The organism is Leisingera thetidis (assembly GCF_025857195.1).
GTDB lineage: Bacteria > Pseudomonadota > Alphaproteobacteria > Rhodobacterales > Rhodobacteraceae > Leisingera > Leisingera thetidis.
In genome coordinates this window covers 1-48,535 of sequence record NZ_CP109794.1, presented here as the reverse complement: position 1 = coordinate 48,535, position 48,535 = coordinate 1, and the positions used below count along the sequence as shown (strand labels likewise).

Sequence of the window (48,535 nt, the reverse complement as noted above, 5' to 3'; positions counted from 1 at the left end):
GAGGATCTGCCTGCTGTCCTTGGGCCTCGCGGCCCTGCCCGTTGTCTTACTGTTCCGCAGCCTTGATGTGCTGCCTTTTTGCCAGAATACGCAAAAACACGGCACATGGAAGAAAAATGCGCATGCCTTCTGGTTTTTCTAAGAAAATCCGGCGGTTGCGGCAGGGGAAAGCGGCGGGGTTCAGGGCGTGCAAAAAAATCTGCTCTGTTAAATATGGGTTATTTATTAGTTACAGGCGGCAGACGAGTCGCGCAAAGCCCTTTTTTCATGGGGGATCGGGGCGGATTTCCGGAACCCGGCGATTCTGAAACCCCGATGAAACGACTCTGAACCCCCGATAAAGCGATTCCGATCCCCCGTTGCCGGCCGTTGTGGATAACCCTAGGGTGGGCGTAATCAAAACCACGATAAAACGAGTCGCCAGGATCCGCAGAGATCCGGCGGCCGGGACGAGCGGAAACGGGCAGGCAGATGGCAGCAGAGCTGGCAGCGGGAGCGATCCCGCCGGAAGGGCAGGGGGATTTTTTCCTCTGCGACATCTTCGGGGCGATCCCCAAGAACGACCTCGCATCGATGGAGCATCCGCTGTTCTCGCTGGCCACCCGGCCGGACCGGCGCATTCTCAATTACCAGCACAACGGCGCCGAGATCACCGTGACGCCGAGCGTCAAGGGGCTGGCGACGATCCACGACAAGGACATCCTGATCTTCTGCATCAGCCAGCTGATGGCGGCGCTGAATGCCGGGCGGCAGGTCAGCCGGACGCTGCATCTGAAGGCGCATGATCTGATGGTGGCGACCAACCGCGAAACCTCGGGCGATGCCTACCGGCGCCTGCGCGAGGCCTTCGAGCGGCTGGCGGGCACCCGCATCACCACCAATATCGTTACCGGCGGGCAAGAGGTCACCACCGGCTTCGGCCTGATCGAGAAATGGGAGATCGTGCGCAAGGCGCCCAGTCCGAAAAAAGGGGCGGGCAAGATGGTCAGCGTGGCGGTGACGCTCAGCGACTGGCTCTACCGCGCGGTGCTGTCGAAATCGGTGCTGACGCTGAGCCGCGATTACTTCCGGCTGCGCAAACCGCTGGAGCGGCGGATCTACGAGCTGGCGCGCAAGCACTGCGGGCGGCAGAACAGCTGGCAGGTGTCGGTGGAGGTGCTGCTGAAGAAATCCGGCTCCGCCTCGCCGCGCCGGGTGTTCCGCAAGATGATCCGCGGCATGATTCAAAACCAGCCGCTGCCGGATTACGCGCTGGAGGAACTGGACGGCGACGTGATCCGCTTTTCCCAGAAGGCGGCGGTCACCGAGGCGGCGCTGAACGCGCCCTCCCTGAAGCCGGAAACGCTGGAGCAGGCGCGGGCGCTGGTCCCCGGCGCCGATGCCTATGCGCTGGAAGCGGAGTGGCGCGCCATGTGGCTGCGCACCGGCAGCCCGCGGCTCCGGATGCCCGACGCGGCCTTCCTCGGCTGGGTCCGGAAACGCGCCGCAGGCTAGCGGGCGCCTGCGCCCCGGGCCGGCCGACGGAATTGAGTATTTAAGACCAGAAAGAAGCGGCGGGCTTCCCTGTCATCTTGCCAAAGGGCTCCGTCCGTTCGACAGCGAAACCGTCCCCCGGACGGTTTCCAGGAAGCTTTCTCACCCCTCTCCAAAAAGGTCAGCATGGTTGACCAAATGTTTCGCGCGCGAAACATTTGGTCCGGACCGGACCTATTCCGGGGCGGGGAAAAGACGGGGGGGAGAGTGAGAGAGCGCGCGCGCGGGCCCCGGCTTCAGTCCTCGGGGGGGAGGAGGGGGAGGCGGGATCTGAAGCCGGGGCTGCGGCAGGCCGGATTGCGGAGGGGCGGTGCCGGCCGGGGAAATCAGGGCGGCGCGGGATCAGCCGAAGTAGGGGCGGGGCGAGTAATAGGCCAGCTGCGGTTCCGCGCTCAGGCGCTCGCGCTGTTCCAGCGCCCACTGGCAGGCGGTGCAGCCCAGCACCCCGGCCACCGGGTAGATCAGGGCCAGCACCAGCAGCGGCAGGCCGAGGAGAAAGCCCGCGGCCACGGCTGCCAGGCTTGCGGTAACGCCGGTGAGGGTGCTGATCAGGGTCATGGGTCTGTCTCCTGCTGTCTGTCTGTGTCTGTCTGTGTGCTGGGATCTTTCTAGCATGGCGGGCGCGGCGGCGCTGCTGCACCAAAGGATAGGACGGGGGTGCTGAGGGCTATCCGCTGCCTGCCAAGGGTGAGCGCCGCCCCTGCTCCGGGGCAGGGGCGGCGGCCGAAAGCGGCCGAAAGCGGCAGGCAAACGGGCCGGCCAGCGGCACGGGGCAGCGGCACGGGGCGGCGGAACAGGCGGGGGCGGAAACCAACAGGCCCGCCTCAGCCTTGCGGCTGAAGCGGGCCCGGACAGGCTGCGGCCCTCCCCCCTGGGCCGCGGCCTTCCTGACTGCGGCTGTCCCTCTAGCCGCTGCCTTCCTTCAGCGCCTGCGACATGCTGGAGAGCACCGGGCTGATCAGGTAGTCGGCCAGGGTCTGGCGGCCGGTTTCGATCATCGCCTGGGCCGGCATGCCGGGCAGCGCCTTGACATTGGGCAGCGCCGCCAGCTCGTTGTCCTTGATGCGGATATGCACCGGGTAATAGGAGCGGCCGGTCAGCTGGTCGATGCTGCTGCCCGCCGCCACCATCACCACTTCGCCCTGCACCGGCGGGGTGGAGCGGAAGCTGTAGGCGGTCAATTGCACCCGCGCCTGGCTGCCTTCGGCAACCTCGTCGATATCCTCGACCGCCACCCGTGTTTCCACCAGCAGCCCAGCCCCTTCGGGCATCAGCTCGAGGATGGTCTGGCCGGGGTCCACCACCTGGCCCAGGGTGTTGATGCTGAGCCCGACCACCCGGCCGGCGCGCGGCGCCCGGATGATCTGGCGCTCGGCGATATCCAGAGCCGCGTCGAGGCGCTGGCGCAGATCGAGGATCTGCTCCTGCACCTGCTGGCTTTCGGCGGCGATCCGTGCCGCCCGGTCGCGGCCGGCCTGCAGCCGCCGCTCTTCCATCTCGCCGATCCGCTCCAGCACATTGCCGCGGTCGCTTTCCAGCGTGCCCAGGGTGCCCAGCAGGCCGCTCTGCTGCATCTGCCGCTGGCTGATGCGGGTCTTCGGCACCAGCCCCTTTTCAAAAAGCCCGGTCAGATCCGCCAGTTCGCCCTGCACCAGCGCCAGCTGCTCCTCGGTGGCCTGGATCCGGGCATCGCGGCCCTTGAGCTGATCCTCGAGCTGGCTGACGCGGGTGCGGATGATGTCCATCTGGCCCTGGTACAGCGCCCGGTTGGAGGCCAGCAGGTCGTGCTGCACCGCCACCAGCTGCGCCAGGTCCGGCGCCCGGCCGGTGAGCCGCTCCAGTTCCGGCCCCGGCTGCAGCGTCTCGGTGTCCTTGCGTTCCGCTTCCAGCCGCGCCTGCTGCGCCAGCAGGCTGGCCAGCTGGCCGTTCAGGATCGCCAGCTGCGCCTGCACCCGGCGGCCGTCGAGCCGGGCGACCACCTGGCCCTCGGCGACGCGGTCGCCCTCGGCCACCTTGAGCTCGCGCAGGATGCCGCCCTCGAAATGCTGCACCGCCAGCCGGTCGCCGGCCACGTTGAAGGCGCCCGGCGCCACCACCGCGCTGGTCAGCTCGGCCTTGGTGGCCCAGAACACCAGGCCGCCGAACAGCCCGAAGCCGCAGACCGCCAGCCACAGCACCAGCTGGCGCACCCGGGTCGGCGGGTGCTTGGGCAGCGGCACCTCCTGGCCGCTGCCGGCCGGCATCAGATCGCGGAAGCCGCCCCGGGACACCGTCCCGGCCGGGGTTTGCGGCGCCGGGCTGCGGCGCTCCTGTTCCACCAGACTCATGCGCTTTCTCCTTCAGTCCGGGGCGCATCGGCGCCCTTGCCGGCGGGGCCGCCGTCCGCGTTGCGGTGGCGGAACGGGGCGATCTTGGGATCGTCCTGATGCGCCTGGGCCTGGCTCCGGGCCAGCGGCTGCGCCGCCGCCTCGATCACCTGGCGGGCCTCGCCGAAGCGGGCGATGCGGCCGTCCTGCAACAGCGCCGCATGGCTGACCCGGCGCAGCAGGCTGAGCCGGTGGGTCACCGCCACCACCGCGGCGCCGCGGGCGCAGGCCTCTTCGATGGCGCAGGCCAGCGCCTCCTCGCCCTCGGGGTCGAGATTGGCGTTGGGCTCGTCCAGCACGATCAGCTTGCGGTCGCCGAAGAAGGCGCGCGCCAGGCCGATGCGCTGGCGCTGGCCGGCCGACAGGAACTCGCCGCGCGGGCCGACCTCGGCGTTGTAGCCGCCGGGCAGCGACAGGATCATCCCGTGCACCTGCGCCAGCTTGGCCGCCGCCACCACATCGGAGGGGCGGGCGTCCGGGTCCATCAGCGCGATGTTCTCCGCCACCGTGCCCTGGAACAGCTCGACCCGCTGCGGCAGGAAGCCGATGTGCTGGCCGATCTGCGCCGGGTCCCAGTCGGTGAGCGCGGCATCGTCGATGCGGATATGGCCGCGCGCCAGCGGCTGCAGCCCGGCCAGCGCATGGGCCAATGTGGTCTTGCCGGCGCCGGAGGGGCCGATCAGCCCCAGCGACTGCCCCGGCTTCAGCGCCAGGGTGATGTCCAGCAAAAGCGGATCGGCGCGTCCCGGCAGCACCACGGTGGCGTTTTCCACCGACAGCCGGCCTTCCGGCTCGGGCAGGGCCAGCCGCTCCGGGGCGGCGCCCATATGGGCGAGGAATTCATTCAGCCGGCCGTGCGCGGCGCGCGCCTTGAGGAAGCCGCGCCAGCCGGCGATCGACTGCTCCACCGGCGCCGCGGCGCGGCCCAGGAGGATCGAGGCGGCGATCATCAGCCCCGGCGTCAGCTGGTTGTTGATCACCAGCACCACGCCGGTGCCCAGCACCGCGATCTGCAGCCCCATCCGCACCGCCTTGGCCAGCGAGGTCATCAGCGCCACCCGGTCGGTGGCCAATGTGTTGAACACCAGCGCCGAGAACGCCTTGAGCTGCCAGCGCGCGATCAGCGGCGCGGTCTTGCCCATGGCGTGGATCAGGCCTGCGTTGTTCATCATTTCCGCCACCGCGGCATTGGTCTCGGCGGCCTGGCGGCCGGCCGTGTCCATCGGCCCCCGGGCCAGCAGCTCGCTGAGCAGGCCAAGGCTGAACAGCAGCACCAGGCCGACCAGCGCCACCGCGCCGAGCACCGGGCTGAACAGGAAGATCAGCGCCAGGAAGATCAGCGACCAGGGCGCGTCCAGCAGCGCCAGGAACAGCGGGCTGGTGACAAAGCCGCGCAGCTCCTGGATGTCGCGGATCGGTTCGGCGCGGGCCAGGGCGGCGGGGCGGCGGCCGCTGATCATGCCCTCCAGCACCAGCGGGCTGAGCCGCGCCTCGAGCCGCGATCCGAGCCGCGCCACCAGGCGCTGGCGGATCATGTCGAAGAGAAAGAAGAACACCAGCGCAAGGGCTGCGCCGGTGGTCAGAGCAATCAGAGTGGGAATGCTGCCCGAGGCCATGACCCGGGCAAACAGTTGCAGCATGTAGAGCGGCGCTGTCAGGACAAGGAGGTTCACAAAGATGCTTGCTGTGAAGATGGCGGCAAGCACCCCCCGTTGGCCGTCAAATACCCGTCTTACCTTCATTGTCGTAGCCCCCCGGCTGCACGAATTGAAGTTATATAATCTGGAGAACAGCGCCCTGGTCCAAGGATGCAATCCTTGGCCGGGGACCAAATCGCTGTCCTGAACCAGGGCTGGACGGGCCCGGGGTCAACCCCCGGGCCCGCCGTTCCTATGGCTCAGACAGTGTGACCCCAGATGTTGTCGAAGCTGTCATCAAAGCCGGTGTCGGATGCCAGCACGCGGATCGCCTCGTAGGAGCCCGCATCGCCGGTGGTCACCGCGTTGATGCCAACGCCGCCGAGCGGATTGGCGTCCTGGCCAAGCGAGCTGAAGTAGCTCTCGTTGTTGGTCAGGCCGAGGATCTTCACCGTGGCGCCGCCCGCCGAGATGTGGGTGTCGGTGCCATCATCGGTGACGGTTGCGCCGCCGTTTTCATTGAGCTCCTCGAAAGCGTCCTGCGCCGAGGTGCCCTTGCCGTCGCCGACATTGGTGACACGGAACAGCAGCACGTCGTGGTCCTGGTCGATGTCGAAGTCCAGGATCTTGTCGGTGCCATCGTTGGACGAGAAGCTGGTGCCGTCCCATTTCAGGTCGATGATGAAGACATCCTTGCCATCGCCGCCCTTCAGGGTGTCATTGCCTTCGCCGCCCTTCAGGAAGTCGTTGCCGTTGCCTTTGCCGCCGAACAGCGTGTCATTGCCTTCGCCGCCATCCAGGAAGTCATCGCCCTTGCCGCCGTCGAGGTAGTCATTGTCCGCCTCGCCGTAGAGGCAGTCGCGGCCGTTGTTGCCGAACAGCGTGTCATAGCCGTCGCCGCCTTCCAGGACGTCATCGCCGCCGTTGCCTTTCAGCTTGTCGTTGTCGTCATTGCCGTCGAGGAAGTCATTGCCGCCATTGCCGCAGAGCGTGTCTTCGCCGTTGCCGCCCTTCAGCACGTCATTGTCGCGGCCGCCGGAAAGCTTGTCGTCGTCCTCGCCGCCCAGCAGGGTGTCTTCGCCGTTGCCGCCATACAGCCGGTCATCGCCGTCTTCGCCCTTCAGCAGGTCGTCCTGGTCGCCGCCCTTGAGGGTGTCGTCGCCGGTGCCGCCGAACAGCTTGTCGTCGCCGCCCTCGCCGTGCAGGCAGTCGTCATCCGCATCGCCGTACAGCGTGTCGTCGCCGTGGCCGCCTTTGAGGATGTCGTCGCCGTCGCCGCCATGGCCATGGTCGTCGCCGCGGCCGCCGATGATGACGTCATTGCCGCCTTCGCCGAACATGGTGTCGTCGCCGGAGCCGCCGCGGATCCGGTCATTGCCGTCCGGGCCCTCGTCGATCGGGGTGTAGCAGTCCGGGCAGTCGACCTCCTTCAGGCCGTCTTCCATTTCGGCATGGGCCTGGACCGAGGGCTGCTCGTCGTCGTCGCAGCAATCCCAGTCGATGTCGAAGTCGTGAGCAGGATCGTATTTGCCGCCTTCGACCCCCAGGTTGCTGCCATGGTCGCCGAAGATCAGGTCGCCCTGGGCGCCGCCTTCCAGCACGTCGTTGTTGGAGCCGCCGCGCAGGGTGTCCTGGCCGGCGCCGCCGTTGACGTCATCGGCGCCTGCGCCGCCGTCCATCAGGTCGTCGCCGCGGCCGCCCTGCATCAGGTCGTGGTCGGCTTCACCGAACATGGTGTCATTGCCGCCCTGGCCGTCCATGGTGTCGTTGCCGTCGCCGCCCAGCATGCAGTCGTCGCCGTCGACCTGCTCGGTCTTGTTGCCGGTGCCGTTGTCGGCGCCGAAGTCGAGGTCGTCATTCTGCGACTGGCGCTCGTCGCCGAACATCTCGTCGTCGCCAATGCCGCCGATCACCAGGTCGTCGCCGAGGCCGCCGGCCATGCGGTCGTTGCCCTGCTGGCCGTGCATGCGGTCATTGCCGTCGCGGCCGTACATGGTGTCGTTGTTGTTGGAGTGGTCGTAGTCGTTGTCGCCGTTCAGATCGCTCTGGCCGGCATCGCCCCACATCCAGTCGTCGCCGCCTTCGCCGTCCATGCAGTCGTTGCCGTCTTCGCCGTACATGTAGTCGCCGGCGTCGCCGTCTTCATAGCTGTAGTCGCGGTCGGCATCATCGCCGAACAGCTGGTCGTCGCCGGTGCCGCCGAAGATGGTGTCGGAATCCGCGCCGCCCAGGATGGTGTCATCGCCGCCTTCGCCGTCGATGTAATCGCAGCCTTCCTCGCCGTCGATCCAGTCGCCCTCGTCGTAATGCGCGGTTTCCGGGTCGTTCCAGCCGCCGAAGATGGTGTCATTGCCGGTGCCGCCTTCGATCAGGTCCTCGCCGCCCTGGCCTTCGATGTAATCCTGGCCTTCCTCGCCGAACAGGCGGTTGTTGCGCTGGTTGCCGTAGATCGCGTCATCGCCGGCCCCGGCCGAGGCGTTGTCGCCGGCGTCGTGATCGTTCAGGTTGATCACATTGCCGTCGGTGCCGCCCCACTCGGTGGTGTCGTCATTGTAGTCCGGGTCGAACTTGTTGTCGCTGAACCGGATGTCGCATGTCGGATCGCAGACTTCCCAGTCCGGATTCTGGTCTTGGATACCCATGGTGAATTTCCTCCTCGTTAACTGTCCGGGGCTGGGCAGCGGGCTGCTGCCCGGGTCCGTGCCCCCGCCACTGCCGCGGCCCCGGTAAACTGCTTTGGGGCCGTCTGGCGCAAAAAAGGCGTCGTGGTGCCTTCTGGGTTGTATTGCAGCGCATCCGCGCTGCTGCCGATGCCCCCAAATGGGGACAAAATAGGTGTTTCAGAAGCCGGGCAGCTGCCAGCCGGTGCGGTTTGCGGCCGCGGCGGCGGCGGCCTGGCCGGCCTCCTGCAGCGGCGCGTGCCACCAGGCGCCGGCCGCCAGCGCCGCCGCCGCCAGCAGCAGCGCCGCCAGCAGCCCGCGCCAGCGGCGGCGCGGCGGCGGCGCGGCCTGCGCCAGCGCCTCCGCCACCGCCGCCTTCAGCACCGGTTCGAATTCGATCCTGAGCGCCCCCTCCATCCGGTTCACCGCCGCCTCCAGCACATCGATGCGGGCGGTCAGCGCGGCGCGGTCGGCGGCGGCCTTCTGCGCCGCCTGCGCGCCCAGCCCCTCATTGAGGGTGGTGAACATCTCGGCGAGGCGCTTGTGCAGCGCCACCAGGTCGGCCTGCGCCGCCAGCGGCGCGCCGCCGGGGCCGCCCTGGCGCAGCGCCGCGGCGATCTGCGCCAGCACCGCCGCACTCAGCCGCGGCGGCCGGGACGGGGTGTCCGGCCCGCCCTGTCCGGCATCCTGTCCGGCATCCTGGCCGGCATCCTGCCCGGCGGCATCCGGTCCGGCCTGCCCGGCCTGCCCGGCGGGCGCCTGCGCGGAGCGGTCCGGTGCGGAACGCTCCGGTGCGGTCCGGTTCTGTCCGGCGGGGCTGCCGGCCGGGGCGGGCGGGCCCTGCACCGGGGCCTCAAGCGACAGCGTGTTCATGACGCCCTCCCCAATGAGGCCTGCCAGGTCAGCCGCTGCGCCATCTCGGCGCGGCCCGCCGACTGCAGCTTGGCCAGCACCCGCTTGGCGTAGGTGTTGAAGGTCTGCTCCTTGAGGCCGGCGATATGCGCCGCCTCGCGGTTGGTCAGCCCCAGCTGGATCAGCGCCGCCACCCGCGCCTCGGAAGGCGACAGCCCCATCTTCTGGGCCAGCATCTCGATGCGGCGGCGGTCGGGCTGGCGCGGCAGGATCGCCACCACCAGCGGCATCTCGGCGCCGGCGCAGCGGTAGCGGGTCAGCGACACCGGCAGCCGCATGCCGCTGTGGCGGTCCTCCAGGAACAGGATCAGCTCGCGCGGGCCGCGGGCGCTGCCGCGGCGGCTGCGGGCGCATTCCGCCACCGCCGCGTAGAAGCCGGCGGTCTCGCCCGGGCTGGCGCAGCTGAGGCGGCCGCCGCCGTCGCTGAGCAGATCGCCGCCATCGAGCATGTCGCGCCCCGATTCATTGCAATGCAGCAGGGTGCCCTCGCCGTCGAGCACCAGCACCGCAGAATCGGTCTTCTTGGAAATGGTCCACAACAGCGCGCTGGTCACCGCCGCCTGGGTCTCGCCGGCCAGCTCGCGCAGGGCATCCTCGCGCAGCACCGGCCAGATCGCCTGCAGGATGTCGCCGCAATGGGCGTCATGCGGGCCGTCTTCCAGCCGCAGCGCGATCAGATCCTCGCTGCCGTCCTCGAAGCTGCAGGAAAACAGGGTCCAGCCGCGGCCTGCCGCCAGCTCCGCCGCCAGCGCCGCCGCCGGCTCCGGCTGCCGCGGCAGCTGCGCCGCCAGCGCCCGGGCCGCCGCGCCCCCCGCGCGGCGCAGGCTGAAGCCCTTGGCCGCGCCGGGCTGCAGCTGCCGCCGCAGCGCCGCGGCGGCGGCATCCGGGCAGGGTTCGCCCAGGCCCGCGGCGCTGGTCAGCACCGGGGCGCGGCGGTGCCCCGGCTGCACCAGGGCCATCTGTGTCAGAGAAGCGATTTGCCTTTGAAGAGACCTCGAAAACAACAACCTGCCCGTTTGCGAAACGGACGCACTCAACATAACCATGTTGCCCCCCGGCATGACATAATGAATGCCTTGAAGGTAGCACAGCGCCCGGAACGGCAAACCGGGCAGAGGGGGTACGCCTAAGGCCGGGCCGGCAGCGGCGGGCCGGCCGCCGGGCACGGCAAAATACCACCATGGGGGTAGCCGCTTGGGGCAGGGCGGGCGAATCGAAGAAACCCACGGTTGTTTGCTTGAAAGATAAAATCTCTTAAAATTGTAAGAACCGGCTTGGAAACACAGCGTTTCCCCAATGGGGACAATGCCAACGGGGTAAGAGCCCCGGGGCAGATCGTGTGGAAAAACAGCCGGATAAGGCGGCATCCGGGGCGGAGGGCGCAGGCGGCCAGCCAAAAAGCGCTGCTCCATGAGGGGAAGTTTCTTAACAAGAACGGCTGGATTCGCTACGGTTTATCCACAGCAATGCGCATCAGAAGTGTTTTGGACGCCCGTCTGCGTTGCCCGGCCCAGGATGTTTTTTCCGGGCATGTTCTGTTTTTACCACGATCCGGAAACGGCGGTGCGCAAGCGCCGCCGGGGCCAGCACGGCAGCAGGCGGGGGAGTATGTTCCAGGGAGCGGCGGCGCATTGCAGCAAAGGCAGCCTGCGGGGGTGGGCTGGCCGCAAAAGCGCGCTCCTGGGGGACGGGCCGGATGCAGGATCCGGCAATGTTGCGAGTAAAGGAGTTATTGATGCCTGTTCACGTTGTGGGGGAAAGCAGGCTTCTCAGGGACATGTTTCTGACCATCTGTGAAGCACATGATTACGAGACCGGGCACTGCTGCGGCAGCCTGGCGGAATTGCCGCCTTTGCCCGCGCAGGACCTGGTCCTGTTCTACAGCCATGACACCGGAACCGCGCTGGAGGAGGACCTCGGCGCGTTCCGGGCCGCCAATGACGCGCCGCAGCTGATCCTGATCACCGGCGATCACTGCCCGGCCGCCACCCAGGCCGCCCTCAGCCAGTATGCCGAGGCGGTGATCCCGGAGCGCAAATCGGCGGGGGCGCTGATTGCCGCGCTGCAGGTGGTGCAGGACGGCTACCGCATTGTGCTGCCGGACACCGCATCCGGCGCGATGACGGTGCAGCCGCTGCCCGCACCGCGCGCGCCGCAGCGCAACGGGCACGGGCTGTCGGAGCGCGAGCAGCTGATCCTGGCCAAGCTGACCGAAGGCGCCACCAACAAGAGCATCGCCAATGAGCTGGGCATCTGCGAAGCCACGGTGAAGGTGCATCTGCGCACCTGCTTCCGCAAGATCGGCGCCAAGAACCGCACCCAGGCCGCGCTTTGGGCCTCCGAGCAGCTGCCGCCGCAGGCGCAGCGCCACTGAGCGGGCCGGCCGTGCGGCCGCAGCCACCCGACAGGCGCCCGGCCTCCGGGCCTGGCGCTGCTTGCCGGATGCGGGCGGGGCCGGGGCCCGCCGCATCCGGCCGGTGGCCCGGATGCTGTCCGGAACGGCCGCGGCGGCGGGGCGGCCGCCGGACGCCATGAACCCCGCCCCGGCCGGAGCCTGCGCTGCCGCATCTGCGGCCGGGGGGCTTCCCCGCATCTGCGGCCAGGGTTTTCGTCTCCGCGCCTCCGGCCAGGGTTTTAGTCTCCGTGCCTCCGGCCAGAGCGTTATTCTCCGTGCCTCCGGCCAGAGCGTTATTCTCCGTGCCTCCGGCTCAGATCTTAATTCTCCGTGCCTCCGGCACGAGGGCATTGATCTCGGCGATATGCTCCGGCAGGCAGCGGCTCAGGAAATCGTATTTCTCCACCACATGGGCGCGGGCCGCGGGGCCGATATGGGCATAGCCGCCGGGGTTCGCCAGCACGTCGGCCACCTGGTCGGCAAGCGCCCCGGGGCTGAAGAAATCCACCAGCAGCCCGGTCCGGCCATGGCGGACCGCCTCGCGCACCGGCGCCACATCGGCGGCCACCACGGTGGCCTGCATCGCCATCGCCTCCAACAGCGACCAGCTCAGCACAAACGGCATCGTGAGGTAAATGTGGCAGCGGCTGATCTGGATGATCCGGGTGAGGTCGGCGTAAGGCACCTTGCCGAGGAAATGCACCCGGCTCCAGTCGACGCTGCTGCCCAGCTCCTCTTCCATCTCGCCGCGCAAGCCCCCGGGGTGCTGGCTTTCGGCGCCATAGGAGGTCTCGTTGCCGCCGATCATCAGGATGCGGGCGTTCGGGCGCTGCGCCTGGATCCGCGGCAGCGCCCGCATCATGATGTGGAAGCCGCGGGCGCGCTCCATGTTGCGGGCAATGTAGGTGACCACCTCGTCGGCGCGGCTGAGCGGGCGCTCCAGCCGCCCGAGGCTCACCGTGGCGGCGGGATCCGGCCCCAGCCTGTCGGTGCGGATGCCGTCATGGCAGAGATACATCCGGTCATGGAAGCTGGCCGGGAAGCGGTCGCGCTGCCAGGCGGTGGGCACATGGCCCCGGTCGGCCAGCTCGATGCTGGCATAAGGCACCGAATTGCGCGCCTCGGCAAAGAAATAGGCCTGGTCGTTGGGCGGGTTCTCCCGGTCGAAGCCGACCAGCCCGCCCTCCGTGCGGTAGAAATACTCGAAAAAGCCGATGACCGGGACGCCGGGGTAGGGGTCCTTCATGAACAAGAGCTCGCCCCAGCCGGTGTGGCCGATGATGATATCGGGGGTAAAGCCCGCGTCCCGCAGCTGCCGCGCCGCCAGCGCCGCGCCGAGGCCCGCGCCGGCCGCCGCCTCCCAGTCCTTGGAGAGGCCGAAGGCATCCTTTTCCGGGGTGCGGAAGGGCTTGTAGACAATCGTTTGGATCCCCTCCAGCTGCACGCCGCCGCGCTGGGTCAGAAAGACGATCTCATGGCCGCCCTGCGCCGCCAGCCAGGGCGCCAGCTCGCGGTACTGGCCGGGCATGTTCTGATGCACAAACAAAATCTTCATGGACACATGCTTGCCGGGCAGCGCGGCCGGATGCAAGCGCGGGCCGCAGCAGAGCGCCGGGCTGTTGCCCTGCCGCCAGCCCGGGGCTAGGTGTGGGCAAACGGAATGACCCCAAGGGCGGGACGGGTGCGATGCAGATAGACGAGACGGGACTGCCGGGACTGAAGGTGCTGACGCCGGCACGGTTCGGCGATGCGCGCGGCTTCTTCAGCGAGAGCTGGAGCAAGCGGCGGCTGGAAGAGCACGGCATCGCGCTGGACTTCGTGCAGGACAACCACTCGCTGTCGCGCGAGGCGGGCACCCTGCGGGGGCTGCATTTCCAGGCGCCGCCGCATGCCCAGGACAAGCTGGTGCGCTGCGGCCAGGGCGCCCTGTTCGATGTGGCGGTGGATATCCGCAAGGGCTCGCCCTCTTACGGCCAGTGGTTCGGCATCGAGCTCACGGCGGAGAACGGCAAGCAGCTCCTGGTGCCCAAGGGCTTCCTGCACGGCTTCATCACACGGGTGCCGGACACCGAGGTGATCTACAAATGCACCGATTATTATGCGCCCGATTGCGACGGCGCGGTGGCCTGGGACAGCTGCGGCATCGGCTGGGGCTTCGGCGGCACGCCGCTGCTGAGCGAAAAGGACGCCGCGGCGCCGCGGCTGGCCGATTTCGGCAGCCCGTTTGCGTGGGAGGGATAAGGCATGAAACTGCTGATCACGGGCGGCGCGGGCTTCATCGGCTCGGCGGTGGTGCGGCTGGCGGTGGCGCGCGGCCATCAGGTGGTGAACCTCGATGCGCTGACCTATGCCGCGTGTCTCGCAAATGTGGCGGAGGCGGCAGAGAGCCCGGATTACGCATTCGAGCAGGCCGACATCCGCGACCGCGCCGCCTTGGACGCTGTTTTTGCGCGCCATGAACCGGACGCGGTGATGCATCTGGCCGCCGAGAGCCACGTCGACCGCTCGATCGACGGGCCGGGCGATTTCATCGAGACCAATATCACCGGCACCTTCAACATGCTCGAAGCCGCGCGCAAGTATTGGGTGCAGGCGGGGCGGCCGGAGGCGTTCCGCTTCCACCACATCTCCACCGACGAGGTCTACGGCAGCCTGCCCGCCGACCCCGCGGCGATGTTCACCGAAGACACCGCATATGATCCGCGCTCGCCCTATTCGGCCTCCAAGGCCGCCAGCGACCACCTGGTGCGGGCCTGGCACGAGACCTATGGCTTGCCGGTGGTGCTGACCAACTGCTCCAACAACTACGGCCCCTATCATTTCCCGGAGAAGCTGATTCCGGTGGTGATCCTCAATGCGCTGGCCGGAAAGCCGCTGCCGGTCTACGGCGACGGCTCCAACGTGCGCGACTGGCTCTATGTCGAGGACCACGCCGATGCGCTCCTGCTGGTGGTGCAAAAGGGCGCGCTGGGGCGGTCTTATAACATCGGCGGCGAGAACGAGCGCACGAACCTGGAGCTGGTCGGGACCTTATGTGAAATCCTGGATGCCAAGCGCCCCCGCGAAGACGGCAAGTCCTACAAGGACCAGATCACATTCGTGACCGACCGCCCGGGCCATGACGCGCGCTATGCGATCGATCCCTCCCGCATCCGCGACGAGCTGGGCTGGCGGCCCTCGGTCACGGTCGAGGAAGGGCTGGAGCGCACCGTGCAATGGTATCTGGACAACGAGAGCTGGTGGCGCGCCCTGCAGGACCGCGACGGTGTCGGCCGGCGGCTGGGCACCGGCAAGGGTGCGGGGACGTGACGTCAGATAAGCCGCAGAGGGCAGTCCCCGGCCGCGGGTGGGGGGGCCGCGGGGCGGAACAGCTTGGAGAGCGCATATGATCCTCGTATTCGGCAAGACCGGCCAGCTGGCGCGGGAACTGGCGGCGCATGACGGCGTCACCTGCCTGGGCCGGGACCAGGCGGATCTGGGCGATCCCGGCGCTTGCGCCGCGGCCATCCGCGAGGCAGAGCCGCAGGCGGTGATCAACGCCGCCGCCTACACGGCCGTCGACAAGGCGGAAGAAGAAGAGGCGCTGGCAAACGTGATCAACGGCGCCGCCCCCGGTGCGATGGCGGCGGCCTGCGCGGAACTGGGCATCCCCTTTGTCACCGTCTCCACCGATTACGTCTTTGACGGCAGCGGCACGGCACCCTGGCAGCCCGGTGACGCCGCCGCCCCGCTGAACGCCTATGGCCGCTCCAAGCTGGCAGGCGAGAAGATGGTGCGCGCGGCGGGCGGCGCCTATGCCATTCTGCGCACCTCCTGGGTGGTCTCGGCGCACGGGCATAACTTCGTGAAAACCATGCTGCGCCTCGGAAAAGAGCGGGAGCGGCTGACCATTGTAGCCGACCAGATCGGCGCCCCGACCCCGGCGCGCGACATTGCCGGTGCCTGCCTGGAGATGGCGCGGCAGCTGATTGCGGATCCCGGAAAATCCGGGCTGTATCATCTGGCAGGCGCGCCGCAGACCAGCTGGGCGGGCTTTGCCCGGGAGATTTTCAGGCAGGCCGGAATTGCCTGCGCGGTGGAGGATATTCCAACATCCGCCTATCCAACGCCTGCGGCGCGGCCGCTGAATTCCAGGCTTGATTGCTCTGCATTAGAGTCTGTTTTCGGGCTCCCGCAGCCGGACTGGCGGCTGGGCCTGGATGACATTTTGAAGGATTTGGGAGAAGTGGCATGACGGCAAGGAAAGGCATCATCCTGGCAGGCGGCTCGGGCACCCGGCTCTACCCGATCACCATGGCGGTCTCCAAGCAGCTGCTGCCGCTCTATGACAAGCCGATGATCTACTATCCGCTCAGCGTGCTGATGCTGGCGGGCATCCGCGAGATCTGCGTGATCACCACGCCGCAGGACCAGGAGCAGTTCATCCGCCTTTTGGGCGACGGCAGCCAATGGGGGATTTCGCTCTCTTACGTGGTGCAGCCCTCGCCCGATGGCCTCGCGCAGGCCTTCATCCTGGCCGAGGAGTTCCTGGCGGGCGCGCCTGCGGCGCTGGTGCTGGGCGACAACATCTTCTTCGGCCACGGGTTGCCGGAACTGCTGGCCGCCGCAGACGGGCAGGCATCGGGCGGCACCGTCTTCGGCTATCACGTGGCCGATCCGGAACGCTATGGCGTGGTGGCGTTTGACGCCGATGGCAAGGCTCGGGAGATCATCGAGAAACCCCCCGTTCCGCCGTCGAACTACGCGGTGACGGGCTTGTATTTCCTCGATGGCTCGGCGCCGGAGCGGGCGCGCGCCGTGCAGCCTTCCCCCCGCGGCGAGCTGGAGATCACCGACCTGCTGCAAAGCTACCTGAATGAGGGCGCCTTGCGGGTCGAGACCATGGGCCGCGGCTATGCCTGGCTCGATACCGGCACCCACGGCTCGCTGCTGGATGCGGGCAATTTCGTGCGCACCCTGCAGGAGCGCCAGGGCCTGCAGACCGGCTGCCCGGAAGAGATCGCCTATGAGGCGGGCTGGATCGATGACGCGCAGCTGCAGCGCCAGGCGGATAAATTCGCCAAGAACGCCTATGGCGCCTATCTGGAAGGGCTGCTGCGCTAGGCCAGCATTCACCATAATACGGATTATGCCAGGACCCTGGCCGGGCACAGAACAGGCTGGCACGGGCCGGCATCTTTGCGTAGAACACGAGGCTGCAGACCCCCGGCTGCGCCCCCTTCCGGGGCTGCGATTGATCCGGAAAATCTTTGCCGCTAGGGTCGCAAAGCCAAGTTTGAGAGAGATGAATATGACAGCGGAAGTGCTCTATATCGGCGGCTCCGGGCGGACCGGCTCCACCTTCTTGTCCATGCTGCTGGCGCAGAACGGGGACACCTGCAATATCGGCCAGATCCGCGACCTGCCTGCGGCCATCCGCCGGGAAGCGGACTGCAGCTGCCAGCGGCCGCTCGCCCAGTGCAGCTTCTGGTCGCAGGTGACGCGGAAGCTGGCAAAGCCGCGGGCGCTGCCCAGGCTGGCCAAGGGGTATTCCGCCTTCAAGGAGGATGCCCGCGGCAACCACGAATGGAACAACGCCGGGCTGCAGGCCCGGCTGCGCGCGGATCACGCCGCCTATCTTGCGGGCCTTTCGGAGCTTTACGGCGCCGCTTCCGAAGCGGCCGGCGGGCGGATGCTGATCGACAGCTCCAAATCCCCGGAACAGGCCTATGCGCTGAGCCTGACCGGCACCGTCACCCTGTATACGCTCAACCTGGTGCGCGACCCGCGGGCGGTGGCGGTGAGCTGGTCCAAGCGCCAGTCCGACATCAAGCGGCTGCGCGGCCAGAGCCGGGAATGGCGGCTGCGCCAGAAGCTGTTTTCCCGCATCGGCGCCGCCGCCCCGGAGCGCTTCAAGCTGCTGCGCTACGAGGATCTGACCGCCGCCCCCCGCGACACCATCCGGGAGATCCTGGCCTGGGCCGGGCGGGACAGCTCAACCGCCAATTTCACCAGCGGGTCGGAGGCCAAGGTGTCCTGGGACGACCTGCACCTGTTCCCGCCGGCCAATGAAGGGGTGCTGAAGGCGCGCGCCGAAGACATCACCATCAAGGCCGCCGACAGCTGGAAAGATGCCCGGCACGCCGATCTCCACCGGATGGCGGAAGAGATCACCTTTCCGGCGGCGGAGCGCTACGGCTACACGCTCTGAGCCATGATCCGGTCGACCAGCTGGGCAGAGAATTTCTCTCTGCCCTGCCACCAGTTGACATGGTTCTTGTCGAGGAAGTCATCGGCCGCCAGCTCAAACGCCTGATCGTCGATGATGGTGAGGCCCAGCTCGGCGCCCAGTTCCTGCAGCAGCACGGCGTAGAGATCGCTCTCCTGCGCCGCCCGCTCCGCCCCGAGCGAGGGGTGGTTGAGCGGGTGGATGGCCACGGCCAGATGGTCTGACACCTCTGCCAGCGCCCGCACCCCGCGCAGCCAGGTCAGGACGGCGCTGTCGTCAACCGCCACCTGGCCCAGGAACATGTCGCGGATTTCCGCGTTGCGCCGCTTCATCCAGTCCGGTTCCGCCGGGGCCGCCGCTGCCGTGCCGCGCGGGCTCAGGGTGCCGCGGGTTTCCAGCGTCCAGAGGCTGTCGCCGCCGCCGCCGGCGGCCGGCGCCTTGATCCGGCCGGCCAGATAGTCCTGCACGATTTCCAGATCCCCGGCCGGCGGCAGCACGCTGAGGTGCATCGGGTCCAGTTCCGCCACCCCCCAGTGCAGCCGCTTGCCGGCTGCCTTCAGGGTGTCGCGGGTGAATTCGCAAAGCTGGGCAATGCCTTCCACGCTCAGCGCGCCGATGCCTGCATTGGCGGCACAGATCTCCAGCCCGTGCGCCGCCGCGCGGGCTTCGATGTCCTGGCTGGAAATGCCGCGCAGGAAGCCGGAGGAGCCGGCAAACAGCGCCAGCGGCTTGTCCGCGGCGCGGACCAGCGCGGGAAAGGTCTCGATGAAATTGATCGCCCGCTGGCCGCGCACGTGCAGATCCGCCCCGGTTTTCCCCCCGGCTTTTCCCTTGCCGGCTTTCCGGCCGCCGGTCTTGATGCCTGCGGCGGCGGCGGCGCCGTTGAGGTCAAGCCCCCGGGCCTTGCGCAGCGCCTTCTTGCCGCCGCCCGTCTTGCCGCCGGCCTTCTTGCGTCCGGCCGCCGCCAGCAGCGCCTTGTTCTGTTTGCGCCGCTCGGCCAGCAGCCGGGCGATTTTCCTCAGCGGCAGGTAGGACAGCGCGCTGACGCCCTGCTGGTCCAGCTCCAGCCCGAAGGCCTTTTCCAGCTCCACCGTGAAGGTGACAAAGCCGAGACTGTCGAGCCCGGCGTCCATCAGGTTGCCGGCCGACAGGATGTCCTCCGCCGCGATCGCCGGGTTGATCTTCCGGATCATCGCGATCAGCTTGCGGCGCCGCTTCTCGCCCCGGCGCCCGGGCCCGTCCCCGCCGCTGCCCTGCTCCAGCGCGGCGGCCAGCAGCGCGCCCGCCGCGCCGCGGTCGATCTTGCCCGAGGCATTGCGCGGGAACTGCGCAAAGGACATCAGCCGCGACGGGGTCATGTAGTCCGGCAGCGTTTCCGCCGCCGCCGCCAGCAGCGCCTTCTCATCGCCGCTGTAGCCTTCGATGGCGGCGGCCAGCGCGGTCGGGTTCGGCGCGTTCAGCGGCAGCGGCACGGCGATGGCGTTGTGCCCGTTGCTGGCGGCGCGCAGCCGGGCCTCGATCTCGCCCAGCTCGACCCGGTAGCCGCGGATCTTGATCTGGTTGTCGATCCGGCCGATGAACTGGATTTGCCCGTCCGGCCCGGCCTTCACCCGGTCGCCGGTGCGGTAGTAGAGCTTGCCGTCCGCCGGCCGCCGGACAAAGGCGGCGGCGGTCTTTTCCGGGTCGTTGAGATAGCCATCGGCAACCTGCGGGCCGCTGACCAGCAACTCGCCGGACTCGCCTTCGGCCACCGGGGCCAGGCCCTCGCCGGCGATCAGCGTCTCCATGCCGGGAAAGGCGGCGCCGATCGGCACCAGGCCGGCCTGCCCGGCGGCCTTGCCGCCGGCCGGGATCCGGTACCAGGTGCAGGAAATCGTCGCCTCGGTCGGCCCGTACCAGTTCTCGACCCGCTGGCCGGTGGCCTTGGCCCAGGCCTCGGCCAGATCGCCGGGCAGCGCCTCGCCGCAGAACAGCGACAGCCGCAGACCCGCCAGCGCGCCGGGCTGCAGCGCGCCCTGCAGCAGCATCTTCTGACCCAGCGTCGGCACCGAGAACCAGCAGGTCAGCTGATGGGCGCGGACATATTCCGCCGGGTTCTCGAGGTCTGCGGCAGAGGGCACCACCAGATGCGCGCCGGCCCGCCAGGCCACAAACATGTCATGCACCGACAGATCGAAGGTCAGATCGAAATTCTGGCTGAGCCGGTCGCCGGGGCCGTAATCCGTCATCGCAAAGACGGCGTCGAGATAGGCCTGCAGGTTCGCATGCCGGATCGCCACCCCCTTGGGCACCCCGGTGCTGCCGGACGTGAACAGCACATAGGCATAGGCATTGTCGCGGCGCGCTTCGGGCAGCGGCCCGGCACTGCCCGCCGCCAGCATGTCCGCGCCCAGCTCCAGCCGCTGCGCCGCGGTGCCGGCCGCCTCCAGAATGGCGGCGGCAACGGCGCCATCGGCGGGCCGGTGGGCCAGGAAGGCGGCGCCGGAGCGGGCCAGGATCGCGGCATTGCGCTCGGCCGGGAATTTCGGGTTCAGCGGCACATAGGCGCAGCCGCGCAGCAGCGCCCCCAGGACCGCCGCATAGCTGGCCAGCCCGCGGTGGGCATAAAAGGCGACCACCGGCTGCTGGCCTTCGGCCTCGCGGGCGGCAACCGCCGCCGCCACCGCCTGGGCCGCGGTGCGCAGTTCCGCATAGGTGTAGCTGCGGCCCTCCACCGTCAAGGCCGGCGCGTCGGGCCGTTCCGCTGCCGCCTGCAGAAAATCCATGCCGGCGCGCCAGCCGGTTTGGGAAGCGGCAGGAGAAATGACGTCCGAAGCCTGGTCCATCTGAGGTCCCTTTTCAAAGCGGTAGGCACTAAAGCAATCGGGGATTTCCTAGCGCGCAGGGGGGCTTTGAGCAACCGGGGATTGGCCCCGGCCGCCGTCAGCCGCCCGGGGCGGCCGGGCACGCCCGGAACCGCCCGGATTCAGGCCGGTTTCCGGGCGGGGCGGATCAGTCGATCACCCCCGCCCGGCTGAACACGCCGAAGAAATTGCCGAAGATGTTGGAGATGGTCAGCACGTCGTTGACCGGCGATTCCGTGGCCATCACCAGATCGCCCGGGTTGATCTGGAACTGGCGCGCCGAGAACAGCCCGTCGGCGGAGGTGAGGTCGAGCGAGAACACCACCCGCTGCTGGCGCGGCCCGCGCACGCCGGGCGCCACCGCGCCGGCCGGGTATTCGCGCAGGATCAAAAGCCCTTTGGGATCCGCCTTGCCGTCCTGGAAGCCGCCCGCCACCGACATCGCATCCATCGCCGACATCTCGTCCTTGGTGAAGATGTGCAGATCCTCCTCGCCGGTGGCGCCGAAGGAGAGGAAATAGCGCTCGTCCTCCTCGACGAACACCCGGTCGCCGCCGCGCAAGAGGGTGTCGAGGCGGGGATTGTTCAACAGATTGTCCACCGAGGTGCCATAGATGCTGCGGCCGCGCACCAGCCGGATCTGCGGGTTGTTGAGGGTGGCGCTGATGCCGCCGCCGGCCGAGATCAGCCCCATCACCGTGTAGTTGCGGTCCGGCATCGGATAGGTGCCGGGGGTTGCGACGCCGGAGACCAGGTCGACCGAATTGCCGCGCCCCTCGGCCATCGCCAGCTGCACCTGGGCCGACGGCACCACCGGCTCCAGCGCCTGCTGCAGCCGGGCCCGGGCCAGGTCCGGGGTCAGCCCGTTGACGTTCACATCGCCCACATAAGGCATGAAGATGGCGCCGTTGGCGGCCACCTTCATGTCCTGCAGCTGCACCATCTTCTGGCCCGCCGAGGTCAGCAGCGAATTGTCGTTGCTGTCCCAGATGCTCAACGACAGCTGGTCGCCGGGCTGGATGATCTGGGTCTTGGCGCCCTGATGGGCGGGCAGCCAGCTGAGCCGCTCCTGCTTGCCGGTCGGCGGCCAGGCCGCCACCGCCGGCAGCAGCGCCCGGTTCACCCGGTAGAGCGCGAAATCGGCATCCGCCTCGCCTGATTCCTTCAGGATCTCCTCGCTGGCGGGGGCGCCGCCGGGCAGGCGGGAACAGGCAGCGGGCAGAAGGATCAGGCCGGCAGCGGCCAGCCAGGGAAGAAGTTTCAGCATCGGATGCCTGTCATTGAAGCGCTCTGGGGTCCGCCGCGGCGTCTGTCCGGGGGAACCGCTTTGATTTTTGTCCGGGCAAAGGATACTGGGCTGGGGCAGAGGGTTCAACAGGAACGGGCAGCAGAGATGGCGAATCCCGCCGCAATGGTTCTGGGCGCAACAGGGCGGATCGGGCGGCTGCTGCAGCTGGTCCCGCCGGACGGGCTGCGGCTGCGGCTGCAGGCGCGGCGGGCGCAGGCCGGTCCCGGCAGCTGGCACGTCTTCGATCCGCTGGCGGAGCCGGCGGCGCTGGCGCGGGCCGCGGAGGGCACGGCGGCGGTTCTCTGCCTGGCCGGGCCGGTGCCGGGCAGAAGCGGCGCAGACATGGCAGACCATATCCGCCTCGGCGAAGCGGCGGTGCGGGCGGCGGCGGCGGCCGGCGCCCGGGTGCTGCTGGCCTCCTCGGCGGCGGTCTACGGCGCCCGGGGCGGCCTGCTGGCAGAGGACGCGGCACTGCAGCCCGCCAATGCCTATGGCGCCGCCAAGGCGGAGATGGAGGCGCGCGCGGCGGCGCTGGGGGCGGCGCTGGGCGTGCCGGTCTGCGCCCTGCGGATCGGCAATATCGCCGGGCTGGATGCCATTCTCGGCGGCTGGCGGGAGGGCTTTGCGCTGGACCGTTTCGCCGATGGCGCTACCCCCCGGCGCAGCTATATCGGCGTGCAGACCCTGGCCCGGGTGCTGGGCGCCCTGCTGGCCGCGCCGGCGCTGCCGCCGGTGCTGAATGTGGCGCAGCCGGGCCCGGTGGCGATGGGCGCGCTTCTGCAGGCGGCGGGCCTGCCCTTTGCCACCCGCCCGGCCCCGGCGGCGGCAATCCCGCAGGTGGCGCTGGACGTTGCCCGCCTGCAGGCGCTGCTGCCGGCGCCGCTGGCAGCGGCCGATCCGGCAGAGATGGCGGCGGAATGGGCCTTGTTAGAGCCTGATATGGCGGGCAGATAAACGTGGAGCACACATCACTATGACCTGGCGCAAACGGCTGTTCGACCTGTTCTTTGCCACCCTGCTGATCCTGCTGCTGGGCCCTGTCCTGCTGCTCTTGATGGCCTGGCTGCTGTGGAAGGAGGGGCGGCCCTTGTTCTATGTGGCCGAGCGGATGAAGGCGCCCGGCCAGCCCTTTGCCTTGTGGAAGCTGAGGACGATGACGGTGGCGGAGAGCGACGCCGGGGTCTCGGGCGGCGACAAATCGGCCCGCATCACCCGCACCGGCGCCTGGCTGCGCTCGAAACGGCTGGATGAGTTCCCGCAGCTGTGGAACATCCTCAGGGGCGACATTTCCTTTGTCGGGCCGCGCCCGCCCCTGCGCCAGTATGTCGAGGCGCACCCGGCGCTTTATGCCCGGGTGCTGCAATCGCGCCCCGGCGTCACCGGGCTGGCCTCGATCACCTATCACAAGCATGAGGCGGCGCTGCTGGCGCGCTGCGGCAGCCCGGAAGAAACCGACGCGGTCTATTCCCGCCTCTGCGTGCCGGTGAAGGCGCGGCTGGACCTGATCTACCAGCGCCATCAGAGCATGTGCTTCGATTTCGACATCGTGTTCCAGACCATCGGCAACATCTTCCGGCGGGGCTAGCCCCGCCGGGCACCGGTTCAGAACAGGAAATCATCCGCGCCCAGCTGGCCCGGCCCCAGGTCGTCCAGGAAGATGCTGCCGGAGCCGGTGCTGATCAGCGTGCCGCCCTCTGCGCGGCTGATGTCCAGCTCGCCAAAGCGGCCGGCCCCGGTGCCGGCCAGGCTGATCCGGTCGCTGCCGGCGGTGAAATCCGCAATCCGGTCATCGCCGTGGCCGCCGGCAAAGACAAACACATCGGCGCCGCTGCCGCCGCGCAGCAGATCATCGCCGGCGCCGCCGTCCAGCAGATCCGCCCCGCCGCCGCCCTGCAGCGTGTCGCGGCTGGAATGCCCCTCCAGGCGGTCGCTGCCGCCGCCGCCTTCCAGCCGGTCGCGACCGCCGCCGCCCGCCAGCAGGTCATCGCCGTCTTCCCCGGCCAGGCTGTCATCGCCGGAGCCGCCCTGCAGCGCATCATCGCCGCTGCCGCCCTGCAGCGTATCGGCGCCGGCCTGGCCAAACAGCTTGTCCGCCCCCGCGCCGCCGCGCAGCAGATCCTCTGCGGCGGCGCCCTTCAGCACATCGTCGCCGGAGCCGCCCTGCAGCGTGTCGCGGCCGGCGCCGCCGTCCAGCCGGTCGCGGCCCGCGCCGCCTTCCAGCCGGTCGCGGCCGCCGCCGCCCGCCAGCAGGTCATCGCCGTCTTCCCCGGCCAGGCTGTCATTGCCGGAGCCGCCCTGCAGCGCATCATCACCGCTGCCGCCTTTCAGCAGATCGGTGCCGGCCTCGCCAAACAGCTTGTCCGCCCCCTCGCCGCCGCGCAGCAGATCATCGCCGGACCCGCCCTTCAGCACATCATCGCCGGTGCCGCCCTGCAGCGTGTCGCGGCCGCCGCCGCCGTCCAGCCGGTCGCGGCCCGCGCCGCCCAGCAGCGTGTCGCGGCCGCCGCCGCCGTCCAGCCGGTCGCGGCCCGCGCCGCCCAGCAGCGTGTCGCGGCCGTCGCCGCCTGCCAGCGTGTCGCGGCCGGCGCCGCCGTCCAGCCGGTCCTTGCCGCCCAGCCCGAAGATCCCGTCACCGCCGCCGGTGCCGCCGATCCGGTCGCTGCCGCTGCCGCCGTAAAAGCCGCCGCCGGGCAGGGTCACGCCGGGGTCCTGCCGCTCCGGGAAGGCAAAGCGCAGAGACGGGCCGAACACATCCTCCAGTGCAAGCGGGGCGCCATCCGCGCTCATCAGCACGATCCGGGTGCCCTCCGCCTCCATCACCATGCCGGCGCTGCGCTCCCGCGCGTTCAGCTGGCCCGCATTGTAAAGGCCGGTGAACAGCGACAGGTCGAGCCGGTCCTCCCCGGGGGTGAAATCGCGCACCGTCACCCCCTCGGCCGCCGGGTTGATCACAAAGCTATCGGCGCCGCTGCCGCCGGTGAGCCAGCCGCCGCCGGTCCCCGCGACCAGCACGTCATCGCCGGCTTCGCCATAGATCCTGGCGCCGCTCCGGCCGCCCTCCAGCACATCATCCGCGCCGCTGCCGTCCAGCCGCGCGTCTGCCGCCGCCGCCATCCGCACCTCGCCCAGATCCGCCAGCGGCAGGGTGAACTGGCTGATGCCGCCCGCCGCCCCCGAAGCCGCAAAGACCTGCAGCATGCCGCCCGCCGCCACCGCCTCCAGCGCGGTCACATTCTGCAAGCCCAGCCCGGGCACATGCTCCAGGCTCTGCAGGTGGATCAGCCCGGCGCCCGGGGCCAGGGTGAACAGGCTCAGGCCGCCGTCATTGCCGGCCGCCAGCACCAGCACATGGCCGTCCGCCGCCACCACCTCCAGCGCGCTGAGGCCGCCAAAGCGGGTCATCGCGGTGTCCTGCAGCTGCGCCTCAAAGCGCAGGTCCCCGTCCGCCTTCACCCGCACCAGGGTGAGCGAGCTGCTGCCCGCGGCGCCGATCAGCGCCCAGGCCTTGCCATCCGCCTCGAATCCCTCCAGCGCGGTGATGCCGGAGACGGACAGCCCCTGCTCCGCCCCCAGACCGTCTGCCGGGCGCAGCGCGCCGCTGGCGGCATCGGCGCGGTAGCTGTGCAGCCCCTGCGCATCCGCCGCCAGCAGCACCGGCCCGTCCGCCGTCTGCACCGTGGCCAGCAGCGCCGCCGGGTCCAGGCTGTAGCTGCCGCTGCCGCCCGCGGCGCCGGTCCGGCCCAGCTCTCCGCCCGCCGCATCCAGCTGCCAGCCCTGCAGGCCGCCGCTGGCCGCCCCCACCGCGTAGAACGCCGCCTTGCCATCCGCCAGCTCCAGCACCGCCACCGCGCCAAAGCCGCCGGCATCGGCACCGCTCAGCGCCGCGCGGTCCCGGCTGCCGAGGCTGCCATCGCTCTCAAGCTGATAAAAGACCAGGTCGCCCTGGCTGGTCTGGCCCTGCACCAGCCGCCCGCCGCCCGCTGCCGCCAGATGAAACTCCCCGGTCCGGATCCCGGCCTGGCCGTGCAGCTGCTGGCCTGCCGCCTGCGGCAGGCTGCCGTCCGCCGCCAGCTGCCAGCGGCTGATGCCGCCGTTCATTCCGGTGGCCGCATAAAGCGTGGCCTGGCCGTCCTGCACCGCGATTTCCAGATCGCGCAGGTCGGTACCGAAAATCAGATCCTCTGCGGCGAACCGTCCGGTGAATGCCAGTGCCATAACCCGCTCCTTTGCGCTTGCGACCCGGGGCTGACCCTGACCGGGCCGCCGGGCGCAAAGCGGGAAGCAAAACGGGCGAAATCAGGGACATTGTTTACAGATTGACGACAATTGCGCGAACAGGCAGGGAACGGGGCTGGAACAGGCGCGGCCGCCGCCCCTGCCCGCCTGCGCCCGCTGCCCCCTGTTGCGCACCCGGCGCACGCCCCGTTAGCGCCTGCTTGACCCGGCTCTGGCAGTCTGGCGCGGACCCGTTTCCCCCGCCCCAGGAGCCCGCCCCCATGACCCAGACCTCGCCGATCCTCGCCCTGCCCTATCTGATGCCGGGCCAGGCGCAGAAACATGTCACCCACAACGAGGCGCTGCAGCTCCTGGATGCGCTGGTGCAGCTCCGCGTCGAAGGCTTCGGCGCCGCCGCGCCGCCCGCCAGCCCAGGCATCGGCGAGACCCATGCGCTGGCGGCGGCGCCAGCGGATGCCTGGGCCGGCCACCCGCATGAGATCGCGGTCTGGCAGGGCGAGGGCTGGCTGTTCCTGGCGCCGCGGCCCGGCTGGCGCGCCTGGGGGGCCGCCGAAGCCGAGCTCCGGATCTGGGACGGCAGCGCCTGGATCCTGCCGCCGGCAAAGACCCAGAACCTGGCCCGGCTCGGGGTCGGCACCGCCGCGGATGCGGCCAACCCGCTGGCGGTCTCCGGCCCCGCGACGCTGCTGACCCATGACGGGGCCGGCCACCAGCTGAAACTGAACAAGGCGGCCAGCGGCGACACCGCGTCGCTGCTGTTCCAGTCGGACTGGAGCGGCCGCGCCGAAATCGGCCTGGCAGGCAATGACGATCTCTCCTTCAAGGTCTCGGGCGGCGGCAGCAGCTGGGACACCGCCCTGACGCTCACCCCCGGCGGCCATGCCGGCCTCGGCACCGCCAGCCCGTCGGCGCATCTGGAAATCGCCGGCGGCAGCAGCGATTACCTGCTGGCCGGCGGCGGCAGCCCGGACTTCCGGCTGGGGGCGGACGGCAACGGCAGCTGCTCCGGCGCCTGGTCCGGCGGCGGCGCCGATTACGCGGAATGGTTCGAATGGGCTGACGGCAACCCCGGCGCCGAGGACCGCCGCGGCCTCTCGGTGGTGCTGGAGGGGGACAGGATCCGCCCCGCCGCCGCCGGCGAGGAGCCCGCGGGCGTGATCAGCGGCAACCCGGCGGTGGTGGGCGACGGCGACATGGGCGCATGGAAACACCGCTGGCGGCGCGACGCCTACGGCACGGTCCTGCGCGATTCGTCAGGCAGGCCGCGGCAGAACCCCGCCTTTGACCCGGCCCGCCCCTACCGGCCGCGCGCCGCCCGACCGGAATGGGCGCTGGCGGGGCTTCTCGGCAAGCTCAGGCTGCGCAAGGGCCAGCCCGCAGGCCGCCGCTGGATCCGGATGCGGCAGATCTCCGCGGATGTGGAGGAATGGCTGATCCGCTGACCGGGCATGAAAAAACGGGCCCCTGAAGGCCCGTTCCGCGGTCTCTGTTCACAAGCTCCGGGCCCCAGGCCCGGTACCGGATCAGTTGGTGGTGGTGGTGGTGGTGGTGGTGGTGACGTCGTCGTCGTCGTTGGCAACCACGCCCAGCACAACCAGGCCGGCGATGGCGCCGGCGATGGCGCCCGCGCTCAGGCCGCCGGCGGCACCGATGCCGCCGCCTGCGGATTCACCGCCGGTAGCCGGCGGCGGGGTCTGCTGAGCCGATACGGCGGTGGCCGAAGCCAGGGCAGCCAGGGTCAGCGCGGTAAGAACGTTTTTCATTTTCAAACTCCTCTGGAGAACTATGGAAAGGTGCGTTGAGGCGACCTTAGGGGAGGCCGGTTTCCATTTCAACGTATGGAATATCAGCAAAACTGTTGAAATCCGGTTTGCGTTGCGGATTTTTTCCGCCCGTTGCCGCAATGCCGCGGGAACCGGGCGGAAAATGGCGCCGGTTCAGAGCCGCAGCTGGCGGATTCGCACATATCCGGTCTCCGGCCCGGCCCATTGCCGCGACTGCCAGACCTGATTTCGCCCGGGGCGGGAATCAACCCAGTAATCGTTGACCACCACCCCGCCGCCGCCCTCGCAGCGCTCCTGCAGATGGCGGGCGGGATGGCTGCGGCCGACAATCTCCACCGGATCGGGACCGAGATCCTGCAGGCTGCAGGCCATGCTGAGAACCGCCTGGCCGTTGCCTTCGGCGCGCAGGGCATAGCGCCGCGCGCCGCCGCGTGCCGGGCCCGCCACCCCGTCCGCGGCCGGCACCTGCGCCGACAACAGGCCGCCGCCGAGGCCGCGGGTGGCAATCACCATGCCGTTGCGCAGGGCCAGCGACACATTGTCCTGGGTGCGCCAGACCTCGATCTGCCCGGGGCTGCTGTCGCGGCGGCTGAGGCTGCGGGTCAGATAGGCGGTGGCGCCGCGGTTTTCGATGCTGACCTCGATATAGGCCTGGGTCTGCTTGTCCAGCAGCGCCCGGGTCAGCTGCACCGGCGGCGGCGGCGCGCTGCGGCGGCGGGTGAACTGCTCGGCCACCGCCTGCAGCACCTCGACCTCGGCCTGGGTCTTTTCCGGGCCGCGGCTGCAGCCCGCCAGCGCCAGCGCCGCCGCCAGAACGGCGGCCGTCATCCGGATCATGCTCATTCCCAGAACCTCGCGCGCTGATCTTCCAGGCTCTTGCGGTGGGCCTCGCGCACCGGCCCGTAAAGCCGGTCCGGCACCCCGACCCGCTGGCCGCCGTCGCGCTGGGTCGGGCGGATGGTCAGGCCGAAGCCGGAGCGCGACGGTTTGCCCAGCAGCCAGTCCACCGGGATGCGGAAGCGGAAGCCCTTGTCAAAGGAGCCCTCGCCGAAATCCTCGGCCGAGACATCGGTGAGGGTGAAGAAGGCGCCGACCAGGAAGCCGTTGTCGAACTCCCGGTTCAGGCTGACGGTGCCGCCGTAGTCGCCGGCCAGGTAGCGGCCCGCGTCCAGCTGCAGCAGATAGCCCCTGTCCAGCTCGACATAGGCCGAGGCATGGCCGGTGAAGGTCCTGTAATCGCGGAAGCCGAAGCGCTGCTCGAACTCGCGCTGCACCACGTAATTGGCCTCCAGCCCCAGGCCGAGGCGGCTGTTCACCGGCTTCCACAGGACCTCGCCGGAGACGCCGCCGTACATGCTTTCGAACAGGCCGGCGGTGGCGCGGGCATAGAGGTTGCGCCCGGGTTTCCACAGGCGGCTCACATAGAGGTTCTCCAGGGTGGTGCCGAACTGGGCGTATTCCACCTGGTCGGTGCGCACATGCGGCAGTTTCGAGTTGGAGGCGCGGCCGTTCTTCACGTTGCCCCAGACCCGCTGGCGGATGGCGCCGGCGATGCGCCAGCCCGGCGCGGGCGCATAGGAGGCGGCAAAATCAAGCCCGGCATCCAGCCGGAACGGCTTTTCGGGGTCGAAATAGGCGGGCTGCGTATAGGGGCTGATGGAGGTGGCAAAGGCCGGGTACAGCTCGCCCGAGACAACCGCCGCCTCCGGCAGCGGCCCGGCGTCCTGCACCCCGGCGGCGGCAAACAGCGCGTCGGCGGCTTCCGGGTCGAACTCCAGCGCCTCCAGGTCGGAGCGCCGCACCTCGATGGCGGCCAGCCCGGTGCCGCGGCGCACCGGCACCAGCCGGAAGGTCTCCACCGAGGGCGGCAGCGTCTGCGCCAGGGCGCGGGCGGCGCGGCCCGCCGCCTGGCTCTGCGAGCGGTAGCGGTTGTTGCGGTAGCGCAGCTCGGCCGCGGTGCCGGTGAAGGTGATCGCCTCCAGCACCAGCCCGTCCGCCTTCAGCGCCTCGGCGGCGAGGTCGCGGACCTTGCGGGTCTTGCTTTCGCTGGCGGCCCAGTCCTGGCGCCAGTGGCGGTCTTCCGCCGCCCATTGGGCGCGCGGGATGACCGGATGCGGCGCCGGCACCGCCATCGGGGCCGGCGGATGATTCGGGTTGAGCTGGATCTGCGCGGAAAAGCCGATCTCGCTGCCGTACAGGTAATAGGCGCCGAGGCGGACCCGGTCGGAATACTGGTATTCGATGCCGTAGTTCAGCGAGGATCTGCGCTCGAAGACATCGGCGGTCTGCGTCTCGGTCACATAGGCGTCGGAGGAATATTCCGCCTTCAGGCTGAGCCGCGCATCCGGCTGCCATTCGATGCCGCCGAACGGCGCCGCCGGGCCGCGGAACCACTGGTCGTAGGACAGTTTGCCGCCGGTGGAGCCGGCCGCGAAATCCGGGCGGCTGCCGCCCAGGGAGCCGATCGCGCCATGGCTGCCCAGCCGCCCCCAGCCCAGGCCCGCGGTCAGCTTCAGCCGCCCCGGCAGCCCGGCGGCGGTGACGGCGGGGGTGGCGAAATGCTTGGTGGCGGCCAGGTATTCCGCCGCATAGATGCCGGTGCCGGCGAAATCCTGCAGCCCGAGGGTGACCGCGGGCCGCCAGCCCTGCTCCTGCCAGAGCCGGGCGCGCACGTCGAAGCCGCGGTCGTAATAGGTGCCGAAGCCGCCCTGGTTCCAGTTGCCGATGCCGTTGTAGCGGAAGCTGGCCGACAGCCAGGGCAGCGCCTGGAAGGTGATGTTGTAGCGGGCCTGGTTGCCGAACCAGGAATAGGCGACCGCATACTGGCCGTCCGGCAGCATTTCGGCGCTTGGCATGTCGATGATGCCGGGGGTGCCGAAGAAGTTGAGGCTGGGCGGCGGCAGCGGCTTCAGCCGCGGCGCCGCGGCCTCGGTGCCCGGCGCCGCATCCGGCAGGGCGCGGGTGATCTGCGGCACCTGCGCCGGGCCGGGCCGGGCCGCCAGGCAGAGCAGCGCCGCCGCGGCAGGCAGCGCCGCCGCCGGAAGTCTGGCCAGAGCTCCGGCGCGGCGCAGAAGGGTCTTGATCGGTGTCACGGGGGAAACCTGCCTTTTGGAACTGCCTGCTGCCGGTTCCTGCGGCCCCGGCCCTGTGGTCTGTTGTGCCGCTTAGAGCATGGAACGCGGGGCCGGTTCAATTGCCGCCGCCGCAGTTTCGCCGCCACTGCAGCCGCCAGGCCGCACTCAGGCCGCATCCGGGCCGCATCCGGGCCGCGCCCGGACCGGCTCAGGAGCTTTTGCGGCCGGCCTCCGGCGGCAGGCAATAGCCCTCGACCCAGCGCTGGATCACCTGCCGCGCCGCCGCCTCGTCGCCGGCCGCCACCGCCTGGCGCAGGCTGCGCAGGAAGCCGGCCACCTCGATCTCCGACAGCACGGTTTCGCGGGCGCAGAAGATCTTCTGATGGCGGGTGCGGATCAGCTCCTCGGTCAGGGTCAGCTCCTCCTCCATCTTCTCGCCGGGGCGCAAGCCGATGATCTCGATGGCGATGTCGCCCTCCGGGTTGGCGGCGTCGCGCACGCTGTGGCCGGCGCTTTCGATCACCTGGCGGGCCAGCTGCAGGATCGGCACCGGCGCCCCCATGTCGAGCACGAAGACCTCGCCGCCCTGGGCCATGTCGCCGGCCTGCAGCACCAGCTGCACCGCCTCGCTGATGGTCATGAAGAAGCGCTTCACGCGGGCGTCGGTGACGGTGACCGGGCCGCCGCGGCTGATCTGCTCCTGGAACAGCGGCACCACCGAGCCGGAAGAGCCCAGCACATTGCCGAAGCGCACCATGGTGAACACCGTGCGGGTGCCGAAGCGGGTGGCCAGATCCTGCACGATCAGCTCCGCCAGCCGCTTGGAGGCGCCCATCACATTGGCCGGGTTCACCGCCTTGTCGGAGGAAATCAGGATGAAGCGCTCGACCCCTGCCCGCGCCGCGCCGCGCGCCAGGGTCTGGGTGCCGAAGACATTGTTGGCGAGGCCGGGCAAGGGGTTGGCCTCGACCAGCGGCACATGCTTGTAGGCGGCGGCATGCAGCACCACCTGCACCTCGTGCCGGTTCAGCACCATCCGCACCTGGCGCGGATCGGTGACCGAGCCCAGCACCGGCACCAGTTCGATGCCGGCATCCGCGGCCAGCGGCCCGAGCTCCTGATGCACATTGTAAAGCGCCAGCTCGCTGAGCTCGAACAGCACCAGCTTCTGCGGCCGGCAGGCCAGCACCTGGCGGCACAGCTCCGAGCCGATCGAGCCGCCGGCGCCGGACACCAGCACCGATTTGCCCTGGTAGGCGCCGGCCGCCTCCAGCAGCGGCACGTCGCGGGCGGCCCGGCCCAGAAACGCCTGCGGCGCCACCGGGGTCAGCTTGTCGACCAGCGCCTCCTCGCCGATCAGCTGGGCAAAGGAGGGCAGCGCCTGCACCTCCAGCCCCAGCTTCTGCAGCCGCTGGCTGATCTGGGCCTGGCGCGGCTGGCTCTGCGAGGGCATCGCCAGCAGCACCCGGCGGATCCCCCGCGCCTGCACGATCCCGGCAATCCGCGAGGGCGCATAGACCGGCAGCCCGACCAGGGTCAGCCCCTGCAGCGAGGAATTGTCATCGGCAAAGGCGACCGGATCGATGCCGTCATGCGCCTTCAGCGCCTGGGCCAGCTGGGTGCCGGTGTTGCCGGCGCCGTAGATCAGCACCCGGCAGCGCGGCCGGGCGCGGCGGTAGACCGCCAGCACCAGCTGCAGCATCGCCGCGCGCGCCACCACCATGAACAGGAAATAGCAGATCGCGAACACCACATAGGTGCCCGGCCCGAGCGGCGGTCCGAAGGCCGCCGCCAGCAGGGCCAGCCCCAGCGCCGCGCCGCCGGCCAGCAGCGCGCTTTGCGCCGCGGCATGGCGTTCATAGGCGTTCAGCTGCACATGCGGCAGCCCCAGCCACAGCGCCAGCGCCGCGGCGCCGGCCAGCACATAGGGCAGCACCGGCAGCAGCAGGGCCAGGGTGGCAAGCGCGGGGTCCGGCAGCGGCTGCACCCCCAGGGTGAACAGCAGCGCCAGCGGCAGCAGCGCCAGATCCACAGCCAGGAAGACATAGGACTTCTGCCTGCGCGACAGCGCGCTGATCAGATTATACATGCCTGCCTGCCCTCAATACCATCTGCCAATCCCGGCCTCGTGCTCTTTGTGTACGGCAGTGCCTTCATGTTCCGCCAAAAGCAATTCTGAAAACAACACCGCTGAAAAACTTCTGCGCCCTGCGGCGATCCTGCAATCCGCCAGCCGGGGCTGGCGGTTCTTCAAACATAATGCCTATCATATGAACCCTATCATAACGTGTAACCGGCCAGCCGCCAAAAACCGCTTGGGCGGGAATCCGCCGCACCGGCAGCTGCCGCCCGCTCAGCGCCGCAGACGGCGGTTCAGCACGAAATCCAGGCCGCTGCGCCAGGCGCCGATGCGGCGGCGGTGGCGCAGCGCAAAGACCAGCCGCAGCAGCGGCGCCCACGCCCCGAAGGCGCGGCGGAACAGCGCCACCCGCACCGCCAGCGCTGCCCGGTCCAGCGCCATCCCGGAGCTGTCCGCCGGGTGATCGCCGAGGCTGACCGGCACATGGCAGCCGCGCAGCCCGGCGGCCAGGCAATCGGAGGCGAAGATGAACTCGTCGCCCGCAGGCCAGGGCCCGCCGGCCCCGAAGCGGGGATCGAACTGCACCCCTGCCGCGCGCACCGGCGCCAGCCGCAGCGCCATTTCCGGGGTGCCGAGCTTGAGGCAGTTGAGCCGCCGCACCGGGCGGATCCGCTCCGGCCCGTAGGGTTTGCGCCAGCCGCCCTCCGGCGTGCGCAGCCGGGCGCAGAGAAAATCCAGCTGCGGCCGGGCGGCAAACAGCTGCCGCAGCTGCTGCCAGCCTGCGGGGTCGAAGCCCTGGTCGTCATCGGCAAACAGCAAAAGCGGCGTCTCGGCCGCGGCCATCGCCGCATTGCGGCTGCGGGCGGCGCCGCGGCTGCCCTCGAGCCGCAGCACGGCAATGCCGGGCCGCGCCGCCAGCCGCTGCAGATGCGCCGCCAGCGCGGCCGCCTCCGCCTCCGGCACCGGTTCCGGCAGCTGCAGCACGATCAGGAACCGCACCCCGGGCGCCGGCGGCAGCTGCTCCGGCGCCAGCTGCAGCACCCGGGCGCCGATGGTGGAGACGGCGACGGTCAGCTCCGGCAGCGCCGTCATGGCCGCGCTCCGGACGCCCGTTCCCAGGGGGCGGGATGCGGGAACATCCGCTGCAGGCAGCGGCGGCTGTGGCGGTGCCAGTCGCGGCCCGGCGGCCGGGTGCCGCCTTCGTTGAGGCACAGCACATCGCAGCCGCGGCGCCGCGCGCGCTCCAGCTGCTGCCGCCAGCGCAGGTCGCTGGAGCGCGCGAACACCGCCTCGATGCGGCCTTCCTGCGCCTTGCCCTGCAGCAGCGCGTAATGGTGGTAGAGGAAGCTGGTCATATTGACATCCCCGGGGCTGCGGAAGCGGCTGGCGCGGGTGCGGGCGATGGCATCGGGGAAGCGTTCGGCGATCTCCCGCAGCAGCTCCCGGTTCAGCGCATAGGGCACATGCTGGTGCAGCCGCGCCACCCGCACCCCGAACACCTGCTGCAGCAGCCCGGCCGAGACCCGCGCCGCATTCAGGTAGTCCGGCGCCGCCGGGGCCAAAGCGCCGCAGGCCATCGCGCCGGGCTCCAGAAAGGCCAGCGAGGCGCCGCTGGCGGCAAAGAAACCCGCCTTCTCCTGCGGCCGGCAGAAGAACATGTCGTCATTGGCATAGAGGAACCGGCGGCTCAGGCCGGGGATCCGGTGCAGCCCGGCCTCGATCGCATGCGAGTTGAAGGTCGGCAGGTCGGCGGGCGCCAGCACCGCGGCATGGTCCACCCAGGCAATCCCGGGATGGCCGCGGTCGAGCCAGTCCGGCGGGGCGCAGTTGCTGACCACATGGATGCGGCGCAGCCAGGGCAGGTTCCAGGCCGCCGAGCGCAGCAGGAAGCGCAGCTCGTCATTGCTGTGGAACCGGGTCATCGCGGCGGCATCGGTGCCGCCGCGGTAGCTGCCGGCATGGGCGGCATAAAGCTGCTGCCAGCCGGGATCGGCATGGCTGACCCAGGTGCAGACCAGATCCACCGGCAGCCGGTCGCGCAGCTGTTCCGGCGAGGGCGCGCCCGCCAGCTGCTCCGCCTCCTGCAGCCCGGGGGCCTCCAGGCAGTCGCTGAACAGGGCGCGGGCCACCGCATTGGCGGCATTGGCCGAGACCCAATGGCCGGGGCCGCGCGGCTCATAGCGCTCCAGGTCGATCAGCGCGCTGCCCGCCCGGCCGGTCAGCCGCAGCCGCAGCGCCCCCGCCTTCAGCGCCTGCCCCGGGGTCAGCCGCCCGGCCTGGCCCAGCGGGTGCAGGCTGGCCTCCGGGGCCGCCTGCTGCAGCGCCTGCAGCACCGGCGCGAAACTGGCGGCGGAGACGCCGATCCACTGCCGCCAGCCGTCATCGGCCAGCCGCAGCACCCCGAGATGCGCCGCCAGCGCCGCCACCAGGCGGCGGCCGCAGCCGTCCGCCGCCGCCAGGCCGAGCGCCGCCGGGGCCGCCGGGGCCTCCGGGCGGCGGCGGCCCCGGCGGCGCGCCAGCAGCTTGCCCGCGGCCTCCCGGGCCAGCGCCGGGTTGCCGAGCGCGGCCAGCAGGTGGTCTGCCAGCGGCAGCCGGGTCATGGCGCCGCCCCCGGCGGCAGCGGCCGGCGGCGGCGCGGCCGCAGATGCCGGGACAGGTGCCGCAGCAGGCACCACAGCGCCAGCGGCCAGGACAGCTGCTCCTGCTCGCGGTAGACCTGCAGGGTGCCGCGGGCACCCTTCAGCAGGTTGGAGGACAGGCTGGCGCGGCCCTTCTCGCGCCAGTAGCAGGCCAGCGGCTCGTCCAGCCCATGGGCCTGCGGCACCCGCCGCAAGAGCTGCAGCCACAGCGCGTAATCCTGGCGGCGGCGGAAGCCCGGCATGGTGAAATCGCCCAGCATCTGCCGGTCGCAGACCGCGGTCAGGCAGCCGATCGCATTGCCGCGCAGCAGCTGGCGGCGGGTGACGCTGGCGGGCGCCCGCCGCAGGCTCCAGGCCTGGCCGTCGCCGCGCAGGTAGCTGGTGTAGCTGAAGGCAATGCCTTCGGCCTGCATCCAGCCCACCTGCCGCGCCAGCTTCTGCGGCAGCCAGGTGTCATCGGCATCGAGAAAGGCAATGTAGCGGCCGCGCGCCGCCGCCAGCGCCAGGTTGCGCGCCGCCGCGGCGCCGCGGTTTTCCGGCAGCGCCAGCACCCGGATGCGCGGCTCGCGCGCGGCTTCGGCGCGGGCCAGCGCGCCGGTGCCGTCGCGCGAGCCGTCATCGGCGATCAGCAGCTCCCAGTCCGCCAGCGTCTGCGCCCGCACCGAAGCCACCGCCCGGCCCAGCACCGCGGCGGCGTTGTAGGCGGGCATCACCACCGAGACCAGCGGCGCGGCGGCGGAAGCCCCGGCCGCCGCCGGGTCAGCTCTGCTGGACAAGGGCGTTGTATTCATCCTCGTAGCGCGCCTTCAGCTCGCTCTTCTGCTGTTCGCTCATCAGCAGCGGCCGCGGTTCGGTGCGGTTGGAGAAATGCTCCTGCAGGAAGCGGCGCACCACACCGGTCTCGCCGGGGCGCAGCAGCGGGTTCACCCGCAGCGCCATCTGCAGCCCGCGGTCGGAGATCGACGCGTTGTGCACCGCGTCATACTCCAGGTCCGGCACCACCCCCTCCGGCAGGTTGCGGCTGATGAATTCCTTCAGGAACACCTCCTGGCCCTGGCGGATCAGGCCGAAATCCATCACCGAGACGTTTTCCTTGCCAAAGGCCTGCTGCAGCCGCTCGATGATCGGGGTCCAGGACAGTTTGGCCAGGTCGAGATCGCCGATGTACTGGTTGAAGGTCTGGTAATAGCCCTGGTGCACCATCTGCAGGTAGTAGGATTCCAGGAATTCCCAGGGCGGGCGGATCGAATAGACGATGCGCGGGCGGAAGCCCTCCAGCGCGGCCGGCAGGCCGTCGATGATCTTGCCGTGGTCGGGATAGAGGCCGGGCCGGGTCTTGAACGGGCGGCCGAGCGCGTTCTCATTGGACAGGAGCAGGCTGCAGCCGGGCGCCGCGGCCGCCTTTTCATGCAGGAAGCCGTTCAGCTTGCCGGGGTCCTCCAGAATCTGATCGCCCCAGGAGATATAGGGGCTGACCTCGCCGCGGGTCAGCGCCAGCACCTCCTGCTTCAGATAGTATTTCCGCTTCGCCTTGAAATACTTCTGCACCAGCGAGGTCGCCGTCTTATGGGCCCCCAGATGGGCCACCAGGGGCACCGGGCCGGCGGCCGGGCCGGCCGGGCGCAGGAAATTGAGTTTGGGTCGGTCTGTCATCTTGGGTCTCGTCCTATGCCGCGGCGCCGGGGCGCGCGGAAAATGCGGGGGCCATCAGGCGTGGGGCCAGATGGCGCGGATACGGTCCTCTCCGAACCGGGCCATGGCGGCCTGGTAGGTGGCGTCGTAATAGCTGCGCACCTTGGCAATGCTGCCGCTGTCCAGCTCGGCGGTGCGGGGGGAGGCATTCACCTGGGCCTCGAAATCCGGGTCGATGTACTCCAGCCCGAGGAAGCTGGTGATCCGGCGCACCTCGGCATCGGTGAACAGGGTCTCGTAGAAGCCGTAAAGCACATCCTCGGGGGCAAAGGCCTGGTCCAGGGCGCCGAAGGTGTGCTCGTAGCGGGTGCGCATCTCGACATCGCCCCAGGCAAAGCGCTTGTTGAAGAAGGCCAGCGGCTCCTTGCCCTGCTTGCCGGGCTTGCCCTGCTGGTCGCGGATCCGCATCCGGGTGGCGGAATAGATCCGCTCGACCGGGTCGCGCATCAGGAAGATCACCTTCACCCGGAAGCCGCGGCGCTCCAGCATCTCCCGGATGGCGGCGAATTTCTCCGCCGGAAGCCCGTTGTAGGAGGGGGTGATGTCGCCGACCAGCTGCAGCCCCGGCCGGGAGCCGTGCAGCCAGTCGAAATAATCGGCGTAGTTTTCCGGATCGGTATAGAAGGAGACATGCTGCAGCGCCTTTTGCAGCTGCAGCGCCGCCTTGCCGCTGCGCTCCACCGTCTCGCGGTCCTGGCGCTTGGCCTGGCGCCGCGCCCGCCGGGCCAGGTCGGCCAGCGCCGAGCGGTAGAACTTGCCGGTCTTGGCGCCCCGGATCCAGAGCGCGTCGAAAACATGGTATTCCTTGCGGAACCCGAAGTCACAGGCCGGATGCATGCTCAGATACCGGTGCAGCCAGGTGGTGCCGCCCTTCTGGCAGCCCACGCCCAAAAGAAACGTCTTCACCTTTTGTCCCCGCGGTTGAGCTGTATCGTGCTTCTCTTCCAGATTCCGCGGCCCCTGTCAAACACCTGTCAAACACCTGCCGGCCCCCTGCGCGCCCGCCGGGCCGCGCCCGCCGGGCGGGCAGCGGGCGGACGGCGGGGCCGGGCCTCAGCCGGGCACCCGCTGGAACCGCTCCATCGAGGTGAAACTGTACAGCCCGGCCGCCGCCACCGGCAGCACCCGCCCGGCCAGCGCCCGCTCCAGCGTCCGCTCCAGCGCCGCCAGCAGCTCCGGCGCCTGCTCCGCCAGGGTGCGGCTGGCGAAATAGCCCAGCGTCATATGCGCCTGGTACGGCGACGGCGCCAGCCCGGTCTTCTCCTCCAGCCGCTGCTGCACGCCGCTGCGCCAGTCCAGCATCCGCTCCAGCATCCGGTCATCGGCCGGTCCGGCCGGTTCCAGCCGGATCACCAGCGCCCGCCGGTTGAGCGCCGCCAGGCCGCCGAAGCGGAACCGCACCGGGAACTGCGCATTGGCGCCGCCGGTCAGCCCCAGCTTGGCCAGGAACGGCGGCAGCGCCTGCGGATCCCGGGCCGCCAGGGCCACCGTCCTGGCCGCCTTGCGGGCGGCCCGCAGCGCCACTTTCTTCTGATTGCCCGCGTTGATCAGGTCGACGGCGGTGACATGGTAGCTGTGCTGCGGCAGCAGGCACAGCAGCAGCTGCCGCATCAGCGCCTCGGCGCCGATGCCGTGCAGCGCCGCCGCGGCGGCGGCAAAGAAGGCCAGGGATTCGCTGTCATCGGCAAAGGTGGCCGTGCGCGGCTCCCGGCCGGGCTGCGACAGGTTTTCGAAAATCAGCGAATAGCCGCAGAAATCGGCCCAGACCGGCTGCAGCGTCTGAACCTTGGAGTGGGTGATGATCAAAGCGGCCGTATCCTTTTTGTCAGTTCCGCACTTTGCTTATAGCCGCAACATAACAAAGAGACGACGCCCTGCGCACGGCTTTCCCGGCCGCCGCCGCCGCCGCCTGCCGCAGGGTTTTTGACAAAGCCCCTGCAGCGTGGCATTGGAACAGCAGGCCGCCGCTCCGGCCGCCGCTGCGCCGGGCCGGGGACATTGGGTCCGGCCGCGGATGAAAACCACATACCACAAGGCGGATTGCCACACCGATGCCGAATTTCAAGCGCCGCCTCCGGGCCCTGATCCTTCCGGTTCCGCTGCTTGGCCCGATGGCCCGCCGCCTGTACTGCCGGCTGAACGCCGGCCGCGGCGGCGCCGCCCCGCAAGGCCGCAGCTTCCGCCCCGGCAACAGCGTGGCGGCGCAGATCCCGGCGCTCAGCCGGACCCCGGCCTTCGGCGGCGATGCGTTTTTCTCCAGCCCCGACGCCGCCGCCCGGCTGAGCGCCGCGGTGACGGCGGCGGCCCGGGAGATGGCCGTGATCGTCTTCCCGGCCAGCCGCGGCAACGACCTGCACCTGGGGCTGCGCGCCGAGGATCTGGCGGCCTTCCGGGAGGTGCTGGAAGCCAGCCTCGGCAGCCCCCTGCAATGGGACCCCGCCCGCGGCCGCCAGCCGCGGCGGCAGATGACCCTGTGCTGGCCCGCCGGGCTCACCACCCGGCTGCAGGCCAGCCTCTACTTCCAGCAGGAGGACAAGGCCGACAGCCGCGACAGCAGCAACCGCTTCCTGCGCCATATCCACGCCTCGCTGCAGGGCGTCCTGGACCGTCCCGGGCTGCACCGCTGCAGCGACCTGCTGGACGGCCTGCCGGATGAGGCGCCGCGCGCGCCGGTGGACCTGGTCTACACCTGGGTCAACAACGGCGATCCCGGCTGGCAGGCGATGCATGCCGCGGCCAAGGGCATCGCCCAGGAGGCCGCCGAGCATGAGGCCGACGCCCGCAGCCTGGCCCGGTTCACCAACCGCGACGAGCTGCGCTATTCGCTGCGCTCGGTGGAGCGCTACCTGCCCTGGATCAACCGTATTTTCGTGTTTTCCAACTGCCCGCCGCCGGAGTGGCTGGAGCCCTCGGAGCGGCTGGTCTGGGTCGACCACACGGAGGTGATCCCGGCGCATTGCCTGCCCACCTTCAACTCGCATGCGATCGAAAGCTTCCTGCACCGGATTCCCGGGCTGGCGGAGAACTTCCTCTATCTGAACGACGATTTCTTCATCAACGAGCCGCTGCCGCAGGCCTATTTCTTTGCCGCCAACGGCCAGTGCAACGCCAACCTCGAGGATTACGGCGTGGTCAACGGGGCGCTGCGCGCCGAGGACAAGGATTACCTCAACGCCGCCCGCAACGGCGCCGAGCTGATGCGCCGCCGCTTCGGGCTGGTGCCGTCCCGGCTGCACAAGCACGCGCCTTATGCGCTGAAGAAATCAGTGCTGGAGAAGATGGAAGCGGAATTCCCGGAGGCCTTCGAACGCACCCGGCAGGCGCAGTTCCGCTCGGCCGGCGATGTCTCCACCGTGTCCTTCCTGTTCCACCATTATGCCTTTGCCACCGGCGCCGGCACCCGGATCGCCTACCGCAGCCGGCTGCTCAAGAACACCGCCCCGGATATCCAGCGCGAGCTGCGGACCCTGGAGGAAGGCCGCAAGATCCGCACCTTCTGCCTCAATGACGGCGGCGACAGCCACAATGACGAGGTGTGGAACCGGGAGATCCCGCTGTTCCTGGCAAACCGCTTCCCGACCCCGATCGCCGAGGAGGTCCCGGCCGCCGCCGGCGGCGCCAGCCTGGCCGCCGAATAGCCGCCCTGCCCTGCCGGGCGGCGGCTAGGCCAGCATCGCCTCATGCACGGCGATCGCCTCCTCCAGGTCCTCGAAATAGCGCATCTCGCCCTTTTCCAGCACCAGGCCGGCGTTGCAGAACTCGCGCACCTGCTTCATCGAATGGGTCACCATGATGGCGCTGGACAGCTTCATCCGGTCGGCAAAGACCTCGCGGCTCTTGCGGCGGAACGACTTGTCGCCCACCGCGGTCACCTCGTCGATCAGATAGGTGTCGAAGCGGATCCCCATCGACGCCCCGAAGGTCAGCCGCGAGCGCATGCCGGAGGAATAGCTGCGCATCGGCATGTAAAAGGATTTGCCGAGCTCGGCGAACTCCTCGACAAAGGCCACCAGGTCGTCGCAGTCAACCCCGTAGATGCGGGCGATGAAGCGGACGTTTTCCGCCCCGGTCAGGTCCTTGTGGAACGACGCCGACAGCCCCACCGGCCAGGACAGGGTGCCGGTCGAGACCACCCGCCCCGAATCGGCATGCAGGGTGCCGGCGATGATCTGCAGCAGCGTCGACTTGCCGGCCCCGTTGCGGCCCAGCAATGCCAGCGACTTGCCCTCCGGCAGGGTGAGGTTCAGGTTGTCGACGATTACCTTGCGCTCGCCCTTGAGCCGGAAGCTCTTGGTCAGGTTCTCGAACCGGATCTGTGCCATTTCCCGCCCCCGCCCGTCAGTTGCGGTCGCGGATCGAATAGAAGATCAGCACCAGGATCGCCCAGACCAGCAGCAGGAACAGCCCGATCAGCGCGCTCAGCACATGGCGGCGCGGGTATTCCGCCGCCTCGGCCAGGGTCGGGGTGATGTAGCTGGCCAGGTAGCGGCTCTGGCGGGCGGCATCGTCGCGCGCCGCCTCCAGCGCCGTCAGCGCCGCGCGGTAGGCCTCCTCGGCGAATTCCCGGTCCACCGTCAGCCGTTCGTATTCCGAGATCAGCGACGGGTAGTCCTCGCCGACGCCGCCGGTGTCGGTGTTGCTGGAGGCGAAGGTCTGGCGCTCGCTGTCGATGCGGGCGCGGATCACGTCGATCTTCTGCTGCGCCTTGTTCAGCCGCACGTCGCCCGGCGCCACGGAGCCGGCCAGCAGGTCGTATTCGATCAGCGCCTCGGCCAGCTGCTGCTGCAGGTTGTTCATCACCCCCATGCGGCCCTGGATGTCAGCCTCCGGGTCGACGATGCGGGTGCGGGTGCGGAACCGGGTCAGCGCCTCGCGGGCGCCTTTCAGCCGCTCCAGCGCCTCCGCCAGATCGGCCTCGGCATAGCGCATCGCATCGGCGCGGGCCTGGTCGTTGAGCGCGTTGATGCGGATCTGGCTTTCCTCGACGATGGCGCGGGTGATCGCCTGCGCCATCTGCGGATCGAAGGCGGTGACCTGCACCTCGGTCAGCCCCGAGCCGCCGTCATAGGCGATGCGCACCATGCGCTGCCAGTACCAGGTCAGATCCTCCATCGTGGCCCGCGGCCACAGCGCAAACACCCAGTCCTGCGGCCAGCGGCCGGAATAATGGGCTCTCAGGCCGGTGCGCGCCTCCACCGCCGCCACCAGCTCCTGGCTCTGGATGAACTCATACAGGATATCGCTGTCGGAGGCGGTGCTGCTGCCGGCAAAGCTGGCCAGCCCGCCCAGCAGGTCATTGGCGCCGGAGCTTTCCTGGCTGCGCACGGTGAAGCCGGCGGTGGAGGCATACTGATCGCCGGCCACCGCAAACAGGTAGAACACCGTGGCCGCCAGCGGCGCCAGCACCATCAGCACAAAGCTGGCCGCCAGTCCCCAGTGCCGCCGCTTCATATGGGCGGAGCGGGCCACCGGGAAGGCCGGCTGCTGGTCCCGCACCGCCTCCAGCTCGGCCAGCGCGGCCCGGGCCTGGCTGCGCCATTTGCGCAGCTTCTTCTTCTGGCGGCGGCCGCGGGACCTGCCCGGCTGCGGCGGCGCGTCCCCGGCGTCCGGGCCGTCCCCGGCGTCCGCCGCGGCCCCGTCCGCGGCCGTCTCCGCCGCCTCCGCCTCGGTCTCCGCGGCCGGCTGCTGCGGCCGCAGCTCCACCGGCTCCGCGGCCGCGCCGCCGCGCCGCCGCTTGCGGCCGCCCCGCGGCTTGCCCGCGCGGGCCCGTCCTGTTTCCTCCGGTTCCTGCGGCTCTGAGCGGTCTGCCGCGGGCGCCTGGCTGTCCTGTGTCATTGTCTGCCTGTCCCGCATTTCTGCGGTTTGTAATTGCCTGTGCTTTCTTCCATAGTATCGCCTGCGGCGCAGCCGTTCACAACCACACTTTCACAGCCGGCCTTCATGAACACCTCATCTCCCGCCGCGCCTGCGGCGGCCCCCCCTGCCCCGGCGCAGCCGCCCGGCACCGCCCCCCGCCGCCTGGCGGCGCTGCGCACCATTGCCGCGCTGATGCTGCGCGAAATGTCGACCCGCTACGGGCGCACGCCCGGCGGCTACCTGTGGGCGGTGATGGAGCCGCTGGCGGCGATTCTGTTCCTGTCGATCGGCTTTTCGCTGGTGATCCGGACGCCGTCGCTGGGCACCAGCTTCCTGCTGTTCTACGCCACCGGCTATCTGCCGTTCAGCCTGTACCGGGAGCTGGCCAACACGGTGACCCGCGCGCTCAGCTATTCGCGGCCGCTGCTGCGCTACCCCGCCGTCACCTGGACCGATGCGGTGCTGGCCCGCTTCTTCCTGAACAGCCTGACCGGCATCCTGATCACCGCGCTGCTGAGCGGCGGCATCCTGCTGGCGGTGGACAGCCGCACCGCGCTGGACCTGCCCGCCGTCGCCGCCGCGCTGGGGCTGGCGATGGCGATGGGGCTGGGCGTCGGCACGCTGAACTGCGTGCTGTCCGGGCTGTTTCCGCTGTGGGACGTGGCCTGGACGATCCTCAACCGGCCGCTGCTCATCGCCTCCGCCGTCCTCTATATCTTCGAGGACCTGCCGGTGAACGCCCAGAACATCCTGTGGTACAACCCGCTGGCCCATATCACCGGGCTGATGCGCACCGGCTTCTACCCGACCTACAACGCGGCTTACGCCAATTGGGTCTATGTGCTGATGACCAGCCTGGTCCTTCTGGCCTTCGGCCTGCTGCTGCTGCGCCGGTTCCACCGCAACATCCTGAACCGCTGAACCGCGCCCGGGCGGGCGCGGCGGGTTTCCCCGCCCGGCAAAAAGGTCAGCCATTAGGACCAAATGTTTCGCGCGCGAAACATTTGGTCCGGACCGGACCTATCTTCCCCGGCCCGGGCGGCGCGCTTCGGAGCGGGGCAAAAAACCGGTTTGCGCCCTGTCCGGCGCCATATATCCTTCTAATCTCATAACAAGGGCTGCAGCCAAGCGGCCGGACGGGGATTGGGGAAAGGGCATTCCATGCGCATTGCGATGATTGGCACCGGCTATGTCGGACTGGTGTCCGGCGTCTGTTTTTCGGATTTCGGCCATGACGTGGTCTGCGTCGACAAGGATGCGGGCAAGATCGCCCGGCTCAAGGGCGGCGAGGTGCCGATCTACGAGCCGGGGCTGGACCAGCTGATGGCAAAGAACGTCGCCGCGGGCCGCCTCAGCTTCACCGATGATCTGGCGGCGGCGGTGGACGGCGCCGAGGCGGTGTTCATCGCCGTCGGCACCCCGACCCGGCGCGGCGACGGCCATGCCGACCTCACTTACGTGATGGCGGCCGCCGAGGAGATTGCCGCCGCCCTCACCGGCTATGCGGTGGTGGTGACCAAATCCACCGTGCCGGTGGGCACCAACCGGCAGGTGAAGCAGGTGATCGCCAAGACCAATCCGCGGGCGGACTTCGACGTGGCCTCCAACCCGGAGTTCCTGCGCGAGGGCGCCGCGATCGAGGATTTCATGAAGCCCGACCGGGTGGTGGTGGGCGTGCAGAACGACCGCGCCGCCGAGGTGATGGCGGAGATCTACCGGCCGCTGTACCTGCGCGACTTCCCGATCCTGACCACCGACCTGGAATCGGCGGAGATGATCAAATACGCCGCCAATGCGTTCCTCGCCGCCAAGATCACCTTCATCAACGAGGTTGCGGGCCTGTGCGAGCGGGTCGGGGCCGACGTCAAGGAGGTCGCCCGCGGCATCGGCTTTGACGGCCGCATCGGCAACAAGTTCCTGCATGCAGGGCCCGGCTACGGCGGCTCCTGCTTTCCCAAGGACACCGCGGCGCTGGCGCGGATCGGCCAGGACCATGCCTTTCCGATGCGCATCACCGAGACGGTGATGCGGGTCAATGACGAGGTAAAACAGCGGATGGTGGAGAAGCTGCGCGACATCTGCGGCGGCTCCTTCAACGGCAGGACGGTGGCGGTGCTGGGCGTCACCTTCAAGCCCAACACCGACGACATGCGCGAGGCGCCGAGCCTGACCATCGTGCCCGCGCTGGTCGGCGGCGGCGCCAAGGTGCGGGTGGTCGACCCGCAGGGCCGCGCCGAGGGCGAGGCGCTGCTGCCCGGCGTCAAATGGGAGGAGGATCCCTACAAGGCGGTGCAGAACGCGGACCTGGTGGTGCTGCTGACCGAATGGAACGAGTTCCGGGCGCTGGATCTGAAGAAGCTGGCCCGCAAGATGGAGGTGCCGCGGATGGCGGACCTGCGCAATGTCTACTCGGCAAAAGCCGCCAAACGCGCCGGGTTCGAGACCTATGTGGCGGTCGGGCGGGGCAGCTGAGCGGCCTGTTCAAAATAGGTCCGGTCCGGACCAAATGTTTCGCGCGCGAAACATTTGGTCAATAATGCTGACCTTGTTCAGACTCGCGCGCCCGGCAGATATCAGAGTCTGAAAAGGGCTTTTCCTCGGAAAAGCCCTTTGCCTTCGGCGGGAGTATCCGGGGAAGGATGCAGCCGCGGGGCGGCCTGGCTCAGAGCGTCTTCAGCCAGGCCTGCAGCGCCTCGGCCAGGTCGGCGGTGACCGCGGGGCCGCTGATCTCGATTGTCTGCGCGCTCGGGGTATAGCCCAGTCTGACGCCGGCCGGGGCGGGCAGGGCGATCCGCTCGCCGGGCTGGGCGGCGTCCCAGTCATAAGCGCCGCGCACCCGCGGACGGCTGACCAGCGGTTCCGCCGGCGCCCTGGGCGCAGGCGCAGCCGCGGGCGGGGCGGCCGCCGGGACCGGGATTTCCGCACCCGGGACAGGGTCGGCGGCGGCAGCCGGGGCAGGCGGCATATCAGGCTCTAACCTGGGGGTTTCCGCCGTATCCGCCTCCACCAGCCGGGTCAGGATCTCCAGCTCGGCCTCGGGGCTGGAGCGGTCCCCCGCCTGCAGCGCCGCCGCGGCGCGCCCGGCAAAGCCCGCGTCCGCCTCAATCGCGCGCACCAGCGCCAGGCCCAGCTTCTCGCTGATCGCGGTGGGGTGGAACAGCACCGCATCCAGCGCCTCCACCAGGGTGACAAAGCTGCCGATCTTGGAGCGCTTGGGGCGGGTGGCATTGCCGAACAGCGCCTGCAGCGCGTATTTGCGGCGGGTGAAGACGCCCTCCCGGCAGGCCCGCACCGCGATGCGGGCGCGCTCGTAATGGCTGAGGTTCACCCGGATCTCGTTTTCCTCGACCATCGCCACATAAGCGTCTTCGGCGCTGTCGGGCCGGATCACCAGCGCCTTGAGGGTGGCGAACTGCGGGTCCGAGGTCTCTTCATAGAGTCTGCGCAAGGCCGTGAGGCGGCGCCAGCCGGAAATCAGCCCGTGGGTGCGGCCGCCGAAAGTATCCTCCAGCGGCACCACCTCGGCCGGGGTCTGCTGGCCGCGGGCGCGGATCGACGCCATCAGCGATTGCAGCTCTTCCTCGTCCTGCTCGATGCGGTCGCGCACCAGGTGGTTCTCGTCGATCGCCGCCAGCGGCAGCTCCTCGATCATCAGCCCCCTGGCGCGGGCGTTTTCCAGCACCCCGGACAGCTCCTGCAGCGCCGCCTGGGCCGAGGCATCCGAGGCCACCTGGGCAATCGGCGCGGCGCCAACGCTGGAGGGGCCGCCAAGCGCCGGTTTGCCGGCGGGCGCCGCGGTCAGAAATCCGCTCTGCGCCGGAGAGAGCCGTTTGCGTTTTGCCATGTGCTGTCCTGACCTGTCCTTGGTGCCTCATCCGCAGACGCCGGTGTCTGCCGGGCAGCATCCTGCCCCAAAATCCTTGCCCCGGCCTTATTCGGCCGCGCGCTGCTGCTGCAACACCTCGCGCCGCCAGACCCCGGCCAGCAGTTTCTTGAAGGCGGCGTAGGTCTCGTCGAAGGTCTCGCGGCCGCGGGCGTAGGTCTCGCGGTTGAAGTCGCGGTAGTCGGCCTCGTAGATGCCCGAAACCTGCTCGCCGGCCTGGCCGATGAGGGCGGTGAAATCCTGTTTGTGCGGCGACAGCACCGGCCCCATGTAGGCCTGCATGAGCGCCGCCAGCTCGCCCTGCTGGGCGCCGTCATAGCGGGTGATGACGGTGCGCACCGCATCCCATTCGAAATTGAGGCCGGGCCGGCCGAGGGCCCGCGCGGCCAGGTTCTCGCCCTCCTCGATGGAGGCGAAGGTGGAATGCAGCATGTCGAAGAAGCGCCCGGTGCTGTCGAACTCCAGAAACGACGCGCCCATCGGCACCAGGAGGATGTCGGCAGCTGACAGCCCGTTGATGGTCAGGTAGCCGAGCGCGGGCGGCGTGTCGATGAAGATCACGTCGTACTGGTCCAGCACCCCGTCCGCCTCCAGCCGCTCGGTCAGCGCGTCCCACAGCTTCCAGGAGCGCGCCGCCATCCGCCAGACCGGGATCTGGAACTCCGCCCAGTAGAGGTTCAGCTGGGCGCCAATGAGGTCGATGCTGGGCCAGTGGGTGGGCTGGATCACGTCGCCTGCGGTCATCTCCATCGCCGCATCCAGCGCTTCGTCCAGCGGCTGCGGGGCGTCGCCGCGGTCAAGGCGGCGCTGGTTCTCGGCCCTGAGATGCTCGCCGTAGTGGCGCGCGAGCAGCGGGAAGGCGGTCTGCCATTCGTCCTCCACGCGGCCGCCGAAGATCGAGGTCATCGAGCCCTGGCTGTCCAGATCGATCACCAGCACCTTGTAGCCGTCGAGGGCGGCCGACATCGCCAGATGCGCCGCGGTCGAGGTCTTGCCGACGCCGCCCTTGAAGTTGGCCACCGCCACCATCTTGGCGGGCAGCCCCTCGGGGCGGTAGGGCAGGTAGTCCTTGGCCTTCGATCCTTGCGCGCCGAAATGCGCCCTGAGCCGCAGCACCTCGTCGAGGGTGAACCACTTGGCGCCGCCCTCGGTCTCGGAGCGGCCCTGCGGCAGATCGGGGTTGGCCTTCAGCACCCGGCGGAAATGGGCCTGGGCCACCGGGATCAGGTAGCGGGTGATCTCCCAGGTGGAGAACAGCCGCAGCTCCTTGCGGCCTTCCTCGTTCAGGCCGCGGCTGGCGAGGTCGGCGCGCCCCTGCGCGCAGGCGGCGGCGATTTCGGCAAAGCCCGCGGTGCTGGCGGGGGCGCCGAGATCGGCCAGGGCGGCGTCGGGGTCGATGCCGAAATAGGGGGGAAGGCTGCTGCCCGGCTTGTGGATATCTCGTGCCAT

The 48,535-nt window shown here is 69.6% G+C and carries 37 protein-coding genes; 13 read left to right on the top strand and 24 right to left on the bottom strand.

Annotated elements, in window-relative coordinates; genetic code table 11:
* Positions 1–471: 471 nt before the first annotated feature.
* Positions 472–1,494 carry a replication initiator protein A gene (locus OKQ63_RS26030; protein ID WP_264214783.1) on the top strand — a complete coding sequence of 341 codons (1,023 nt, stop codon included), beginning with the start codon at positions 472–474 and terminating at the stop codon, positions 1,492–1,494.
* A 381-nt stretch (positions 1,495–1,875) separates the two neighbouring features.
* Here OKQ63_RS26030 and OKQ63_RS26025 read toward each other — a convergent pair whose 3' ends face one another.
* The 6 genes from OKQ63_RS26025 to OKQ63_RS26000 all read right to left on the bottom strand — a co-directional run bounded on the left by OKQ63_RS26025 (position 1,876) and on the right by OKQ63_RS26000 (position 10,067).
* Entirely contained in the window at positions 1,876–2,091 is a 216-nt protein-coding gene (locus OKQ63_RS26025; RefSeq protein WP_264214782.1) for a hypothetical protein, read from the bottom strand.
* 347 nt (positions 2,092–2,438) lie between these two features.
* On the bottom strand, positions 2,439–3,860 hold the full coding sequence (locus OKQ63_RS26020; RefSeq protein ID WP_264214781.1) for an HlyD family type I secretion periplasmic adaptor subunit: 1,422 nt from the start codon (positions 3,858–3,860) through the stop codon (positions 2,439–2,441).
* Positions 3,857–5,572, bottom strand: a complete 1,716-nt coding sequence (locus OKQ63_RS26015) for a type I secretion system permease/ATPase (protein ID WP_264214780.1) — start codon at positions 5,570–5,572, stop codon at positions 3,857–3,859. The genes OKQ63_RS26020 and OKQ63_RS26015 overlap by 4 nt, the downstream gene beginning before the upstream one ends.
* A gap of 224 nt (positions 5,573–5,796) precedes the next feature.
* A complete protein-coding gene (locus tag OKQ63_RS26010; RefSeq protein ID WP_264214779.1) occupies positions 5,797–8,178 on the bottom strand; it encodes a calcium-binding protein in 2,382 nt (793 codons plus the stop codon).
* 198 nt (positions 8,179–8,376) lie between these two features.
* A complete protein-coding gene (locus OKQ63_RS26005) occupies positions 8,377–9,069 on the bottom strand; it encodes a hypothetical protein (RefSeq protein WP_264214778.1) in 693 nt (230 codons plus the stop codon).
* Complete coding sequence (locus OKQ63_RS26000; protein WP_264214777.1) at positions 9,066–10,067, bottom strand: helix-turn-helix transcriptional regulator; 1,002 nt, start codon at positions 10,065–10,067, stop codon at positions 9,066–9,068. Before OKQ63_RS26000 ends, OKQ63_RS26005 begins: the two co-directional genes overlap by 4 nt.
* Positions 10,068–10,843: 776 nt before the next feature.
* Between OKQ63_RS26000 and OKQ63_RS25995 the strand changes: the two genes are divergently transcribed.
* Positions 10,844–11,482 carry a response regulator transcription factor gene (locus tag OKQ63_RS25995; RefSeq protein WP_264214776.1) on the top strand — a complete coding sequence of 213 codons (639 nt, stop codon included), beginning with the start codon at positions 10,844–10,846 and terminating at the stop codon, positions 11,480–11,482.
* A 334-nt stretch (positions 11,483–11,816) separates the two neighbouring features.
* On the opposite strand, the gene OKQ63_RS25990 is transcribed toward OKQ63_RS25995, so the two are convergent.
* Positions 11,817–13,058: a glycosyltransferase family 4 protein gene (locus tag OKQ63_RS25990; protein WP_264214775.1), complete on the bottom strand. Its 1,242-nt coding sequence runs from the start codon at positions 13,056–13,058 to the stop codon at positions 11,817–11,819.
* A 131-nt stretch (positions 13,059–13,189) separates the two neighbouring features.
* On the opposite strand from OKQ63_RS25990, the gene rfbC reads away from it, so the two are divergent.
* From rfbC to OKQ63_RS25965, 5 genes are all read left to right on the top strand, one after another.
* Positions 13,190–13,744 carry a dTDP-4-dehydrorhamnose 3,5-epimerase gene (rfbC, locus tag OKQ63_RS25985; RefSeq protein ID WP_264214774.1) on the top strand — a complete coding sequence of 185 codons (555 nt, stop codon included), beginning with the start codon at positions 13,190–13,192 and terminating at the stop codon, positions 13,742–13,744.
* A gap of 3 nt (positions 13,745–13,747) precedes the next feature.
* Positions 13,748–14,812, top strand: coding sequence for a dTDP-glucose 4,6-dehydratase (rfbB, locus tag OKQ63_RS25980; RefSeq protein ID WP_264214773.1), 1,065 nt, complete (start codon positions 13,748–13,750; stop codon positions 14,810–14,812).
* Positions 14,813–14,888: 76 nt separating this feature from the next.
* The gene (gene rfbD, locus OKQ63_RS25975; protein WP_264214772.1) at positions 14,889–15,737 is read left to right on the top strand and encodes a dTDP-4-dehydrorhamnose reductase; all 849 of its coding nucleotides are present in this window, start codon (positions 14,889–14,891) and stop codon (positions 15,735–15,737) included.
* Positions 15,734–16,606: a glucose-1-phosphate thymidylyltransferase RfbA gene (gene rfbA / locus OKQ63_RS25970; protein WP_264214771.1), complete on the top strand. Its 873-nt coding sequence runs from the start codon at positions 15,734–15,736 to the stop codon at positions 16,604–16,606. The genes rfbD and rfbA overlap by 4 nt, the downstream gene beginning before the upstream one ends.
* A 187-nt stretch (positions 16,607–16,793) precedes the next feature.
* Positions 16,794–17,693 (top strand): sulfotransferase, encoded by a 900-nt coding sequence (locus OKQ63_RS25965; protein ID WP_264214770.1) that lies wholly within the window; start codon positions 16,794–16,796, stop codon positions 17,691–17,693.
* Here the strand turns inward: OKQ63_RS25965 and OKQ63_RS25960 are convergent.
* Entirely contained in the window at positions 17,681–20,536 is a 2,856-nt protein-coding gene (locus OKQ63_RS25960; protein WP_264214769.1) for a non-ribosomal peptide synthetase, read from the bottom strand. The two genes, OKQ63_RS25965 and OKQ63_RS25960, sit on opposite strands and share 13 nt — an antisense overlap.
* A 166-nt stretch (positions 20,537–20,702) precedes the next feature.
* Positions 20,703–21,821: a polysaccharide biosynthesis/export family protein gene (locus OKQ63_RS25955; protein WP_264214768.1), complete on the bottom strand. Its 1,119-nt coding sequence runs from the start codon at positions 21,819–21,821 to the stop codon at positions 20,703–20,705.
* A gap of 126 nt (positions 21,822–21,947) precedes the next feature.
* On the opposite strand from OKQ63_RS25955, the gene OKQ63_RS25950 reads away from it, so the two are divergent.
* Together OKQ63_RS25950 and OKQ63_RS25945 are read left to right on the top strand one after the other, a co-directional pair.
* On the top strand, positions 21,948–22,796 hold the full coding sequence (locus OKQ63_RS25950) for an NAD-dependent epimerase/dehydratase family protein (protein ID WP_264214767.1): 849 nt from the start codon (positions 21,948–21,950) through the stop codon (positions 22,794–22,796).
* A gap of 19 nt (positions 22,797–22,815) precedes the next feature.
* The gene (locus OKQ63_RS25945; protein ID WP_264214766.1) at positions 22,816–23,427 is read left to right on the top strand and encodes a sugar transferase; all 612 of its coding nucleotides are present in this window, start codon (positions 22,816–22,818) and stop codon (positions 23,425–23,427) included.
* Positions 23,428–23,444: 17 nt separating this feature from the next.
* Here the strand turns inward: OKQ63_RS25945 and OKQ63_RS26070 are convergent, their stop codons facing one another.
* Positions 23,445–26,057: a calcium-binding protein gene (locus OKQ63_RS26070; RefSeq protein ID WP_286672694.1), complete on the bottom strand. Its 2,613-nt coding sequence runs from the start codon at positions 26,055–26,057 to the stop codon at positions 23,445–23,447.
* A 281-nt stretch (positions 26,058–26,338) separates the two neighbouring features.
* On the opposite strand from OKQ63_RS26070, the gene OKQ63_RS25925 reads away from it, so the two are divergent.
* Complete coding sequence (locus tag OKQ63_RS25925; RefSeq protein ID WP_264214801.1) at positions 26,339–27,520, top strand: DUF2793 domain-containing protein; 1,182 nt, start codon at positions 26,339–26,341, stop codon at positions 27,518–27,520.
* A gap of 81 nt (positions 27,521–27,601) precedes the next feature.
* On the opposite strand, the gene OKQ63_RS25920 is transcribed toward OKQ63_RS25925, so the two are convergent.
* The 10 genes from OKQ63_RS25920 to OKQ63_RS25875 all read right to left on the bottom strand — a co-directional run bounded on the left by OKQ63_RS25920 (position 27,602) and on the right by OKQ63_RS25875 (position 39,153).
* Positions 27,602–27,841: a hypothetical protein gene (locus tag OKQ63_RS25920; protein ID WP_264214800.1), complete on the bottom strand. Its 240-nt coding sequence runs from the start codon at positions 27,839–27,841 to the stop codon at positions 27,602–27,604.
* A 174-nt stretch (positions 27,842–28,015) separates the two neighbouring features.
* Complete coding sequence (locus tag OKQ63_RS25915) at positions 28,016–28,699, bottom strand: YjbF family lipoprotein (protein WP_264214799.1); 684 nt, start codon at positions 28,697–28,699, stop codon at positions 28,016–28,018.
* Between the two features lie 2 nt (positions 28,700–28,701).
* On the bottom strand, positions 28,702–30,954 hold the full coding sequence (locus tag OKQ63_RS25910) for a YjbH domain-containing protein (protein WP_264214798.1): 2,253 nt from the start codon (positions 30,952–30,954) through the stop codon (positions 28,702–28,704).
* Positions 30,955–31,144: 190 nt separating this feature from the next.
* The gene (locus OKQ63_RS25905; protein ID WP_264214797.1) at positions 31,145–33,025 is read right to left on the bottom strand and encodes a polysaccharide biosynthesis protein; all 1,881 of its coding nucleotides are present in this window, start codon (positions 33,023–33,025) and stop codon (positions 31,145–31,147) included.
* A 264-nt stretch (positions 33,026–33,289) separates the two neighbouring features.
* Positions 33,290–34,108 (bottom strand): glycosyltransferase family A protein, encoded by an 819-nt coding sequence (locus tag OKQ63_RS25900; protein ID WP_264214796.1) that lies wholly within the window; start codon positions 34,106–34,108, stop codon positions 33,290–33,292.
* Positions 34,105–35,616: a stealth conserved region 3 domain-containing protein gene (locus tag OKQ63_RS25895; protein WP_264214795.1), complete on the bottom strand. Its 1,512-nt coding sequence runs from the start codon at positions 35,614–35,616 to the stop codon at positions 34,105–34,107. The genes OKQ63_RS25900 and OKQ63_RS25895 overlap by 4 nt, the downstream gene beginning before the upstream one ends.
* Complete coding sequence (locus tag OKQ63_RS25890) at positions 35,613–36,431, bottom strand: glycosyltransferase family 2 protein (protein WP_264214794.1); 819 nt, start codon at positions 36,429–36,431, stop codon at positions 35,613–35,615. The genes OKQ63_RS25895 and OKQ63_RS25890 overlap by 4 nt, the downstream gene beginning before the upstream one ends.
* Positions 36,415–37,308: a hypothetical protein gene (locus OKQ63_RS25885; RefSeq protein ID WP_264214793.1), complete on the bottom strand. Its 894-nt coding sequence runs from the start codon at positions 37,306–37,308 to the stop codon at positions 36,415–36,417. Before OKQ63_RS25885 ends, OKQ63_RS25890 begins: the two co-directional genes overlap by 17 nt.
* A 54-nt stretch (positions 37,309–37,362) precedes the next feature.
* A complete protein-coding gene (locus tag OKQ63_RS25880) occupies positions 37,363–38,253 on the bottom strand; it encodes a sulfotransferase (protein WP_264214792.1) in 891 nt (296 codons plus the stop codon).
* A 147-nt stretch (positions 38,254–38,400) separates the two neighbouring features.
* Positions 38,401–39,153, bottom strand: coding sequence for a hypothetical protein (locus tag OKQ63_RS25875; RefSeq protein ID WP_264214791.1), 753 nt, complete (start codon positions 39,151–39,153; stop codon positions 38,401–38,403).
* A 245-nt stretch (positions 39,154–39,398) separates the two neighbouring features.
* Between OKQ63_RS25875 and OKQ63_RS25870 the strand changes: the two genes are divergently transcribed.
* Complete coding sequence (locus tag OKQ63_RS25870) at positions 39,399–40,985, top strand: stealth conserved region 3 domain-containing protein (protein ID WP_264214790.1); 1,587 nt, start codon at positions 39,399–39,401, stop codon at positions 40,983–40,985.
* A gap of 24 nt (positions 40,986–41,009) precedes the next feature.
* Here the strand turns inward: OKQ63_RS25870 and OKQ63_RS25865 are convergent, their stop codons facing one another.
* Both OKQ63_RS25865 and OKQ63_RS25860 read right to left on the bottom strand, forming a co-directional pair.
* Positions 41,010–41,669, bottom strand: coding sequence for an ABC transporter ATP-binding protein (locus OKQ63_RS25865; RefSeq protein WP_264214789.1), 660 nt, complete (start codon positions 41,667–41,669; stop codon positions 41,010–41,012).
* Between the two features lie 16 nt (positions 41,670–41,685).
* Positions 41,686–43,182: a KpsE/RkpR family capsule polysaccharide export protein gene (locus tag OKQ63_RS25860; protein WP_264214788.1), complete on the bottom strand. Its 1,497-nt coding sequence runs from the start codon at positions 43,180–43,182 to the stop codon at positions 41,686–41,688.
* A 105-nt stretch (positions 43,183–43,287) separates the two neighbouring features.
* Between OKQ63_RS25860 and OKQ63_RS25855 the strand changes: the two genes are divergently transcribed.
* Together OKQ63_RS25855 and OKQ63_RS25850 are read left to right on the top strand one after the other, a co-directional pair.
* Positions 43,288–44,124 (top strand): ABC transporter permease, encoded by an 837-nt coding sequence (locus OKQ63_RS25855; RefSeq protein WP_264214787.1) that lies wholly within the window; start codon positions 43,288–43,290, stop codon positions 44,122–44,124.
* Between the two features lie 240 nt (positions 44,125–44,364).
* On the top strand, positions 44,365–45,675 hold the full coding sequence (locus tag OKQ63_RS25850; protein ID WP_264214786.1) for a UDP-glucose dehydrogenase family protein: 1,311 nt from the start codon (positions 44,365–44,367) through the stop codon (positions 45,673–45,675).
* Between the two features lie 190 nt (positions 45,676–45,865).
* Here the strand turns inward: OKQ63_RS25850 and OKQ63_RS25845 are convergent, their stop codons facing one another.
* Both OKQ63_RS25845 and OKQ63_RS25840 read right to left on the bottom strand, forming a co-directional pair.
* Positions 45,866–47,047, bottom strand: a complete 1,182-nt coding sequence (locus OKQ63_RS25845) for a ParB/RepB/Spo0J family partition protein (RefSeq protein WP_264214785.1) — start codon at positions 47,045–47,047, stop codon at positions 45,866–45,868.
* 87 nt (positions 47,048–47,134) lie between these two features.
* On the bottom strand, positions 47,135–48,535 hold the full coding sequence (locus OKQ63_RS25840; protein WP_264214784.1) for an AAA family ATPase: 1,401 nt from the start codon (positions 48,533–48,535) through the stop codon (positions 47,135–47,137).

What these genes read in the sequence shown, in the direction of transcription:
- OKQ63_RS25870 (WP_264214790.1), top strand. Translation starts at nt 39,399, where the DNA reads ATGCCGAATTTCAAGCGCCGCCTCCGGGCCCTGATCCTTCCGGTTCCG.
- rfbA (WP_264214771.1), top strand. Translation starts at nt 15,734, where the DNA reads ATGACGGCAAGGAAAGGCATCATCCTGGCAGGCGGCTCGGGCACCCGG.
- OKQ63_RS25900 (WP_264214796.1), bottom strand. Translation starts at nt 34,108, where the DNA reads ATGACGGCGCTGCCGGAGCTGACCGTCGCCGTCTCCACCATCGGCGCC.
- OKQ63_RS25990 (WP_264214775.1), bottom strand. Translation starts at nt 13,058, where the DNA reads ATGAAGATTTTGTTTGTGCATCAGAACATGCCCGGCCAGTACCGCGAG.
- rfbD (WP_264214772.1), top strand. Translation starts at nt 14,889, where the DNA reads ATGATCCTCGTATTCGGCAAGACCGGCCAGCTGGCGCGGGAACTGGCG.
- OKQ63_RS25860 (WP_264214788.1), bottom strand. Translation starts at nt 43,182, where the DNA reads ATGACACAGGACAGCCAGGCGCCCGCGGCAGACCGCTCAGAGCCGCAG.
- OKQ63_RS25915 (WP_264214799.1), bottom strand. Translation starts at nt 28,699, where the DNA reads ATGATCCGGATGACGGCCGCCGTTCTGGCGGCGGCGCTGGCGCTGGCG.
- OKQ63_RS26005 (WP_264214778.1), bottom strand. Translation starts at nt 9,069, where the DNA reads ATGAACACGCTGTCGCTTGAGGCCCCGGTGCAGGGCCCGCCCGCCCCG.
- OKQ63_RS25920 (WP_264214800.1), bottom strand. Translation starts at nt 27,841, where the DNA reads ATGAAAAACGTTCTTACCGCGCTGACCCTGGCTGCCCTGGCTTCGGCC.
- OKQ63_RS25905 (WP_264214797.1), bottom strand. Translation starts at nt 33,025, where the DNA reads ATGTATAATCTGATCAGCGCGCTGTCGCGCAGGCAGAAGTCCTATGTC.
- OKQ63_RS26025 (WP_264214782.1), bottom strand. Translation starts at nt 2,091, where the DNA reads ATGACCCTGATCAGCACCCTCACCGGCGTTACCGCAAGCCTGGCAGCC.
- OKQ63_RS25850 (WP_264214786.1), top strand. Translation starts at nt 44,365, where the DNA reads ATGCGCATTGCGATGATTGGCACCGGCTATGTCGGACTGGTGTCCGGC.
- OKQ63_RS25955 (WP_264214768.1), bottom strand. Translation starts at nt 21,821, where the DNA reads ATGCTGAAACTTCTTCCCTGGCTGGCCGCTGCCGGCCTGATCCTTCTG.
- rfbC (WP_264214774.1), top strand. Translation starts at nt 13,190, where the DNA reads ATGCAGATAGACGAGACGGGACTGCCGGGACTGAAGGTGCTGACGCCG.
- OKQ63_RS25895 (WP_264214795.1), bottom strand. Translation starts at nt 35,616, where the DNA reads ATGACCCGGCTGCCGCTGGCAGACCACCTGCTGGCCGCGCTCGGCAAC.
- OKQ63_RS25945 (WP_264214766.1), top strand. Translation starts at nt 22,816, where the DNA reads ATGACCTGGCGCAAACGGCTGTTCGACCTGTTCTTTGCCACCCTGCTG.
- OKQ63_RS25885 (WP_264214793.1), bottom strand. Translation starts at nt 37,308, where the DNA reads ATGACAGACCGACCCAAACTCAATTTCCTGCGCCCGGCCGGCCCGGCC.
- OKQ63_RS25995 (WP_264214776.1), top strand. Translation starts at nt 10,844, where the DNA reads ATGCCTGTTCACGTTGTGGGGGAAAGCAGGCTTCTCAGGGACATGTTT.
- OKQ63_RS26010 (WP_264214779.1), bottom strand. Translation starts at nt 8,178, where the DNA reads ATGGGTATCCAAGACCAGAATCCGGACTGGGAAGTCTGCGATCCGACA.
- OKQ63_RS26070 (WP_286672694.1), bottom strand. Translation starts at nt 26,057, where the DNA reads ATGGCACTGGCATTCACCGGACGGTTCGCCGCAGAGGATCTGATTTTC.
- OKQ63_RS25960 (WP_264214769.1), bottom strand. Translation starts at nt 20,536, where the DNA reads ATGGACCAGGCTTCGGACGTCATTTCTCCTGCCGCTTCCCAAACCGGC.
- OKQ63_RS25865 (WP_264214789.1), bottom strand. Translation starts at nt 41,669, where the DNA reads ATGGCACAGATCCGGTTCGAGAACCTGACCAAGAGCTTCCGGCTCAAG.
- rfbB (WP_264214773.1), top strand. Translation starts at nt 13,748, where the DNA reads ATGAAACTGCTGATCACGGGCGGCGCGGGCTTCATCGGCTCGGCGGTG.
- OKQ63_RS25950 (WP_264214767.1), top strand. Translation starts at nt 21,948, where the DNA reads ATGGCGAATCCCGCCGCAATGGTTCTGGGCGCAACAGGGCGGATCGGG.
- OKQ63_RS25840 (WP_264214784.1), bottom strand. Translation starts at nt 48,535, where the DNA reads ATGGCACGAGATATCCACAAGCCGGGCAGCAGCCTTCCCCCCTATTTC.
- OKQ63_RS25925 (WP_264214801.1), top strand. Translation starts at nt 26,339, where the DNA reads ATGACCCAGACCTCGCCGATCCTCGCCCTGCCCTATCTGATGCCGGGC.
- OKQ63_RS25855 (WP_264214787.1), top strand. Translation starts at nt 43,288, where the DNA reads ATGAACACCTCATCTCCCGCCGCGCCTGCGGCGGCCCCCCCTGCCCCG.
- OKQ63_RS26000 (WP_264214777.1), bottom strand. Translation starts at nt 10,067, where the DNA reads ATGGCCCTGGTGCAGCCGGGGCACCGCCGCGCCCCGGTGCTGACCAGC.
- OKQ63_RS26030 (WP_264214783.1), top strand. Translation starts at nt 472, where the DNA reads ATGGCAGCAGAGCTGGCAGCGGGAGCGATCCCGCCGGAAGGGCAGGGG.
- OKQ63_RS25845 (WP_264214785.1), bottom strand. Translation starts at nt 47,047, where the DNA reads ATGGCAAAACGCAAACGGCTCTCTCCGGCGCAGAGCGGATTTCTGACC.
- OKQ63_RS26020 (WP_264214781.1), bottom strand. Translation starts at nt 3,860, where the DNA reads ATGAGTCTGGTGGAACAGGAGCGCCGCAGCCCGGCGCCGCAAACCCCG.
- OKQ63_RS25965 (WP_264214770.1), top strand. Translation starts at nt 16,794, where the DNA reads ATGACAGCGGAAGTGCTCTATATCGGCGGCTCCGGGCGGACCGGCTCC.